Source organism: Alginatibacterium sediminis, assembly GCF_003610775.1.
GTDB classification, from domain to species: domain Bacteria; phylum Pseudomonadota; class Gammaproteobacteria; order Enterobacterales; family Celerinatantimonadaceae; genus Alginatibacterium; species Alginatibacterium sediminis.
On record NZ_RAQO01000004.1, the window covers coordinates 115,343 to 173,013 of the forward strand.

The window sequence follows — 57,671 nt, forward strand, 5'->3', positions numbered from 1 at the left end:
TTATGGGTGACTTCGGTGCATTCACTTTCGGTCGTCAAACATTGATTACTGATAGCATCGGTATTGGTCGTGATAAAGAGTTTGGTTACAAAGGCTTTATCGATAACCTAGACCTACGTGCTGACCAAGTAGTTAAGTATGAACTTGATACTGGTATGTTTTACGGCGGCATTTCACACATGCTTAATGCTGATGAGTCTGCCGAAGTAGAATACTATGACCCAGCTACGAGCACTTGGGTTGGCCTTGGAAACGCAGTTGATCCAAAAAACTCAGCTAGTCTAACAGATGGTCGTTTAGGCTTCCGTGCTGGTGGATTTGATGGACGTGTATATTATGCACAAGCTGAGACTTTAGCATCTGCTAAGTCAAATCTTTGGGCTATCGAAGCTGACTATTCGTTCAGTGATTTCACTATCAGCGCTTCAATTAACGAGTTTAAAGACAAAGATTCAGGTGATAAGAACAAACTATTCGCTTTAACAGGTGAATATGTTATGGATGCTTGGTCATTTGCTGCAGGTTGGGGTCAAGCTAAACAAGACATCGGTTACACAAGTACTAACAAAGTTAACGATTACTATGTCAATGCACAGTATGACTTCTCTTCAAACGTAAATGCGTTTGCTGAATTAGGTTTCTCTGATGCTGACAATACTCGTACTGGTTACGTAGTAGGTATGTCTGCTAGCTTCTAATCGTTTTTAAACGAATACGAAACTCTAAGCTGCCCTAGGGCAGCTTTTTTTTTAAATAATTACTTATAGGAAATAACCGTGATTAGGATCATAATGTTCTTATCCGTTTTCATTGCCAGTGGCGTTACTCATGCTGCAAAAATAGAAGCCGGTTTTGGTATCGAAATCATGGCTGTAAATGGGAAAAAAGTTAAGAAGTCTTATTTAGGAGATGAAAGTAACTTAGATTTTTCTATAGGAACACATCAAGTAGTTTTCCGCTATGGTGCCTTGTTGTTGGAATCAAATACCGACCGGGCATTTAAGTCAAAGCCCTATATAGTGGACTTAGATTTACAAGGCGATACAAAAATAGAATTGGAAAAACGTTTTCGGCGTGTTGCAGAAGCAGATGCTTATTTTAGCCGGACACCTACGTGGATAATAACCACTAACAATACTGAAAGAAAAGTAAATGACGCTATCTTACTTCCAGGAAATGATGGTTTTAACCCTTATTCTGATATCGAAGCCGCTATTGCCGGGTACAATTTGGAGAACGGAGTCGATATTTCTGACAGCGTTGCTAAATCTGAAGTGGCCAAAGCGCAGCAACTAGCCAGCGAATCAACCATTAAGACAGCTGCTGCAGTTGGCGCTGGAACAGCTGTAGCAGTAAGCGCAGCTGATGCTGGACAAAGTGTTGGTAACCTTGAGCAACTGATTAAAAGCTATAGCAGTGCCAATGCCGAAGAGCGTAAAGCATTTCGTCTATGGTTACTTGAGCAAGACTTAAACTAAACTCAATTTTTCTTAAAGCTTTCATAAAAAAGCAGCCTTTAGGCTGCTTTTTTGTCGTTTGGCTTGTGGTTCAAATTATTGCTTAGATTGCAGCTCTACGCGTTACTTTGATAAATGCCGAGCTTCTAAGCAAGCCACAACCTCTTGCAACGGCAGCGCTTCGTTCTCAAGTAGAGCCATTAAATGATAAAGTAAATCGGCACTTTCATTGGTCAGTTCTTCTCTATCTTTAGCCATAGCGGCTAAAGCAACTTCGACGCCTTCTTCGCCTACTTTTTGCGCCATGCGCTTGGTGCCGCGAGCAAACAAACTTGCAGTGTAGCTGCTTTCCGGGTCCGCGGATTTGCGGTCGCTTAATACAGTTTGTAGCTGGGCTATAAAGCTTAATTGCGGCTCTTGATAGTCGGCAAAGCATGAGGCAGTGCCAAGGTGACAGGTTGGGCCGACAGGTAATGCGCTAACCAGCAAAGTGTCTTGGTCGCAATCTAGGCTCATTTGAACTAAGTTAAGAACGTTGCCAGACTCTTCCCCCTTGGTCCAAAGACGATCTTTAGTACGGCTATAAAAGGTTACCTGTTGCTTTTCAAAGCTAGTTTTAATCGCCTGCGCATCCATGTAACCGAGCATGAGCACTTGGCCACTTTGATGATTTTGGATAATTGCGGGGATTAGTTTATCGACTTTTTGCCAATTGATAGCTTCGATTAAGGTTTGGGCTTGTTGACTCATAGTCGGATTGCAACCTCTTGTTGACGTAAAAATTGTTTGAGTTCTTGAATATCAATGATGCTTTTATGAAAAACACTGGCAGCTAAAGCGCCGTCGACATCACTAATTTTAAATGCGTCAGCAAAATGCTGCATGGTTCCTGCACCACCACTTGCAATCAGTGGCACATTTGCGGCGCTGCGCACCAAACTAAGCTGCTCAAGGTCGTAGCCTTGGCGAACACCATCTTGGTTCATAACGTTGAGTACAATCTCACCTGCACCGCGCTCTTGCACTTCTTTAACCCAATCGAGAGTTTGCCACTGAGTTGTAAGGGTACGCGCTTCATCCCCGGTGAATTGCTTCACATGGTATTGACCTGTTTTTACATCGAAGTAGCTGTCGATACCTACAACAATACATTGAACGCCGAATTTGTCGGCTAAACGGGTAACCAAGCTAGGGTCTGCAAGGGCAGGGCTGTTAATTGAAACTTTGTCAGCGCCATGTTGTAGGGTGCGATTGGCATCCTCTAAAGTTTTTATCCCGCCTGCGACGCAAAATGGAATATCAATCACCTCGGCGACGCGGCTAACCCAGCTTTTATCGACAACGCGCTGATCACTGCTGGCGGTAATATCGTAAAAAACCAGTTCGTCTGCACCTTCTTGTGCGTAGCGCTGCGCTAGAGGGACGATATCGCCCATAATTTCATGATTGCGAAATTGTACGCCTTTAACCACTTTGCCATCTTTAACGTCGAGGCAAGGAATTATCCGTTTTGCCAGCATGCTATTGCCTCCTCAACATTGAATTTTCCTTCGAGCAATGCCCGACCAACAATGACCCCAGCAACGCCGGTGTCGGTGAGTGCCTTAATATCGTCCAAATTTCCGATACCGCCAGAGCTCTGCCAAAGTATCTGTGGGTACTGTTGGCACAAGTCCTTGTACAAACTTACGTTTGAGCCGGTGAGGGTGCCATCTTTTGAAATATCAGTACACAAAACGTGCTTTAAACCCGCTGGAATATAAATGGCGAGTAGGTCTTCGATGCTAATGCCGCTATCTTCTTGCCAACCTGAAACTGCAACGTTCTTATTGCCATCAACATCAATATTGATATCTAGAGCCAATACAATGTGCTCACTGCCATAGCGATTAATCCAAGATGCAACTAATTCGGGCTGTTTTACGGCTGTTGAACCAATAACAACTCGCTGCGCACCGGCATCAAGTAAATCTTTTACATCTTGTTCGCTGCGAATGCCGCCACCAATTTGAATTTTGGCTGGGGTATTACTTAGCAAATGACGAATCACATCTAATTGTCGAAGGCTCGTGTCTTTGGCGCCGTCAAGGTCGACGAGGTGCAGGACATCAGCGCCTTGGCTATGATAGTTAGCAAACTGACGCAGTGGGTCATCGCCGTAAATGGTCTTTTGGGCGTAGTCCCCTTGGTAGAGGCGCACAATTTTACCGTCGATGAGATCAAGAGCAGGAATAATCATAACTACAGGTCCAAGAAGTTTTGAAGAAGTTTAGCTCCGGCTTGACCTGAGCGCTCTGGGTGAAATTGCACCCCATAAAAGTTTTTATAGTTTACCGCCGCACTGAAGTGTTGCCCGTAATCACATTCGGCAATGGTCGACTCACCCACAGCCAACGCATAACTGTGAACAAAATAGAAATAGTGTTGTTCTTCAATCCCCTTGAATAGCGGATTGCCAGCAGACGCTTTGACTTGATTCCATCCCATGTGTGGTAAACGTTGTGAGACTTGTGGTGTTAATGGAGCTACGGTTCCAGGTATAAGTCCTAAGCAAGGCACAGGCTTTTCCGCGACTTTAGCCCCGCCTTCTATGGAATATTCACAAAGCATTTGCATGCCGAGACAAATACCAAGTAAGGGGCTTTCAACCGCCTTAACCACCTCAATTAAACCACGTTGACGCAAGTTGTTCATCGCTTCGCTTGCGGTGCCAACGCCAGGTAAAAATACTTTGTCAGCACTTAGGATTTGTTGCTTGTCGGCGCTAACGATTACCTTGGCGCCTAAACGTTCAAGGGCGAACTTAACGGAGCTTAGATTTGCGCAGCCAGTATCGATAATTAAGTTCACTTATAGCACCCCTTTACTACTAGGCAAGGCATCGCCCTCTATTTTTATGGCTTGGCCAAGGGTTCTGCCAAAACACTTAAATAGCGCTTCTACAATGTGATGGGTGTTTTGTCCCTGTGCTTCCAAGTGCAGGGTACACGCGAGGCTATCACTTAAACTTTTGAAAAAGTGCGGTACCATTTCTGTTGCAAACTCGCCAATATGATCGCGAGGAAATTGAGCGTCAAACTTAAGATAGGCACGACCGCTTAAATCAAGCGCGCACTGAGCTTGGCATTCGTCCATTGGAAGGACAAAGCCAAACCGACCAATGCCACGTTTATTACCCAAGGCTTCACGTAAGGCTTGGCCTAAAGCTAAAGCGGTATCTTCGACACTGTGGTGATCATCGATATGTAAGTCGCCGCTAACTTTACATTGAAGTGAGAACTTACCGTGAGTAGCAATTTGGTCGAGCATATGGTCGAAAAATCCAATACCGGTTTCAATGGCGTTGTTCCCAGGATTATCTAGATCAACGCTCACCGCTATTTGAGTCTCATTAGTATCGCGTTGGACTGTTGCCTTACGGCCTTTACTTAGCAAAGCACGAGTTATCATAGGCCAGGACAAGCTTTCACGGCTGTATTGAAAACTCTGAAGGCCCATATTTTCAGCCAGTTGAACGTCGGTATGACGATCTCCAATGACATAGCTATTGGCAAAGTCAACTTTGCCGGCTTGTAGATAGTCTTTGACCAAACCAAGTCGTGGCTTGCGACAGCTACAATTTTGTTCTTCAAAGTGAGGGCAGATAAGCACATCGTCAAATCGGATGCCTTGGCTATTAAAAATAGCCATCATGTAATTCTGAGCTAGATCAAAATCTGGTGTTGGGAAGGAATTTGTACCCAACCCGTCTTGATTACTAACCATCACCAAACGAAATCCTGCTGCTTGCAGTTTAAGCAATTCTGGAATGACTAGAGGTTCCAATACGACCTTATCGATACGGTCAACTTGCTTATCGCTGATAGGCTCATCAATAAGTGTTCCATCGCGGTCGATAAAAAGAATAGCTTGTTGCATTTAAGACTCCTTGTCCAAGGCTAACAGTGCATCGAGTGTGCGTTGCATTTCGGCTTCGCTACCAATGGAGATTCGCACGCAGTTGGCTAGGCGCGCTTTACTGGCGAAATCACGAAGTACGATGCCTTGTTGGGATAGTTTTTGGAAAACATTTACTGAATCGACAAAACGCACCAGTAAATAATTGGCAGTGGCCGGAAAGATATAGTCGACCAGTCTCAAGGTGTTGATTGACTTAGCAAAATCATCTCGAATCTGATTTAACTTGGCCACACGTTGTTGCATAAGCTCAACACCTTCACAGCTTAAAGCTTGTGCGGCAATATCAGCTACGGGGCGAGCAATCGGATAAGGTGCTATAACCTTGGATAACATTTGAATTACAGCTGGGTGTGCAAGAGTGAAGCCGCAGCGCAGACCCGCTAATGCGAAGGCTTTAGATAGCGTGCGAGTAATGACCAAATTGGGATGGCTTTCCAACATACCAACAACACTTAACTGTGGACAAAATTCTATATAGGCTTCATCGACAACAACCAGGGCCTTACCTTGTTGTTTGACGAGTAAGTCAGCAAGTAAGGTATGATCAAGCATGGTTCCGGTTGGGTTGTTTGGCGCACAAAGAAATATCAATTTGGCTTGGCAATTATTTAGCGCTTCGTAGTTGGGCTGAAAATCATCATCTAAATCGATACTCACAAGGTTAACGCCCATCGTATCAGCGCTTACTTGGTACATGCCATAGGTAGGGCTAGTAATTACAATGGTGTCCTGATTGGGTTCGCAATAGCTGCGTATCAAAACTTCGATGGCTTCATCAGCTCCGCGCGAGGCAAGTAGTTGCTCACGCTTCACACCTGCATAGTTAGCATAGTTATCAATTAAGGCTTTAGGCTGAAATTCCGGGTAGCGATTTAGCTGCTCAGGATTATAACTAACTTTAGCCATTTCTGGGCTTTCGTTAGCGTTCAGCCATGTATCACCACTGCCACCTATGCGGCGCGCACTTTGGTAAGGCTTTAAAGCTTGAATTTGGACGCGAGCCAAACTATCTAGAGCTTGAACGATACTGTCGTCTAAGTTTGAAGAGGGATTCATTGTTCTTCTCCCAAACGGATGGTCAATGCGCGGCGATGTGCGTCCAAACCTTCGGCGTTAGCAATGTGTACCACCGCATCACGTAGTGACTTTAAACCAGGTTCACTTAACTCTTGCACGGTAAAGCGTTTCATAAAGTCGGCGGTACCTAAACTTGAGTAAGTACGAGTATAACCATAGGTAGGCAAGGTGTGGTTGGTTCCACTTGCGTAGTCGCCAACTGACTCTGGTGTCCATTCACCTAAAAAGACACTACCAGCATCGCGCACATGCTCAAGTAAGCTACGCGGTTCTTGGGTCTGGATGATTAAGTGTTCAGGTCCATATTGATTGCTTACCGCCATGGCTTGCTGCATATCCGCAACTTTAATTGCCATACTGTGTGAAATAGCTTGGCTTGCGATGCTACCGCGAGAAAGCTTTTGTAGTTGTTCACTTAAGCTTATACGGGTTTGCTCAATAAGTTGGTCGCTGTCGCTAACTAAAACGACTTGCGAGTCAGGGCCATGTTCAGCTTGAGACAATAAGTCGGCAGCCACAAAATGTGGATTAGCAAAGTGATCGGCTATCACTAACACTTCTGATGGTCCTGCTGGCATGTCGATGGCTGCACCACCATAGCGATTGCTTACTTGACGTTTAGCTTCAGTGACATATGCATTGCCCGGGCCGAAAATTTTATCAACCTTTTGTACACTTTGAGTGCCAAAAGCCATGGCAGCGATAGCCTGTGCTCCGCCGGCAGCATAGACTTGCTGAACACCACACAGGTTTGCCGTATACAGAATTTCTGCCGCAATTGGTGGAGGTGAACTCAACACGATCCGCTTGCAGCCGGCGATTAAAGCCGGAATTGCAAGCATAAGCACCGTAGAAGGCAAGGGGGCTGAGCCGCCAGGTACATACAAGCCAACAGACTCAATCGCTTGATGGCGTAGTTCACAGCGCACCCCTGGCATGGTTTCAATATCAACTGCTTGGGGTATTTGCGCGCGGTGAAACGCTTCAACATTAGCTTTGGCTGTTGCTACTGCCGCTTTGAAGTCGCTGCTCAGTTGACTTGCTGCTGCTTCGATTTGAGAATGCGGAACAAGTACTGATTCAATGTCAGTTTTATCAAACAGCTTCGCGTAATTCTTCAAAGCCAAATCGCCAGACTGACGAACTGTTTTGATAACATCTGCGACGACTGTTTCTATTTTGTCGCTGGCTGCGAGTGCGGGCCGAGCGAGCAAGTCTTGCTGAGCGTTGTAGTCGAGGTGTTCCCATTGTGCCACCTTTAACGAAACATCAGCGAAATTGAGTTCAGCCATCGTTTACCCCAGCATTTTCTCAATTGGCATGACCAGTATCGAGCTTGCTCCTAATGCGCTTAGCTCTTCCATCGTTTCCCAAAATAGATTTTCAGTACTCACCATATGAATTGCTACTTTGTCATCATCGCCAGCTAGTGACAAGATTGTTGGGCGCTCACTACCTGGTAGCAGAGCGACAACGGCTTCTAGTTTTGATTTAGGTGCATGCATCATGATGTATTTGCTTTCTTTAGCCTGCATCATGCCTTGCATGCGCATCAGTAACTTGTCTAGGAAAGCTTGATTTTCGCTATTTAACTTTTTGTCAGATTGAATGAGCACAGCCTGAGAGCGATAGATAACTTCAACTTCTTTGAGTCCATTAGCTTCTAGCGTGGCACCTGTCGAGACTAAGTCACAAATGGCATCGGCCAAGCCTGCACGCGGTGCAACTTCAACTGAGCCGTTTAGCATACAAGTTGAAAACTCTACTCCTTTTTCATCCAAGAAGCGTTTCAATATACCAGGATAACTGGTGGCAATACGCTTGTTGGCTAAGCTTTGAGGACCGGTGTACTCGTCCTCGTCTGCAACAGCCAAAGAGAAACGGCAGTGGCCAAAATCTAGACGCTTAAGCAATTTGAAATTGGTGTCTTGGTGTTGAGAAACACGTAACATGCATTCTTCTTCAAGTACGTTCTCACCAATAATCCCTAAATCAACAACGCCGTCCATAACCAGGCCAGGAATATCATCATCACGTACCCGCAATAAGTCGACTGGCATATTTTCAGAATGAACAATCAGTCGCTGTTCACGCAAGTTAATTTTCATACCACAGCTTTTTAGTAGTGCTTGCGATTCTTTACTCAATCTGCCGGACTTTTGGATTGCGATACGTAGGCGTTGATTCGGGTTGTTGTTTTGCATGTTGTTATTCCATTTTAAGTTAATTTTTTAGATGTCAGTTTATTATTGTTCATAAAGAAAACCCCCGGGAGGCATACCTTCCGGGGGTTTCTAATTTGTCTGACACCACCGGAAGCTAATTTGCTTCCAGGTGTACGCCTCCTGAAAGCCTACTCTGGATGATGATGGTGATGTAGATTCAAAAGGTTAAAAATCATTTCTAGTCCCTATTTTCAGCAGAGTTAAAGCCTAAGTGCCACACGCGCTGAATTGTATGGAATTAACTTACCAATCTTAGATTTTTTTGCAAGTATAAATTTGAAATTAGATCTAGATCAGATTTATTGATTGAAAATTAAAGTTGTTTACTTTTTAGCCGATATACTTAATTAGATAGATGTGTGCGTCGCTTTTGTTAGTTGTTGTCGCAAACGTGTTAACGAAGAAGCTTTTAAAAGTTGATGATAGGAGTCAGCTATGAGCCAAGACTTAATTTTCCCCATTATTAGCCGCTTAACCGGTCAAGTTATAAGCCCTAAAGAACGGCTTAGAGTTGAGCGATTGTCGAAAAAACAAAAAATTGACCCGCATGATCAAAACTCGATAGAAAGTGCCGAAGACAATGCTGCCGCTGCCCGTAACAAATCCCGCCATCAGCAACAGCAAGAACCAGATGACGACAGCCACATCGATACCTTCGCCTAAGCACTAATAATTATAGTTTTGCCGCTGTCGAAGTATGAGATACTAAAGCTAACTTTAGCCTTTAGGATTGATGCTTAGCATGCCCGTGAGTTCCACACCCAACTCCACTTCTTTTGAGTCAAGCCAACAAGAAAGTCAATCCAGCTTAAAAGCTAGCGCCGCTTATTTTGAAAGCAAGGGCACGCTTGCCCAGCGTATCGATGGTTTTGCCCCGCGTAGCCAACAACAAGATATGGCAAGTGCCGTAGAGCAATGTATTGAATCTCAAGCAACACTATTAGTTGAGGCTGGAACTGGTACCGGTAAAACCTTTGCCTATTTGTTGCCAGCACTCTTAAGTGGCAAAAAAGTTGTGATTAGCACCGGCTCTAAAGCGCTGCAAGATCAGCTATTTCAAAAAGACTTACCTACGGTGCAAGCGGCGATTGATTATGCAATGCCCGTCGCACTGTTAAAAGGGCGGTCAAATTACTTATGTATTGAGCGGGTGAATAGTTTTGCCCACCGCAGTGGTGGGCAGAGCCCTCAAGTGTTAGCCGAGCTGGTAAAAATTAAGGCTTGGTCAGCCGGTAATCGCAGTGGCGATATTTCAGAGCTTGGTCCAATCGCAGAACGGGCCGACATCTTTCCTTTGATCACTAGCACTAACGATAACTGTCTCGGTCGAGAATGCGCCAACTACGACGATTGTTACCTGGTTAAAGCCCGCTCAAGAGCTATGGAAGCGCAGCTAGTTGTTGTTAACCACCATTTATTTATGGCGGATATGGTGGTCAAAGAGAGTGGTTTCGGCGAATTAATTCCAGAAGCTGAGGTCTACCTGTTTGACGAAGCGCATCAGTTACCTGATATTGCTATTCAGTATTTTGGCCAAAGCTTAAGTAGCCGCCAGATATTAGATTTGTGCAATGATGTTGAGCTTGCTTATCGCACTGAGCTTTACGATATGGCGCAACTTGCAAAAGCAGCAAAAAAACTTAGTTTAAGTGTACGTGACTTTCGCGTAGCTTTTGAAGGTGAACGCGACAGAGGGGATTTACGACCTTTATTTAAGCGCCCCAAATTTGCACAGCAATTACCTTCAATTCGTGAAGACATGGGCTTTTTACAAAGTGTACTCAAACTAGCTTTGTCGCGCTGCGAGCTCGGTGATAGCTGTTACGAGCGCTTATGCAAGTTCATCAGTCTATTTGACAAAATTGTTCAAGTAAATGCCAGTGGTAATAGCTATTGGTATGAAACAACCCGCATACACTTTACCTTGCATTTAACTCCTTTAAACGTGTCTGAGCGTTTCGATCAAGAGCTGGAACAACGCAAAGCTGCTTGGATTTTTACCTCTGCAACTTTAGCGGTTAACGGTGGTTTTGAGCACTTTCAAAATCAATTGGGCTTGGCTTCTGCTACCACCTTGCTGCTTGATAGCCCTTTTGATTACGCACAGCAGTCAATGTTTTGTGTGCCGCGCTATCTTCCCCAGTTGCGGGATCCAAAAATAGATCAAAAATTGGCGGATATGTTGCTTCCTGTGATTGAAGCCAATCAAGGCCGCTGCTTTTTTCTATGTACCAGTCATTCGATGACACAAAAAATGGCAGCGGTGCTAAGAGAGAAAAGCAATTTTACAATTTTGGTTCAGGGCGAAGCTGCAAAAGGTGAACTTCTCGAAAGCTTTATTGAAGATGGGAACGCGATCTTAGTGGCTACCAGTAGTTTTTGGGAAGGCGTTGATGTTCGAGGTCAGGCCCTGTCATGTGTCATCATTGACAAGCTTCCATTTAGTGCGCCCGATGATCCGATGTTAGTTGCTAAAAGCGAAGATTGTAAAATGCGCGGTGGTGATCCCTTTGCGCAAGTTTATCTTCCAGAAGCTGCGATTGCCTTAAAACAAGGGGTAGGTCGTTTGATTCGGGATCACACTGACCGTGGAGTTGTGATAGTCTGCGACCCTAGAATGGTACATCGTGATTATGGCGAGTTATTCGTAGCTAGTTTACCGCCAATGAAACGTACTCGAGATTTACAACAATTGATTAAGTTTATCCATGAATCCGACTAATAATCCAAGCTTACTGGTTATCGATACCGCCACTGAATACTGCAGTGCTGCCTTGTTACACGATGGAGCCACAAGCTCTCGGGAGCAACTTGCACCGCGCGACCATACCAAGCTAATTTTGCCTTTTGTTCATGCCTTACTGCAAGAACGTAGCTTGAAGTTACAAGATCTTGATGCGATCGTATTTGGTCAAGGCCCTGGAAGCTTTACCGGTGTGCGGATTTCGATTGCGGCTGCCCAAGGTCTAGCCTTTGGAGCAAACTTGCCATTAATTGGGGTCTCCAATTTACAAGCAATGGCACAACAAGCATACAACGAACATGCATGTGACCGATGTTTGGTGGCGATAGATGCACGTATGGGGGAAGTATACTGGGGTGAGTACTTGTCCAGTGATGGTCTTATGCAAAACCTTGGTGAAGAAAAAGTCATTGCGCCGGCGTTAATTGTTGGGGACGCATCACCGGGTCATTATGCAGGTACCGGTTGGCAAAGTTATACTGCAGTTTTAGGTGAGCGCTATACTCAAGCTTTAGATAGCCAAGTGCTATATCCAAAGGCGGAATCGATGATCAGCGCAGCCAAAGCAAAATGGGCTAAACAAGATTTACTTGACCCATCAACGGCTGAACCTGTTTATTTACGTAATACGGTGACTTGGAAAAAACTGCCAGGACGTGCCTAATTGAATATAACGCAAAAGCCTATCGGAACTAAATGTAAACGCGCGACAAAACAAGGAGACCAGGGTGCTTGATGAATTGAAGGGAATAAGCCTTGCACCAGATTCTTTACGTTGTTTGTTAGGAGCAAAATCCTTTCAGGCGGAATTGTTTAAAGCGCTTAGCCATGCCCAAACTAGTGTACTTATTTGCGCGCTTTATCTTGAAGATGATGAAGCGGGAAGAGCTCTAATAGATGCACTCATTGCTCGAAAAACAATTGTGCCAAATCTACGCATAGACATCGTAGTGGACGACCATCGAGCACGGCGAGGCTTGATAGGGCAAAAAGATAGCGCGGGTAATATAGCAATGTACCAAAGCCGTATCCCGAAACAAATGGGCGACTTTCGCGTACACGGTGTTTCAGTTAAAACCCGAGAACTGCTTGGCGTGTTGCACCTAAAAGGCTTTGTGATTGATAACGAGGTGCTTTACAGCGGCGCGAGTATAAATAATATTTACTTACACCAACACGAACGCTATCGTTTTGATCGCTACCACCTGATCAATAGTCCAGCTTTAGCGCAAAGTATGCGAGAGCTGCTGTATGACAACATACTGGCCGATGATTCGGTACGTATTTTAAGTCCGTTAACGGATCAGTCTCGGGCGAGTCGACAACAGGTAGCTCGCTTTAAGTCTCAATTAACACGAATGAGATATCAATTTGATGGAGTTAAGTCAGGCCTTAGAGTCACCCCTATTATAGGTTTTGGCCGTACACGTAACCCCTTAAACAAGTGCATACTGGATCTTATTAAGCAGTCGCATTCGAGTTTGAGAATTTGTACCCCATACTTTAATTTACCCAATGCGATATCTAGAGCGCTTAGCCGACACTTGCGCTTAGGAAAAAGCATACAAATTATCGTAGGTGACAAAACAGCTAGTGATTTCTATATTCCAGAAGAAGAACGGTTTTCAACGATTGGTGCCTTGCCTTATCTTTACGAACAATCACTTAGAAAATTTGCAAAACGGAAGCAAGCTTATATAGACTCTGGTCAATTAAAGATAGAACTATGGAGTGATGCTGGCAATAGTTTTCATCTTAAAGGGATATCTTCGGATCATAATCGTCACTTGTTAACCGGCAACAATCTCAATCCAAGAGCATGGGCGCTGGATTTAGAAAATGGTTTATTAATTCAAGACCCCAACTCAGAATTCAAAGCGATGTTTGATGCTGAGTATCAGCATATATTGCAACATACACAAACACTGAGCCATTATAGTCAAATTCAAACTATCTCGACGTACCCAAAACCGGTGAGCAAAATCTTAAAACGGATCTCTCGCTTAAATGCTAACTTGTTACTTAAACGGATTTTGTAACGCTAGAATTTGCAGATACTTTGCAAGGTTTTGCTGTGGCAAAGGTAATTTTTGTAACATGAAAAGTGTGATCTAGCTCAAGAAAGTTCTGCAGACTAAGCTGAAACTTTTGTTAAAACATTGTTATTTTATGTGACGCATGAAACAATCGTTTGAAACATTAGTATTAAAACTCTAGAACTAGTGTTTTAAACTACAATAAGAGTGAAACCGTAAATGGATTACGGCTAAACCGGTTTGCAAGGAGATGGGTGTGGAAAAGATTTGGTTGGATAGCTATCCGGAAGATGTACCCCATGATATAGATCTTCGCCGTTACGAATCCTTACTTGAAGTATTCGAAGAAAATGTGGCGAAGCATGCAGACTCAGTGGCTTATATCAATATGGGACAGGTATTAACCTACCGCAGCCTTGAGCAGCAAAGCCGAGCATTTGCAGCCTATCTGCAAAACGAATTAAAGCTGGTCAAAGGCGATCGCGTAGCCTTAATGATGCCGAATTTACTGCAATATCCAATCTGTCTATTTGGTGTTTTGCGAGCGGGCATGGTGGTTGTAAACGTTAACCCCTTATACACACCTCGTGAATTAAAACATCAGCTCAGTGATTCAGGCGCTAAAGCAATTGTAATTGTATCGAACTTCGCCCATACCTTAGAAGAAATCGTCGACGACACCCCTTTAGAGCATGTTATTTTGACTCGTCTTGGAGATCAGTTGTCGGCAACCAAACGAACGTTGGTGAACTTTGTAGTGAAATATGTGAAGAAAATGGTGCCTAAATACCATTTGCCGCATGCTCAGACGCTACGCTATGTTCTGGCTAAAGGTCAGCATCAGCAATATGTTCGTCCGCAAGTTCAAGCAGAAGATCTCGCCTTCTTACAATACACTGGCGGCACAACTGGCGTTGCTAAAGGCGCCATGTTGAGCCACAAAAATATGGTTGCTAATTTACTACAAGCCTTAGCCATTGTTGGCCCTTGTCTGCGAGAGCGCCAAGAAGTGGTCGTTACAGCCTTACCGCTATACCATATCTTCGCATTAACCGCGAACTGCTTTGTGTTTTTCGCACTCGGCTGTCAAAATTTACTAATTACTAATCCTCGGGATATCCCAGGTTTTATTAAAGAGTTAAGTAAAACACCTTTTACGGCAATTACTGCGGTTAACACTTTATTTAATGCACTACTCAATCATGAAGACTTTGCCAAACTCGACTTTTCGAAACTAAACTTGTCCCTTGGTGGGGGAATGGCTGTTCAACAGGCCGTTGCTGAGCGTTGGCAAGATGTTACTGGCCATCGCCTAATTGAAGGCTACGGTTTAACTGAATGCGCGCCTCTCGTTACTGTTTGCCCGTATAACTTGGCAGCCTATAATGGAAGCATTGGTCTACCTGCTCCCTCAACTGACGTTAAGATGGTCGATGACGAAGGTAATGAAGTTGCTTTAGGCGAAGCTGGAGAGCTACTAGTTAAAGGGCCTCAAGTCATGCAAGGTTATTGGAATCGCCCAGAGGCAACAGCTGAGTCTATGCCAAATGGATGGTTTGCAACGGGCGATATTGCTACCGTTGATGAGCAAGGCTTTCTTCGCATTGTCGACCGCAAAAAAGATATGATTTTGGTGTCAGGCTTTAACGTGTTCCCAAATGAAATAGAAGACGTTGTTGCGATGAACGATAAAGTTCTTGAGGTGGCTGCTGTAGGGGTGCCAAGTGAAGTGAGTGGCGAAGCAGTTAAGATTTTTGTGGTTAAACGTGACCAAAGTTTGGGCGAACGGGAACTAATCGAGCATTGTCGTCATCATTTAACTGCCTATAAGGTACCAAAGTTAGTAGAATTCAAAGATGAGCTGCCAAAAACCAATGTTGGCAAAATCTTACGGCGAGAATTGAGGGATGCTTCTTAGTTCTTGCACTAAACAGTGTGGGCCCTATGAGTTATCGCTATATTGATACACCAGAGCAGTTATCTGCTCTGGTGTCGTTTTTAGACCAAGGCCAAGTTCAAACTTGGATGATTGATACCGAGTTTGTTCGCGTTCGAACCTACTACGCTAAGCTTGGTTTAATCCAAATGTATAACGGGGAACAAGGCTATTTAGTTGATCCTCTGGCGTTAGAAATGGACGGGTTTTGGCAAGCACTATCGAGACATGATTGGGTGTTACATGCATTTTCCGAAGACTTAGAAATCATCTTGCGTTGTGCTGGCATGTTAGGCCGTAGCGTTTACGACACTCAAGTTGGAGCTGCGTTCTTGGGAGAAGGCGCCAGCATGGGATTTCAACGCTTTGTTGCAGCCGAACTCGATATCGATATTGAAAAGGGCGAAGCAAGAACCAATTGGCTGGCGCGTCCACTAACTCAAGCCCAACTTCAGTATGCTTGGAATGATGTTGCCTATCTCTATCCTGCCTATCTCAAGCAAATTGAAAAACTAGAACAAAGCGGCTTCTTAAGCTTTGCTCAACAAGAATGCCAGCGCTTAGCCAAGGATAAAAGTCGCAAAGTGGTTCCAGATCTTGCCTACATTGATGTTAAAAACTCTTGGAAACTCAAACCGTCGGAATTGGCAATATTAAAAGAACTCGCTAGTTGGCGAGTTGTACAAGCCCAAGCCCGCGATCTAGCGCTCAATAATGTTGTTCACGCCGACAGCCTAATTGTTTTGGCTCAAGCAAAACCTCGTTCATGGTCTGCTTTGAACAATTTAAGGCTTCCAAAGCATGAGCTACGTATACACGGCCAGAGTTTGTTAAAGCTAGTGGAGCAGGGGATTGCAGTTGACCCTAAAGACCGGCCGCTTAAAATTGAGCGTATGGTTGATTTCCCAAGTTATAAAAAAGACTTAGCCCGATTGCGCGAAGTTGTAACTAAAGTCGCTGAAGAGACAGGATTGCCAGAAGATATCCTGGGTCAAAAGAAAATTCTAAATGGGTTCTTGTTATGGCATTGGCAAGGACGCGATCAAGAAAAATTACCTATCTTATTAAGTAGTTGGCGTGCTGCATTATTCGAAACGCATTTGTTAGATTTCTAGATTTAGTTGTAAAAAAAGGCTAGTGTTGAATTCAACACTAGCCTTTTAACATGCGCAACGAAATGCTTAATTTTTGTCAGGAAAGGTGATGTTAAGTTCTAAAATTGATAACTCTTCATCTTTATTGTCTAAGCTGACATTTACTTGGTCAGAATCTATTTCAACGTACTTCTTAATGACATCAAGGATGTCTTGCTTCATCGCTGGCAAGTAATCTGGTCCACTACGTTGGTTGCGCTCATGGGCAACAATGATACGAAGACGCTCCTTTGCAGTTTGCGCAGAATTATCTTCCTTGGTCGAACGGAAATAATCGAAAAATGACACTCTTTATCCTCCAAATAGACGGCTAAATAGCCCTTTTTTCTCTTCTTCTAAGAAACGCAGCGGCATTTCTTCACCAATGAGTCGTGATACAGCGTCGGCATAAGCTTGTCCTGCATCGCTTTCACTATCATAAATGACCGGTTCACCAGAGTTTGAAGCTTTCAATACTGCTGGGCTCTCGGGAATAACACCAAGAATTGGAATCGCGAGTATATCTTGTACATCTTCAACGCTTAACATGTCACCACGTTTTACGCGCTCAGGATTATAACGGGTTAATAGCAAATGTTCCTTAACCGGCTCTAGGCCCTGCTCAGCTCGTTTAGACTTGCTAGCTAGCATTCCTAGTATACGGTCTGAATCACGTACTGACGACACTTCAGGATTAGTCGTTACAATTGCTTCGTCTGCAAAGTAAAGCGCCATAATAGCACCTGTTTCTATGCCCGCTGGGCTATCACAGATGATGAACTCGAAGCCTTCTTCAGCCAAGTCCTCAAGAACTTTAGCAACACCTTCTTTACTTAATGCATCTTTGTCACGAGTTTGAGAAGCGGGTAGTACAAACAAGGTGTCAACCCGTTTGTCTTTGATTAAAGATTGCTTAAGGTTGGACTCACCTTTTATCACGTTTACGAAGTCGTAAACCACGCGGCGCTCACATCCCATAATCAAATCTAGATTTCGTAATCCAATATCAAAATCTATAATGACAGTTTTATGACCACGCAGCGCAAGCCCAGTACCAATTGCCGCGCTGGAGGTCGTTTTACCAACGCCACCTTTACCTGACGTGACAACAATTACTTTTGCCATGCTTTTTCCTTATATGTTGACGTTAAAGCGTAATCGTTAACGCTTTGAATTGCAGTTGATCTTGTTCCAAACTAATTGACTGTGAGCCGGTTGCCATGCTTTTTAACTGGTCATCGACCATATAGTTACCAGCGATGGACACCAACTCAGCCTGTAATTGCTGGCAATAGATTTTTGAATTTGCTTCGCCTTGCGCGCCGGCAATGGCGCGTCCGCGTAGGGTTCCATAAATATGAATGTCACCGTCAGCGATTACTTCTGCGCCGTTACTGACTGAACCAATGACCACCAAGTCAGTGTCTTTTGCGTATACCTGTTGCCCAGAGCGCACTTGCCCATGAACTACTTTAGTAGCTAAACGTTTGGGGCTAACGAGTTTGGTTTCTTCAATGCGGGTTTCAGCCTTAGGAGCCTTCACTTGGGGCTCAATGGCTCGCTTACTATCCGCTCCACTAGTCATAACGGCAATGCCAGCAGCACGGGCTGAAATCTTTTGAGCTTTATCTCGACAACCGGTAACACCGACCATCACAAAGTCTTGGTCTTCAATGATTTGTTTTAATTTGTCAAAGTCGAGTTCAGTTTCAATTTTGGAGATGTTCACTACCATCGGTGCGCAATTGAAAAAGCTAGGCGCAGCGGCGACTTTTTCCATTAACTTTTCGTTCAACGCGTCTAGATCGTTGTTTTGAAGATGGATTACCGAAAGGGTAAAATTTGTTCCTTTAAATTCTATCGCCGGTTGAGACATTTATGTTTTGTTCCTGTACATACTTTAGCGTCATAGCGCAGTGAAGCGCTTTCGATATAATCCAGACCTGTTATACTCGGCTACCTTTCAAACCCTAGCTCGGCTATAGGGCACAAGACTAACAACTCATCTCAGGATATTACCATAGCTATGATCTGTGCTGTCTACAAAAGCATGAAAAAACAAGAAACTTATCTGTATATTTGCAATAAGGATGATTTTTCTAGCGTACCTCAAGATTTAATCGAGCTAATGGGCCAGATGCAACTGGTTACGCTACTTAATCTAAAGAACAAGTCAAAGTTGGCTCGTATTAATATCGATACGCTTCGAGATGCTCTAAGAAGCCCTGGATATTTTCTTCAGCTACCACCCCCACCTGTTGACTACCTTAAGCAACATAAGGCTGCACAAGAACAACTTAAAGGTTTAAATGATGAAGACTAAGCCTTTAAGCCCAGAGTTTTGGAAAACTAAGACCTTGGCAAAAATGAGTGATGATGAATGGGAAGCGCTTTGTGATGGTTGCGGTAAGTGTTGTTTATCTAAGTTAATCGATGAAGACACCGAAGAGCTCTATTTTACTAACATTGCTTGTCGTTTACTTAATCAACGTAGCTGTCAATGCGGTGACTATCCGAATCGTTTCAAAAAAGTGGATGATTGCATAAAAATTAGTATTGATGATATTGAAGCTTTTCATTGGTTGCCCAATAGTTGTGCTTATCGTCGTTTGGCAGAAGGTAAGGATTTGCCGGTCTGGCATCCCTTATTACATCAAGGTAAAAAAGCAGCGATGCACGCCGCGGGGGTATCTATTCGAGGTAAAGTCATATCTGAAGATGAACTGCAAGGACCATCGCAAGATTACATTGTCACTTGGCCCTTGGAGAGTGGAAACTAAAGCGCGTTATTTTTGCTTCGTTTTAGCCTCTTGTTTGGCATTAAAAAGGGCCATTTGCTCCTCAGTGGCTGGTAACTGGTGTTCACTTTTCCATTGCGCATACGGCATACCATAGACAAATTCTTGGGCGTGCGAATATTCAACATTCAAGCCTTGAACTTGAGCTTCAGCAAGTGTCCATTTGGCTAAACAGTTTCGGCAAAAGTCAGCCAAATTCATTAAATCAATATTTTGGACTTCTTTGTGCTCATCTAAATGAGTCAGCAAGCGGCGCAACACTGCCGCTTGGATTGCATCGTTATTCTCTAACATATCTATCCTTTGGTTAATAAATCGGTCAAGGTGATGATGCCTGCGTTCGCTCGCGACATATAGTTAGCCATCACTAGCGAATGGTTTGCCACCAAGCCAAATCCTGAACCATTTAAAATTAGCGGACTCCAAACTGTATCTTGAGTTGCTTCGAGTTCTCGAACGATTTGAGCAACACTCGCACTGGCATTTTTCTTTTCAAGCACCTGTTCAAAATCAATTTGGATGGCGCGCATAAAGTGCAGCAATGCCCACGCTTCACCGCGTGACTCATAAAAAATGTCATCAATTTTCCACCAAGACGTTTTAATCTGGTAGTCAGTAGTCGTCTGGGTGCTTTGTTGAGCGGCGGAGTCTCCTGCCAAGTCTGTATTTTGCATTTCTTTACCGACGCTAGCGCTTAAGCGTTGCGAAAGACTTCCTAAGCGGCTTTGAACTTCGGCAAGGTAACTAACTAAGTTATCAGCTCGGGCATAAAACTGTGCATCCCCTTGGTTTTCATTAGCCAAGGCACTGCGATAACGGATGAGTGCATCAATGCCTTCTTGGTACTGACTTTCGGCACTAGGAAACAACCACGCTTTGTTGTCGATATTAAATTTGGGTTGTGCAATTTTGAGTTCAGGATGTTCTTGCGACTGACTTTGCGAGCGACTGAAATCTTTGCGCATGATTAACGATAAGTCACGAACTTGATTTAGCACGCCGAGCTCCCATGCTGGCATGTTATCCATAATGACACTTGGCGGCATTTTATCATTACTTAAATAGCCGCCACTTTTGTTTAGAAGCGTTTGAGCAACTTCAATCAATGCGGTTGTCGTTGCGTACCCAACGACAGGGCTTAATTGTTCAGCCTCGGCTGCTTGTTCAGCAGCAAGTTTTACATCGAAAGGTTCGGGTTCGCTACTCCACCATACGGCAACTGCATAATTTAAAACAATAAACGCGCCAATACCCCAACGAAGTGATTTTGCGAGTGATGATGATGCCATAGTTATAGTCCTTTTAGGCTTTAATGCTGTTAACGCAGAGCGACTAACAAGCTGTTATTGGTCGGCTAGGCTGAGGCCGTAAGGCCCATTTGACTACTAGCATAGCGGAGTTTTTTTAATCCTAACAGCGATTTAGATTAAACATTTTTAATGAAAAAATTCTAGCGGCAGAGGATGAAAGCCGGTTGAATATAGTTTGACACAAGTCAGTATCAATCAACAAAAGGACACAAATTGTTGTTAGCTAGTGATTGCCAGTCGTTAAGTCTTAAAAGCTAATTGAATCCTTGGGCGGCGTTTCTGCTTAAGTTTGAACGAAGACAGCTTTTTACTGAAATGCGCTCGCTCAAGGATTCATTTAAAAGATTTGGCTAGTGATCAACGAATGACTTGAATCAAGCTATGGCTCGTTCCCGGCTTTATTACAAAATCGATGCTACTTTGGGCGCTTTCAACACATAGGTATTGCTGTTCAGCGTTCTCATGTACGTCGGCCATGCCTGAGGCTAAATCATGCCCAGGATTCCATACGACAACAGAGTCATTGCCTATATTTTCAATGCTAACCTGGTGATGTTGGTCGCGAAGGCTTATGACTTTGTCATTACTCGGATAGATGCGATCGGTTTGTGGTGATAAAGAAAATATTTGTTGTTGCTTACTTTTTTTATCTACAGAGTCTAGATAATGATTGGCTAAATTATCGACTCGAAGGCTAGTAATATCGGCATTAAAATAGCTATGCAAAGCCCCGCCAATCACAATGTTGTCCTGACTAAGATTGCGCGTTGTCAGTTCAAGTTTAAGCTGTTTCCCTACACTCACTTTATACTCGACTTCAAATTCGAAGCCTAAAATCTGTTGCAGCTCTGCATTCGGTAAACGCCACAACATTACAAATTCGTCATCTAAAGACTCAAAGTTTGAAAGCTCCCAAGTTTGGGTTCTCGCAAAACCGTGGTTGGGCGCTGTTTCCAATCCCGTAATCTGACCTTTATAGGGGCCAAAGAAGGGCCAGCAGATTGGTACGCCTCCACGAATAGCCTTATTTGGTGTAAATGCACTCGTGTCGCTCAACCATAATAATTCAGCTTGGTCTTTGGGTTTATAACTAAGTACATGGGCGCCATGGCTAGCAATGTATAATTCTGCAAAAGGGGTTTCAACAAAGAAATAGCATTGTTGGTCCGCGTCTTGATACTCTGATAGGAACAAATGATGTTTTTTGATCAAATTTAGAGAGGCTATATTGGGGTGGTTAAAACTCATGATTTTCTCCAAAAAAAAAGACGACCCTAAGGTCGTCTTATCGTAGACTTTGCTAGTTTAACTAGCAATTTAATGCTCTTATTTAGAGATATGAGCAACTAAGTCTAGAACTTTGTTTGAGTAACCGATTTCGTTGTCGTACCAAGATACAACTTTAACGAACTTGTCAGTTAGCGCAACACCAGCTTTAGCATCGAATACTGAAGTTTGAACTTCACCGATGAAATCTTGTGATACAACAGCGTCTTCAGTATAACCAAGTACACCCGCTAGAGCGCCTTGTGAAGCTGCTTTCATTTCAGCACAAATTTCTTCGTAGCTTGCTGGGTTCTTAAGGTTAACTGTTAGGTCAACTACAGAAACGTTAGCAGTAGGTACGCGGAACGCCATACCAGTCAACTTGCCGTTTAGTTCAGGTAGAACTACGCCAACAGCTTTTGCTGCACCAGTTGAAGATGGGATGATGTTTTGAGAAGCACCACGACCACCGCGCCAGTCTTTAGCAGAAGGACCGTCAACAGTTTTTTGAGTCGCTGTAGTTGCGTGAACTGTAGTCATAAGACCTGATTCAATGCCCCACTTGTCGTTAAGTACTTTAGCGATAGGTGCCAAGCAGTTAGTCGTACAAGAAGCGTTAGAAACGATATCTTGACCAGCATAAGAATCTTGGTTAACGCCCATAACAATCATAGGAGTAGCGTCTTTCGAAGGACCAGTTAGAACTACTTTCTTCGCGCCAGCTGTGATGTGCTTACGTGCAGTAGTGTCGTCTAGGAAAAGGCCTGTTGCTTCAGCAACAACATCAACACCAATTGCATCCCACTTAAGATCTTCAGGGTTACGCTCAGCAGTAACACGAACCGTGTTGCCGTTTACTACAAGGTTACCGTCTTTAACTTCAACAGTGCCATTGAAGCGACCGTGAGTTGAGTCATATTTCAACATGTATGCCATGTATTCAACATCGATAAGGTCGTTAATACCTACAACTTCAATATCAGAACGTTCTACTGATGCACGAAATACGAAACGACCGATGCGGCCAAAACCGTTAATACCAACTTTAATAGTCATAATAGCTTCCAGTTTTTTTCTTTAAGAGATCAAAATAGTAAAATCTGTGCGTAAACTTACAACATTTCAGTGATGGGTCAAGGGATTTAGTCAAATAATTTGCGCAAAATCAAACAATGGCCTGAAATAAAGTTACAACATCTGGAAGTATTTACCGCTATAAGCAAAACTTCAAATCTAATTACGAAGAAAGATTGAAAAGATCATTGAAATTTGGCCTAGATCGATGAAAGCTAGACACGAATTGGTAGAATGTGCGCGATTTTTGGGTTTGGTCAACACTCAACAGTTCAACAACTATAATAATGATTACGGGAATAAACATGTCAGAACAAGTTATCGATCAGCTGGTAAAGCTTCGAGGAATCGAAACCAGCTTTATTGATGCATGGGGGAATCCAGCATCAGTCGTACCACAAAGCAAAGCCACCTTATTAGCAGCTCTAGGTTATCCAGTTGATGACGAAGAAGCCTTGCTTGAAGCTTATGAGAATGATGTAGAAGCCTATTGGAATCAAATAACTCCAGTGGTTAAAGTCGTTCGAGTTGGCCAATCTAGTCCTCTTGAAATACGCTGTCCTATTTATAATGCCAGTCAAGAATACATTTGGTCCATGGTCACTGAATCTGGTGATAAGCACCAGGGGACAGTTAAAGCGGTTGATGGTGAGCTGGTTGCTGTTCATACCATTGACGAGCAAGAATATCATGCCTATGACATTGAATTAGGTCTCGAGCTTGAGCCTGGTTATCACCAACTTGAACTTAGTATTGCTGGTGAAAAATCTCCTTTAGTGAGCGTTCGTTATATTGTTGCCCAACAAGAGGCATTCAAACAACCAGCAATAAGCCAGGGGAAAAAGATTTGGGGACCTAGCGTTCAGCTCTATTGTTTACGTAGTGAGCGGAACTGGGGCGTTGGAGATTTTACCGATCTTAAAGACTTAATTACTGGTATAGGCGCTTCAGGTGGTGATTTTGTAGGTTTAAACCCTATACATTCGTTATATCCATCAAATCCAGATAGCTGCAGTCCTTATAGTCCTTCTTCTCGACGTTGGTTGAACGTTATTTATATTGATGTGGAAGCCATTGAAGACTATGCCAATAGTGCCGCTAAAGCGTTAGTCGAAAGCCCCGAGTTTAAAGCTCGTCTGGAGCAATTACGTAGCACCGAACATGTAGACTATAAAGGTGTTACCGAAGCAAAAATTGAAGCCTTAAAACTCGTTTTTGAAACGTTCCAAGTAAACAATAACGGTCGTACAAAGCGTGGTAAAGCATTTAAAGCCTTTATGATTGAGGGCGGCGAAAGCTTATTGCAACAAGCTAGCTACGATGCAATACAAGAACAGTTTTACGCAGAATTTGGTAATGCTTGGGGCTGGCCAGTATGGCCGGACGAATTTAAGAAATTCCAAAACCCAGCAGTTGCGAAATGGATTAAAGACAATAAGTCTAAAGTGGATTTCTACGCTTGGCTGCAATGGATGGCTGATGAACAGATGGCGATTGCGGACCAACAAGCGAAGGACAGCGGCATGGAGATGGGTATTTACCGTGACCTAGCTGTCGGTGTAAGCGAAGGGTCTTGCGAAATTTGGGGGCAGGGTGACCTGTATTGCCAAGGGGCTACTGTTGGCGCACCGCCTGATATTCTTGGACCTTTAGGTCAAAACTGGGGTTTGCCTCCAATGGACCCAGAGAAGCTTATTGAGCAGCAATACCAGCCTATGGTTGACCTATTCCGTTCTAATATGCGTAGCTGCGGTGCCTTGCGAATAGACCATGCGATGGCTTTACTCCGTTTATGGTGGGTACCTAAAGGTGAGTCGGCTGATAAAGGTGCGTATATGTATTACGCACTTGAAGACTTACTCGGAATATTGATTCTTGAAAGTCACCGTAACCAGTGTTTAATTATTGGTGAAGACTTAGGTACGGTACCGGACGGTATTTTTGAGACCTTCCAAGAAAATGGTATTCACTCTTACCGTATATTTTTGTTTGAACAAGCTGAAGACGGCGGATATACCGCTCCATCTCATTATCCTGTTCAGGCGATGGCAGCAATAACAACTCATGATATGCCAACTCTACGCGGTTTTTGGCATTGCGATGATTTAGCACTGGGGCGCGAATTAGGGCTTTATCCGGATGAAGAAGTATTGCAAAGCTTGTATTCGGATCGTCATAAAAGTAAGCAAAAAATACTAAACAGCCTACATGGCTTGGGTTCGATTCCAGAACATATTAGCAACGATGTAAATTGGGTTGGTATGGATCAAGAACTCAATTATGGGATGCAGACTCATATGGCAGCGGGTAGTTGCGCCTTATTGTCTTTGCAGCTTGAAGATTGGTTGCAAATGGATAAACCAGTGAATATTCCTGGCACCTTTGAGGAATACCCAAATTGGCGTCGTAAACTCAGTCATAATTTAAGCGACATTTTTAATGACTCGCAAATAACGGATCTACTAGCTAAAATTAGCCTAGCTCGTAAAAACGCAAGTTAAGTCGGGCATTGCGTTGACAATATAAAGCCCACTTTTAGTGGGCTCTTTTTTGACCTACGGTTGAGGAATTACGGGTTTAGCGCTTATCAGCATTCTTGAATCCAAGTCTATCGCTATATTTTAAAGTAAGACTGAATTTCAACTAAGCTGAGAGAATCAGTAACATATGGAGATGCTAATTTCAGCTTCAATCTCCCTGTAAATCAAGAATTCAGTATCGACATTTTATCGCGTTGTAATATCAAAAATTTGTCTGTTTTAGCTGTGTTTTTAATCCAACACTAGATATGAAAATGGTTTCAGTCTCACTTTGGACTAATAAGATGTGATTTAACCTTGCAAACACTACGCATATAGGCTGGTTTCCGTTAACCTGTATGGCTATCACTGCGAATTTTAGTGCTCGCATCACCATTTCCCCAATTGTTTACTATTTGAAATAGGGTAGTTCCATGAAAAAAGAGATTACAAGCGCATCCAGTCAACTTGCTGAGCAATTGGCTTCGGTGAGAGTGTCTCAGCCATTTTCTGTTTTAGGGTGCCATAGTCGTGATAAAGGTGCTCAAATCACCGCGTGGCGGCCCGATGCAATCTCTATTCAAGTTGAAGATTTGCACGGTAACAAACTTGGACAGATGTTGAAGTTGGATCAACAAGGTCTGTTTGAATTGGAGTTAGAGAGTATACCAACAGCTTACCAGTTAGCGATTCAATATTCGGACTCTCAAGTCGTTGATATCGACCCTTACCAATTTAACGAACTTGCCTTTGAAGGTCTTGCTCAACTTCACGAAGCACCGCAAAATTTATACAAAACCTTAGGTGCGCAAATTAAGTCGGTTGAACTTGAAGGAAACACAATCAGTGGTGTTAAGTTTGCGGTATACGCACCAAGCGCAGCCGCGGTTAGTTTGATCGGCGACTTTAACCTTTGGGATGGACGAAAACACCCCATGGAGCGCAGTATAGACGGTCACTGGGTGTTATTCGTACCAGGTCTTGAAGCTGGCTGTAAATATAAATTTGAAGTCAAAGACCCTCACGGCAATCAATTGCCGCATAAAACTGACCCTGTAGGATTTTACTCAGAGCAATACCCATCCTTTACATCTATTGTCTGGGATCACAGTCAGTATCAATGGAATGATGAGCATTGGATAGCATCGCAACATACCGACAAACGAAAAGAAGCCATGAGTATCTACGAGGTGCATCTTGGCTCATGGAAACGAAAGCAAGAACAAGAAGGCAAAGGTTACCTTAGCTATCGTGAACTGGCAGACGAACTGGTCAATTATGTAAAAGATATGGGTTACACCCATATAGAAGTGTTACCCGTATCTGAATTCCCGTTTGATGGCTCGTGGGGCTATCAACCTATCGGCATGTTTGCGCCAACATCACGCTTTGGTACGCCCGATGACTTTAAGTATTTTGTCGACCAATGCCACCAAAACAACATCTCGGTCATCATTGACTGGGTGCCGGCTCACTTTCCTAGTGATGCCCATGGTTTAGCTCGATTTGATGGCACCTCATTATACGAGTACGAGGACCCACGCCGCGGCTGGCATAAGGATTGGAATAGCTATATTTATGACTTTGGTCGTGACAATGTAAGACAGTTCTTAGTCGCAAGTGCCTTAATATGGATGGACGAATACCATATTGACGGGCTTAGGGTCGATGCAGTAGCGTCCATGTTGTATTGGGATTATTCGCGTGACGAAGGTGAATGGGTACCCAACGTTGACGGCGGTAACCACAACTATGAAGCGATTAGCTTGCTTAAGTGGTTTAACGAAGAAGTGTATAAACAATATCCGCACGCGATGACCATCGCCGAAGAATCAACGGCGTTTGCAGGTGTGTCTCGACCAACCTTTGATGGCGGGCTTGGGTTTGGTTTTAAGTGGAATATGGGCTGGATGCATGACAGTTTAGATTTCATGCAAAAAGACCCTGCGTTTAGAAAGTATCATCACAACGAAATCACCTTTGCAATGGTGTACAACTATGATGAAAACTTTGTCTTACCGTTGTCTCATGATGAAGTTGTTCATGGCAAAGGCTCCTTGCTTGGGAAAATGCCAGGTGATGAATGGCAACAGGCTGCTAACCTACGTGCTTATACAGCCTTCATGTGGGCTCACCCGGGTAAGAAACTGAATTTCATGGGCAATGAAATAGCGCAAGCATCCGAGTGGAACCATGATACTTCCTTGGATTGGCATGTTTTAGAGTATCCCAAACATGCTGGGCAACAGGCCTTAGTCAAGCAACTGAACGCGACCTATAAGTCGAGTCCAGCTTTGTATCAAGGAGACTACGATACTCGGGGCTTTGAGTGGATTGACCACAACGATTGGGAACGCAGCATTGTTAGTTTCCAGCGTAATGGTATTGAAGATCAACAAACAATCATTGTAGTTTCGAACTTTACGCCACTCGTGCGCGAGTCCTATCGAATTGGTGTTAACCATGCGGGTCGTTACCGCGTAATACTAAATACTGATTCAGAACACTATTGGGGATCTAATGCAGATTGTGGTATTGAGTTCGAAGCCGAGCAGATTGGATGGAATGAACGCGCGTATTCAATTGCGGTGAATTTGCCACCCTTAGCGACTTTGTATATCGAAAAAGTAGTGTAAGTAAAGCCAGCATTGTTTAGTTAAACCAGCCTAAGGGCTGGTTTTTTCGTTTTTAATATTCAAACAAGCACGGTTAATCAGTTAATATGGCAACGGAATGTTAATCAAATTGAGTATTTATGTCTGCCGCCGATAAACCTGATCCTAAAAATAATGCCCAGTGGCTTGAGCAACTGGATGGTGCAAGTTATCAAGTGACCCGACTAGGCGCGACCGAAAGACCGTTTAGTGGGGAACTGTTGTACGAAGTTCGTGCTGGCATATATCGTTGTATCTGTTGTCAAAGCGAATTGTTTGATGCAAACGCAAAGTTTGACGCGGGATGCGGTTGGCCAAGTTTCGATAAATCTATAGATCTTGGAAGCATTCGGTATTTACGCGACTCAAGTCTCTTGATGGAGCGCGTAGAAGTGAGGTGTAGCAACTGTGACGCGCATTTAGGACACGTTTTCGACGATGGGCCCAGTGAAAGCAAACAACGTTACTGTATCAATTCTGTGGCGCTTACATTTGAAGCTTTAGATAAGTCAGCGGAGTCCTGAGTGTATAAAATAGGACTAATTATAAATCCGATTGCCGGCATCGGAGGTAGTGTTGCCTTAAAAGGAAGCGATGATGTTGCCATACTCGCACAGCAGCTTGGCGGAGTATCTGCCGCGAAACAACGCAGTAGATTGTGTTTTGAGGTGCTGCTTGAACAAGGATTAAGTGTTGAAATTATTACTGCCTCAGGGGACATGGGGGGCGATTTATGTACAGAACTTGGTTGGGAACATCAAGTTGTCTACGACGCTCACGATCCCAGTAGTTTTTTAGACACTCAGGCTGCACTTAAAAAAATTCAAGCGCAGCAAGTTGACATTGTGGTGTTTGCCGGTGGTGACGGGACGGCTCGCGATATTAGTGCTGTTCTGAACGAAGGACAAGCCTGTTTAGGTATCCCTGCTGGTTGTAAAATTCACTCGGCTGTTTACGGGGTTAGCCCTAGAGCCGCAGGGCATGTACTGGCCAAGTTAGTTCGCGGTGAAATGCTGAGTATTGCTGAGGCTCAAGTGATGGATATTGATGAGACTGCATTTCGCCAAGGAGTCGTTAAGGCGAAAAGGTTTGGCGAAATGTGGGTTCCGCAAGATCTAAGATATGTTCAATCAGTAAAAATGGGCGGTGTTGAACACGAAGCTCTTGTTATTGAAGATTTAGCCGCGCACATTCAGGAATTACTTGAGCCGGGAGTAAGTTATATAATTGGTTCTGGAAGTACGATTGACGGAATTATGCAGCACTTAAATCTAGAAAATACGCTACTTGGAGTGGATTTACTCAAAGATGGGCAAATTGTTGGGAAAGATTTGACAGCGCAACAACTACTCGACAAAATATCGCTCGAAAATACCCACTTGCTGGTAACGCCGATTGGCGGTCAGGGACACCTATTTGGTCGCGGTAATCAACAATTAAGCGCAACACTATTGCGAAAACTAAGCCGTGAACAGATTTGGATTGTAGCAAGTAAACAGAAAATGAAAGCCCTGCAGGGACGCTGGCTCGTATGCGACACAGGCGATCCCGATTTAGATCTTCAACTTAGTGGCAGCTGGAATATTATCACCGGTTACCATGATCAAATCCGATATCGTGTGTCTAATCCTGAATTTGAGGTGTCCGATGCTCGTAAGTTATTATCAGAAAGTCCAAGCAACATTAGCGCAAGTCCAAATCAGCCAAACAGCTAAACAACAACTGCTTAGCCATGCCCATCTCGCTTATCATACAACGCAAGTCAGCGAACGACCTATGGTGCATACCTTTAAACACCAGATGCTTGAGTTTTTACTACAATCGAGCGATGCGCGCGAGTACAACGATTCTTTACAAACAGAGATGGAACGCGCTTGGCTAGATATTGTTGCGACTCTTGCTACCCCAACCAAGCCGCAGGTTATAGCTTACTCGCGTTTTGAAGATAGCCTTGAGCCACACGCATTGATCTGTAAAGCGCCTGAGCAAATGAGCTCGTTAATGGCTGGTTAAGCTTGCTGTGCTTCTAAAATTTGTTGTCTATAAGCAACTGTGTCTGTGACATCGTAAACAATTAAGCTTACGTGTGTCACTTGCCCTGTTAGCGAGGTCAAGGGAATGATCGTCACGTTTTGGTACATATGTTCCATTATTCCGGTGATAGGCCGATAATTATTAAAAGGGAACACAAAGGGGCGTTGCTCCCAGGTTACAAAGGCTCGGTTGTTTAAGGTAAACACGGTATCGATTTTTCCTGTAAGCCAGTTTTTATCTATATTTGGAAACAGGTCGAACACATTCTTGCCTTGAACCTGGTCTGGGCGCATGGAACTGTGAGCTTCCATAAAGGTATTCCAGCTTTTAATGTTGTATTCTTTATCTAGTACCACCAAACCAACATCAATGGTCTGAATCATTTCAGCCATCCAGTGAAACTCGTTTATATCGTCGCTCATCTTAAGCCTCTTCGTCGAACAAATAGCCGACTTTATTATTCAGGGTTGTTAAGGAGTCTTCGGTGATTAAAATTAGTAAATCGCACTTGATATCAAAGCTTTCTATTTGGTAGTTAATTTCAATAGCTAGGGTTCGCTGCCAGCGACTAGTATTACGGGTAATGAGCTCAGAAATACTCAAGTGTTGCCCCAACACTACCGGCTGACCTTGTGCCAGATTCATGTCTAACTGTTCAGAAATAGCTTTGAGGTAAGCGCCAATCAAAATATTGGCAACATCCATCAGTACTTCAAGTTGACCATGGTCATCAAGCTCACCTTTGAAGCCCATCAATTGCGCCATGTTGGTAAACGCAGAATCACGAAACAACAGAAGGGCCTCACCAGAAACACCCGCACCAATAAACCCTTGGCAAACAGCCGACATTGACTCGTTATCTTCGATTGAACTTAGTGCCATATGCAGTTCGCTGGTTTCCAACATATTAACGTTTGGAATGGGCAGGTGAATAAAGGTGCCGATCATACGCGCTAAAAGATTAGCAGCTCTGCCCATCGCGACATTGGCTACTTCTTGATAGGAGTCCCGATAGGGCGTGATATCAACATTATTACTGTCGTCTACGGTGCTTTTAAGTGTCGCTAGTTCATCATTACCAATGTATTGCGCAGGGGGATTTTTTATAGCTGCAAGTTGTTCTGGGTTTACAATTCCATATTTATGTAAAATATCTGTGATTTTTTCTTTGCTAGTGGGTTTGTTGATAAAATCCAATGCCCCTAGTTGTTTAACCCGTTCATATGCTTGCGGTTGTATATCTCCCGATACAACTATCACTAATGCGGGTAAATCTTGTTTCTGAATGGCTTCGAGTACTTCGTAGCCATCCATGACCGGCATGTTAAGATCTAAAAAAACGATGTCGCCTTTACCAGCTTTGATAGCGTCTAGGCCCTCTTGGCCATTTGTCGCAAGCGTAATTTCAACATCCCAACCCAGTGGTAAGCTGCGAGCCATTTGCTTGCGCGCCATATTGGAATCGTCACAAATTAATATAGGTAAGCGCATTGTTCCTCGACAATTCAGTTGAATATTTACTTATTATCGCCTAATTGGCTAACCGTGGTACACAAAATTTAGAATTGACTTAATTATGTAAATTTTAGTCTATTTTTCGGGACTTAGCCTATATTTGCTGTCTGACCAGTGGGAGAACCAGATTGTTTCATGTTAATCTATGTACTGCTCTAAATCGTACACGGTAGTATTTAATTGAACTCTCGAATCCTAGCTCTACTTGTAAGTAGTTTCTTAATCTTTAGCAGCAACGCGAATGCAGCTCTGATTAATAACAATATCCAGTATTACGAAGTCGAAGCTGAGGACCTCAGGGGCCTACGTCAGCAAATTCAATCTAAAGGGCCTTTAGTTGCTGGGAATAGATATCCAATCCACGGGGAATATCACTTCAAGTGGAAGCCAAAAACCCGCGAAGTTAACCAACAATGCCAGGCTCTAGCACCAGAATTACAGTTACAAGCCCGTCTTAAAATGCCGCGCTGGATTAGCCAAAGCCAAGCTGATTTTGGCAGCCAACAACAATGGCTAAACTTTATTGGAGCAGCACAGCAGTACCATCAGCAGATCAGTAACATTGTTGAGAACAATGCTCAGCGTTTTTCTGACCAAGCAAAAAGCTTAAATGCCGATAACTGTGAACAATTAGCGGCACTTATCGATGCAAAAGGTAGGGCAGCTTTAGCGTCTGCTAATCAACAAGTACGAAATTACCAGCGTAAAACTCAAAGTGGTCGTAGTTTAGGGCTCAGTCTTTCGACGCTTTATAACCAATAGTGTGATAAGCGCTAGTCCATTTACCGAAATGTTGAATCTGCCAATAATGGTCGGTTTTTTCTCAAACGCCGCAGTAACATCCGACCAGGGGCCATGGCGTGAAAAGTTTGAGTATGCAGTGGTATCGCCTCAGCTGCTAATTCACTTGCTAATACTTCTGCGCCAAGAGCTGCCGTGCTCAAGCCTCTAGCACCTAGACCTGCAAAACAATAACAATGGGGATGCTGAGCAAGTAATTGCTGCTGCCAGTGATCACGATAGCTAGGCTCAAGGATTTGCGAATAATCAGGCATCGGCCCTACCATAGGACAGTGATCGCGAAGCATGCCGCGCACTGAGACTCGCGAACGGAAGTGTTGATGCTCTCCAGTTAAAATTTTACCTAAATTTGCTACATTCTGTTGTCGTTCAACGTCGCTAGGCTCGCGGGATTCTTGCTCAAAACGATGACTTGCCCCTAAACAATGAAGATTTTGGTTAGCAGGGGTTAAGTAGCCTTTATAACAAATGACACTATTGAGCTTTTGAAGTTGCTCGTTGGTATGGATCTGTTCAATTTGGCCACCTACGACTTGAATTGGGTAATCTTTGGCTTGGCTAAACTCTTTAATTTGATGACCATTACACACAACCATTGCGGAGAAACTGCGTTCTTGCGTCGAGTGTTGCTTATCGCGTGCATGGTAGCTTAGGCTGACAGAATCGTTTGTGGTTCGAAAGCTTTCAATTTTGCAGTTATATATTTGTTCCAGGTTGCCGCTAGCGTGTGATTGATTGAGTAAGGCTTGACACAAATGGGCTGGACTTAGCCAGCCCGCATTGGGGTGCCACAATCCTGGTAAGCCTAAGCTTAATCCGTGGCGCGCGTCAGCGGTTTGAGCATCGAGGTACTCAAGGGCTTCAAAATCCTGATAGAGTTGTGCCAATTTGATATGTTTGGTCTCAGATTTCAGATCATAATCAGACTCAAATACGCCACAAAATTGATGTGGAATGTCTTCCCCTAGCAAACTTAACTTTTCTACCAATCGTCTTTGGTAGGCGCATGCTTGCCAATAAAACTGGTTTAAATGGGGCTCGGCATTGAGCAATAGCGGGTAAATTGCGCCTTGTGGGTTTCCTGAAGCGCTTTGCGCAGCTGTTGCTTCTTGCTCGAGTAAGCAAACCTTAAAGCCCCGGCGCGTTAAAGCGTAAGCCATGTTACAACCCGCAATTCCAGCGCCAATGACGGCAATTGTTTGTTGTTCCGGTTTAGTATAGTTGCTTATAAAACGTGCGTCGGCAGCCGTATTCTTAAGCTGTGTTTCTGGGCGAAGGTAGTGGCCGCGTAGCATATGTCGTTTAACTGCAAAACCTTTGGTCTTTTCGCAAGTAAAGCCAGCTTGCTGTAGTCCTCGTCGAACAAAGCCGGCAGCAGTAAATGTTGCGAAGCTAGCCTTATTTTTGCTGTGGAAAGCCATGGCATCAAAGAGAGGTTGATTCCACATCTCAGGGTTTTTTGTGGGCGAAAATCCATCCAGAAACCAGCAATCAATTAGCCCCTCTGGATGGGGCACTAATTTTGACAAACTATCCTGAATATCACCTATCCAAAGGTCGAGAGTGATTTGTTGTTGATGAAAGTGCAATCGGTTACAACCGGGAAGAAGTTGCTCTGGGTAAACAGAAATTAATTCGTCTGCGTATTCCTTTAGGCTCGGCCAAGACTGCAGCGCGCGCTTTAAATCAGAGCGTCGCAGTGGATACTTTTCAAAGCTTATAAAATGGATCGCTTTTTTGCTGGCCAGACTTGCTAGTAACTCGCAGCAAGCAAGTAAGTTAAGGCCTGTACCAAAACCAGATTCAGCAATGGTAATTCGATCGTTTGATTCGTGTAGTAGTTTTTCTGATAATCTATTTTGAGCGAGGAACACATATCGACTTTCCTCTAATCCATCATGTTTGGAAAAGTAGACATCTTCAAAATCTGTCGCCACCGGCATTTGCTCGTCATTCCAATCGAGCTTAGCGTATTGAACTGAGCTTTGGTATACGGTGTTGGTGGATGCATTGGGCTGCATTAATACCTCAAAAAGTGCTTTAAGCTGTATTGCTAGTAATTTTATGGCTAAGATAGCGGCATAGTAAAGTGAGTAGATTACGCTATTTGAGTTGCAATGATCTATTTATCATGAGTTTAAATGCCCATATTAAGACGACGAGTTTATCGGGCAAACTGTTGGTAATTTTCAGCGTACACGTGTACTCTCTTCCGACCAGTTGCTAAAAGTTTGTTTGCTAAACTAAGCCCGAATATAAAACAAAGAGAAATTGTCATGAAAAGAGCTGTGATTACCGGTTTGGGGATCGTATCAAGTATCGGTAACAATAAACAAGAGGTGCTTGCGTCACTTAAAGCCGGTCGCAGTGGTATTAGCCACTCCGCAGAATTTGAAGAGTTTGGTTTACGCAGTCAAGTTTGGGGTGATTTGAAAATTAACCCAGCTGAGCACATCGATCGCAAAAAAATGCGTTTTATGGGTGATGCTGCAGCTTTTTCTTATTTGTCAATGGAACAGGCAATTGCCGACGCTAAGCTTGAGCAAAGTGATGTGTCAAATGAGCGTACTGGTTTGGTCGCAGGTTCTGGTGGCGCTAGCTCTAAGAACCAAGTTGAAGCAGCGGATATTCTCCGTGAGAAAGGTGTACGCCGCGTAGGCCCTTATATGGTTCCACGTACAATGGCCAGTACGACTTCAGCGTGTTTAGCGACGCCATTTCAAATCAAAGGTGTTAATTACTCTATGAGTAGTGCATGTGCAACCAGCGCACACTGTATAGGCCATGCTTTAGAGCTTATTCAGCTTGGCAAGCAAGATATTGTTTTTGCAGGTGGTGGTGAGGAATTGCATTGGACATTGGCCATGGAATTTGACGCGATGGGTGCCTTGTCTACGAAGTATAATGAAGCGCCAGAAACAGCTTCACGAACATATGATGATCAACGTGATGGTTTTGTCATCTCAGGCGGCGGCGGTATGGTTGTCGTTGAAGAGCTAGAGCATGCTTTGGCGCGTGGTGCGCATATTTACGCTGAAATCGTAGGTTATGGCGCAACTTCTGATGGTTATGACATGGTGGCTCCGTCTGGTGAAGGTGCCGTGCGTTGTATGAAACAAGCCTTAGCTGGTAACGAACAACCCTTGGACTATATCAATACCCATGGGACATCAACGCCAGTTGGTGATGTCAAAGAACTAGGCGCCATTAACGAATTGTTCTCTGAAAACTGCCCGGCTATTTCGGCAACCAAGTCTATGACTGGCCACGCCCTCGGTGCTGCGGGTGTGCACGAGGCTATCTATAGCATCTTGATGATGGAGAACGATTTTGTAGCTCCAAGCATTAATGTTGATAATTTAGATGAACAAGCTCAAGGATTAAACATCATCACTAATCAAGCCAAATCGATGAAAATTGACCAAGCGATGTCAAATAGCTTTGGTTTTGGTGGGACAAATGCAAGTTTAGTTTTCCGCAGCTATAAATAGTCATTACTACTTTAAAAAAACCACGCCATTGTGCGTGGTTTTTTTATGCGCAGCCTGTCGAGATATCGTTAGTGCTATAGGCGTCACTAGCTGCGAGTTGTATTTATTACCGCGTAAGGTTTTACATCGTAAAGTTCATGTTCGAATCAAAATTCGTCAGATTTTTGTTCAAATTAACGCGTATACAATAGGTCTAATATTTTCCTCTTGGTAATGCATCACCTTTGGCGCTAGTTTGCTATACTCCCGTCCCAAATATCAGCTGCTGATGAAATCAAATGAAAATTATTGCTGACGAGAACATGCCTGCTTTAGACGCATGCTTTTCAAGTTTTGGCTCGATTGAGCGTGTTGCTGGTCGAACTCTCAGTCCTGAACAACTCGTTGATGCTGACGTGTTACTGGTTCGCTCTATTACTCAGGTAAATCAGGCGTTATTGTCAAAAGCCAATACACTGAAATTTGTGGGTACAGCGACGATTGGTACTGAACACATTGATCAGAATTATCTTGCGAGCAAGGATATCCATTTTCATAGTGCCCCTGGCTGCAATGCTATTGCTGTGGGTGAGTATGTGGTGACGGCGCTACTGGCTTTGGCTACTGAACAACGCCGACTACTTAGTCAAATGAGTATTGCTATCGTTGGCGGTGGCAATACCGGTATGCAAGCTGCTCGGTGTTGCAGCGCCTTAGGCATGCAAGTGGTGGTATTTGATCCCCCAAAACACAATGCTGGCTTTGATAGCGCGCCATACCCAAGCGCGGATTTCAACCAAGTGCTTGCGTGCGATGTGATCAGTTTGCACGTACCTTTGACGCGCAGTGGCGATGATCCGACGTATCATTTGTTTGACAAAATGGCTCTGCAACAGCTTAGGTCAGAGCAAATATTGATCAACGCGTGTCGCGGCGAAGTGATAGATAACTATGCTTTGCTTGAGCTTGCCCAACAATCCTTACACCCCAATTTAATTTTGGACGTATGGGAAGGCGAGCCTGAAGTATTATGGCCATTAGTTGAATACGCTCAAATCGCATCCCCTCATATCGCAGGCTATAGTTTTGAGGGCAAACTGCGCGGCTCGTTAATGCTTGCCGAACAACTGTGCAAATCTTTGAGTTTAGAAGCCAATGCATTACCAGATATTGCACAGCTAGCTGGTCCAGCATCAATCTCTAAGATCTGTTTAAACTTAGACGCACAAGATGAACTGAGCGCTCAAGACACACTTGCGCGCAGTTGCCAAAGTATTTATGACATCTATTTAGATGACCGTTATTTTCGAAAACAGGCCCAAACCGTTAGTGGTTTTGATTTGTTACGCAAACAGTATCGACAACGAAGAGAATTTAGCAGTTGTCGCATAGACCTTCCCCCTATAGCTGCGCAAGACCACAGTTTTGACCTTGCGCGTCTAGGATTTCAATTAGGAAATTAAAATGAGTCAATCGACGTCATTAGCTCTTTTTGGAGCTGACAGTACATTAAGCGAGCTAGTGTTAGGCAAAATGGCAACACTTGGGCTCTCTTTTGTAGAAATCTATGCTTTGGTTAAAGATCTCCCCGATATGAGCGTTCTCGAAAGTGGTGATTTGGACGATGAAGAAGAAGCTGAGTTCTTAGATAGTTTAAAAACCGGGTTACGCTATGAAGGGCGTCAATTTCCATTTCAAAGCAGTACTAATTTTGATTGGACCGATGTGCAGTTTGTTTTGATCTGTGATACGGATCCTTATTGGTTGGAAGCCGCCCAAGATGCCGCTGCCTTGGGTGTCATTGTCATTGATTTATGCCAAGTGTTAAACGATCAGCAAGGTGTTAGTCACTTGCCTCTATCGGCTCAAGTTGATGAGCAGTTCTGGTCCGGTCAAAAATTGTTTAAGTTGCCAAGTCCGCAATTAATCCAGTTGTTGAGTATTGCAGAGCCTCTACATCAAGAGTTTTCGCTCGTTAGCATACATAGTGACTGCTTATTGTCGGCTTCAGCATTGGGTAAAAGCGGTGTTGATGAGCTCGCAAGGCAAGCGGCACGTTTACTTAATGGTCTACCCGTTGAAAATTCACTGTTTAATCAACAGTTGGCGTTTAACTTGCTTGATGAAACTAATATTGAGCAAGAACAGTTAGAACAGAGTCGGAATTTTGTCGCTGAGTTAGAATCGGCCCCGATGTTGTTGGGTGATGAAAGCGTCAAAGTTAGTGCTAGTGTGAGCTTTTTACCGGTTTTTTATGGTGATACTCAAAATATTGTTATGGAAACAGCATATCCAGTCGATATAGAAGAAATTGAGCAATGTTTGGCACGCAACGAACAGCGTCTGCGTTTATTTGCTGACAAAACACCCAATGCGATTGTTGATGCGGTCGATTGCGAACAAGTCTTGGTCAGTGGGATTCGTCAGATTTCAGGTAATCGATTTATGTTGCGCGGTTTGAGCGATAATTATAAACACGGCTTACCGGATATAGCAGCCCTCGTGATTCAGAGGTTTACACAGTTATATTAGGCTGTTGTCAATTTGGTGTGCAATAAAGTTGACACATATGCAGCTTTCGGGGCGATAAAGTAGATCGCCTCGACAATGATGGTTATAGTAATCAAATAAACCAAAGTTTGCTTTGATGTACAAAGGCTTAGACAAGGAATGAGAATGGGGCAGAGTAAAACCGTAGCTACGGCAATTGTTGCATGGGCGCTGCTGAACGCGCCAGCGGTTATGGCTGAAAATGATGGCGCTTTTTATGTCGAGCTAGTAGGGCCGGATGAAGTCGTCGACACTCGCAAGCCTCGCGGACAGCAAATTACCTCGTCTTCGAAAACCTATGGACCAACTCGTTCCAGCGATACATTGTGGGCCATTGCAAGTTTGAATCGCCCGAGCCAATCGGTCTCGGTCTATCAAATGATGTACTCATTGCTTCAAAAAAACCCTAATGCTTTCCGTAATCGCAACATCAACCACTTACTTAATGGTCAAATACTGCAGCTGCCTAGCTTAGACGAAGCGTCTGAATTAAGTCACCGCCAATCAGTTGCAGCACTTCAAGCCGATGGTCAAATCCCCGGGGGTAAAAAGAAACCAGCTAAAGTAGCCCCTAAACCTGCAGCTCCAGTTGTTGACAAAGCAGAGCCTGTTGTAGCTGTAACGCCAAGCAAAACTTCAGTTACTAAGGTCGATGAAGTAGCCAAGGTCGAGATGAAAGTTGAAGCCGAAGCTGAAGTTGCAAAACCTGTTGAGCCGCTTCCAAGCCAGTTACCGGAACAATCAGGCATTAGTCAGAAGAATCTAGATGAGCTGCGCGAGAAACTAGAAGATCGAATTGACGAATTAGAAAAACTACGTCGCCAGGAATTCGATGTACTAAAACAGCAAATGGATGAGTCGAGTCAACAATTGATCGGCATTGCTGAAGTCAATCATCGTATGAAGATCCGTGTACAGGAACTTAGTGATGAACTTGCTTCAATGCGCGACGCATTAGGTGAGACGCAGCAGCAACAAGACATAATTATCAACCGTCTTGATCAAGGCGCTCCAATTCCCCAAACTAATCAATCAAGTACTATGGGGACTGGATTCTTCGATTCGATAGCTAATATTGCCCTAGTAATCGCCTTACCGCTGTTGCTGTTAGTACTCTTGGCACTTTGGTTCATTCGTCGTCGTAAAAATACCGATGAAGACGATGAAGCCGATTTAGAAGAAAACATGAGTCTTGAGGACGAAACCGACGAGTATTCGCGTTTATTTACAGAAGACCTTGAACCAGAAGACGATGTCGAGGATATCAACGCAGCATTCCAAACTGATGTCGACGAGATTGTCGAGGAAGACAACGGGCTTGACTCGACAATGTTTGAAGAGGATGAAGATTTAGATTCTCTAGAGCCTGAAGACGAGTCTAGTTTTGATGATTTGGAACTGGGTGAAAGTGATGAACTTGGCGATGCGGAGTCGGGTTTCGATCTTGAAATAGATGATTCTGAGCTCGAAGCGTTAAGTGGAATCGATGCCTTTGACAGTGAAGACTTGGTACCCGGTGATATTGAGGCGGTAGAACCTGAATCTTTAGGTAATGCCGAACTCAATGACTTCGGTTTGGATGTGGATAAAACAGCCGGCGATATAGAACCTTTAGAACAAGTTGATGAGGAACTTAGTTTTGAAGCAGCCGTAGAACAACAAAAAGAAATGGAAGCCGAAATGGCATCGGTTTCTCAAGATGACATCAACGATTTACTCGCTGATATTGATTTAGATAGCGATGTATCGCTAACAGATGGTGATGCTGGGCTAGAAGACCCTAGTTCCGGGTTTGACGATCTTGAAGATCTAATTGGAGAAACACCGGCAGTCGAAACACTAAGCCCGGTAGAAACACCTGACACAGATATTGCTGGTGATAGCGATGACGACTTCTCTATCGACTTTGAATCAGCATTAGATGAAACATTAGGTAACGATGATCCAGCAATTGACGCGGAACTAGAAGAAAGTATTGTCGATCTAGCAGCTGATCAAGATGGAGATTTAAGCTCCTTAGATGATTTATTTGATAGCGGTGACGACGCTGAGACGAATGCTATTGATGGCGATACAAGCATCGACTTCGCCACCGAACAAGATAGTGATTTAAGCTCATTAGAAAGTATGTTCGAAAGCGATGGCGACATAGCGGATAGTGACGACGCTAGCACAGAAGAACCTCAAAGTATGGACAGCATTTTGGAAGAAATGCAAGGCGATACTGAGGACGATTCAGTTGCTGCTGACGATATTGAAGCGATGTTTGACAGCCTTGGGGAAAATATATTTGAAGAACCAAGCGCAAGCGCAGAAGAGTTACCTAGTCGAGAAGAACTTAGCGATCGCGAATTTGTCGACATAGACACCTTACTAAATGATGCTGAACAAGCGAGCGAAGTTGAAGACCCAGAGTTTAGCGAGCAGGGTTTAGATCTGGATATGGATGAATTCCCTGATATCTTAGCTGATGAGTCTGGCTTGGCCTTTTCGGACGCTGATGCAGAACTAAGCTCTAAGCTAGATTTAGCGCGGGCCTACCTTGAGATTGATGATAAAGAAGGGGCGCGCAAGATCATTGAAGAAGTCTTGGCATCTGGTAATACTGAACTTGCAGAAGAAGCGAATACACTACTGCAACGACTAGCCTAGAAACTTAGCTTAGATTGGGTATACTGCTCGACGTTTGAATCTTTTAGTGAGTAGTAACTATGCGTATCGCCTTAGCCGTCGAGTATGACGGCTCTGCTTATCATGGCTGGCAACGCCAAATTGAAGTGGACTCTGTACAACAACAGCTGGAAAAATCTTTATCCATCGTTGCCAATCATCCAATTGAAGTGCAATGCGCAGGTCGTACCGATACCGGTGTTCATGGCACTGGACAGATTGTTCACTTTGACACTGACGCGAAACGAGCACCACAAGCTTGGACATTAGGGGTTAACTCGAATTTACCTTTAGATATCGCCGTTCACTGGGCTAAACCGGTCTCTAGCGATTTTCACGCGCGCTTTAGTGCAATTGCGCGCCGCTATCGCTATATCATTCACAATGGTCGCTATCGACCCGCTATTCTTGCCAAAGGATTAAGTCACTATCACAAACCACTTGATGCACAACGAATGCATGAGGCAGGAGCACGTTTGATTGGTGAACACGACTTTACTTCTTTCAGGGCCTTACATTGCCAAAGTAAAACTCCTCGACGAACGATCCATCATTTAATCGTGACACGAATCGGCGACTATATAGTCGTGGATATTAAGGCCAATGCCTTTTTACACCATATGGTACGAAATATTGTTGGAAATCTGATAAAAATTGGATTGGGTGAAAAAGAAGCGGCATGGTTGGATGAGCTCATTGCAATTAGAGATAGAGCACAAGCAGCGGCGACAGCAAAGGCAGGAGGCTTATACCTAGTTGATGTCGATTATCCAAAAGAATTTGAGCTCCCCAAATTAGAGTTGGGGCCTTTGTTTGTCGGATTGCCTTGATACCTAGAGTTACTATTACAGCCTTAAGTCGCACTCACAAATTGGATTTAAGTTGACTATAGTCTGGTATGAGCAGTTGTGACTAATAATCGAAGTGGAAATGTGGTTTAATTGCGTCAATTTTACGACAATTCAATTAACTTAAGTTCAAAGCTCAATGCTTTGAACTAGCGAGTAAAAGAAGGATTACAATGAGTTGGTTAGAAAAAATACTCACCAAAAACAAGAGTTCTAGCAGTCGTCGTCGCAACATTCCTGAAGGCGTGTGGATGAAATGTGCTTCGTGCGAGCAAACCTTGTATCGAACGGAAGTTGAACGCAATTTATCGGTTTGCCCTAAATGCGATCATCATATGCGGATCGGAGCGCGAGAACGCCTTGAGACCTTTCTAGACCCTGGCGATCAAGTTGAGTTGGGCGCTGAATTTCTTCCGAAGGATCAACTCAAATTTCGTGACAGTAAAAAATACAAAGACCGCTTGAGTGCGGCGCAAAAAGCAACCGGTGAAACTGATGCCTTAATCGTACTTGAAGGTAGTTTGTTGAATGTGCCGATCGTTGCTTGTGCGTTTGAGTTTAGCTTTATGGGGGGCTCCATGGGATCGGTGGTCGGCGCTCGATTTGTCGCAGCGGTTAATCGTTGTTTAGAGCTCGATTGCGCTTTAGTGTGTTTTTCTGCAAGTGGTGGTGCCCGCATGCAAGAAGCGCTTTTTTCATTAATGCAAATGGCAAAAACCAGTGCGGCTTTAGCGAAAATGCGCGAACGCGGATTGCCATATTTTTCAGTATTAACTGATCCAACAATGGGCGGCGTTTCGGCTAGTTTCGCAATGCTTGGTGATATTAATATTGCTGAACCAAAAGCCTTAATAGGATTTGCCGGCCCTCGTGTGATTGAGCAAACGGTGCGAGAAAAGCTACCTGAAGGCTTTCAACGCAGTGAATTTTTGTTGGAAAAAGGTGCGATTGACATGATCGTTGATCGCCGAGAAATGCGCAGTAAAATTGGTGGTCTAATTAGCAAAATGAGCGGACAAGTTGTCGAAGTTCCTGACGCAGAGGCTGAAGTCGTCTTGGACGAGTTGGTGAGCTTAGATGATGACAGCAACCTTGAGTCAGATGGCAACCAAGCTCCGAGTGAAGACAAGGCCTAAATGAATCAAGAGTTGAATTCTACAGGTCCACAAAACCTGCAACAATGGCTCGATTATCTATTGTTGCAGCACCCAGTTGAGATTGACCTAGGTTTAGATCGCCTGAACCTAGTGGCATTGCCGTCTAAACTTCACCAACTCAATTCAAAAGTAATTACGGTTGCTGGAACTAATGGTAAAGGCTCTAGCTGTGCGCTGCTTGAGCAAATACTAATAGCTGCCGGTTATCGAGTTGGCGTGTATAGTTCCCCGCATTTAATTGACTACCGAGAACGCGTTCGCGTCGATGGCGAAATGCTTTCAGAATCACAACACTGTCAGGCTTTCGAATATATTGAGTCGGTTCGTAAGGATGTATCCCTCACCTATTTTGAGATGGGGACTTTGGCCGCTTTCCATCTATTTAAACAACAAACTTTAGACTTCGTCATTCTCGAAGTAGGCCTTGGCGGTCGATTCGATGCTACCAATATCGTTGATAGCGACATTGCACTTGTGACGACGATTGCCCATGATCACGAAGCATGGCTTGGTAAAGATCTGATGCTTGTCGGTTTAGAAAAGGCTGGTATTTTCCGAGCAGGTAAACCTGCGGTGATAGGTGATCCTAATATTGTTTCGAGTGTCACAGCACATGCGACGGAACTTGGGTGTCAATTGCGTCATGCGGGCAAGAACTTTGAACAAACTATAGATGCCGATAGTTGGCACTATAAAGGTCCTGGTTTGCAGATTGATAATCTACCGATAGGGATGTTGCCACTGCAAAATGCAGCCGCTGTTTTAGCGGTTGTTGAACTACTAGAATTAGATTTGGCGCCGCAACTGATACGGGATTGTGTGAAAAATTGGCGGGTCAGTGGGCGTCTTCAGGTCGTTGCTCATAAACCTATGGTCATTGTGGATGTGGCGCATAATGTACAATCTGCCGCCTATTTGGCTGGGCAATTAAGGCAACTACAACACACTCACCCACAGGCTAATATTCTGGCAGTGTGTGCCATGTTAAATGATAAAGATCATGCGCAAAGTATCATGGAACTCGATAGTGTTATTTCTAGTTGGTTTATAGCTGGCATTGATGCGCCTCGTGGTGACGATGGCAGTAAGCTGTATTCTCAATTAGAGGCTTTAAGTATTCCGATTGAGAATCGCTCTAGGCATGTAAGTATAATGGCGGCTTACGATAGGGCCATAGGTGTATCTAATGCAAGCGATATAGTGGTGGTCTTTGGTAGCTTTTATACGGTGGCTGCTGTTTTAGAACATATTTAGGTCAGATGAGTTCAATACGCAAACTATTGTGCATATTGACATATTGAAATTAGCATTGGTAGCAACAGTCATCTTGGATTAGAAGCCTGTCAATCCTCGTTATAAAAACATTTATAATGTCGTCCGATGGCAATTCATGGTGTGGTTTTTGCCAAGGAACATAAAAGTGAGAGTATGGCAAATCAACTACAAAACCGACTAATTGGCACCATCGTGTTAGTTGCCTTAGTCGTGATTTTTATCCCTGATTTATTGGATGGCCAAAAGGAGAGGGTAGCGGAGAGCTTTAATAGCATTCCGTTTGCGCCTGAGCGACGTGAACTTGCCCCATTGGTTATAGAATTAGACCCTCAATCGGGTAATGAATTGCCGTCTTCTGAGCTTGTTAGTGTCGATGTTTCTAACTCGCCGGATAGTAAGCAAGTATCTAAAACAGCTCCAAGCGAAAGCAATAGTACTGTTCAACAAGTCGAAAAACCAGCCAAACCGCTTGTTGTAAAAACAGCGCCTGAGTCGCCATCTATACCGGTGTCTACAAAGGTTCAAGCTCCAATTGCATTAGATAAACCCGCTTATATTATTCAGCTCGGTGCCTTCAAAAATGCAGAAAATGTTGTCCGCTTAGTGAGCCAGCTCCGAGCCGCAGGCTACCAAGCCCACAGTATGCCGCCCAAACCAATCGATGGCGAAGTCAATCGTGTTTTTGTTGGACCTGATATCGATTCCAAAAAACTTAACGATAAACTTGAAGATCTGAAGCAACTGACCAAGTTGAATGGCAAAGTTGTCCGCTTTGATCCTCTTGAACAATAATTCTAATCACGCTTTAGATGGTAATCACCTGAATTATTTTGCTAGAATGCGCCTCAAAATAATCTCGGGAACAAGTTGATGGTCTGGTTTGACTATGCAATCTTAGCCGTTATTGGGCTTTCAGCTGTTATAAGCTTAGTTCGTGGTTTTGTGAAAGAAGCACTTTCATTAGTCACGTGGGTTGCTGCATTTTTTGTTGCTAAACAATTTCATACTGATTTAGCCGTATTTTTTACTGCCATTGATAATCCCTATTACCGAGAAGGCATAGCCGTTGTTTGCTTGTTTTTGGTAACAATTATATTAGGTTCTTTAGTTAACTACCTTATTTCTCAATTGGTAGATTCTACGGGGCTAAGCGGTACAGACCGTTTATTAGGTGTTGTATTTGGCGCCATACGCGGTGTTCTCGTGGTTAGCGCTCTTTTGTTCGTACTTTCTTTTACAGGGTTTACCGATAGCGACTGGTGGATTAATTCGCGTCTGGTACCAGAATTTAACGTAGTGGTGCAGTGGTTTTTTGAATTTCTGCAAGACTCATCTAGTTTTCTAAAAGACTACCAATCATAGCGAGGAAAAGACTACATGTGCGGCATTGTAGGCATAGTGGGATCTCAAGCGGTAAATCAATCAATTTATGATGCATTAACGGTACTGCAGCATCGTGGTCAAGATGCTGCAGGGATAGTTACCATTACGAAAGGCATGTTTAAACAACGCAAAGCCAATGGATTGGTTAAAGATGTGTTCGAAGCGCGGCATATGCAGCGATTGCAGGGCAACGTAGGGATTGGGCATGTACGATACCCGACAGCGGGTAGCTCTAGTGCGGCAGAAGCCCAGCCTTTTTATGTTAACTCACCGTTTGGATTAACACTTGCGCATAATGGTAACTTAACCAATGCGCAAGAGTTGCGAGAGTTTGTTGCAAAAACTGCGCGTCGACATATCAACACTACCTCTGACTCTGAAGTCTTATTAAATCTTCTTGCTCACGAACTCGATAAATTAGTACTTGAGCAATGCACAGAAAAGCAAATATTTGCAGCGGTAAAAGCTGTAAATAGTAAAGCGCGCGGTGCCTATGCTGTCGTTGCATTGGTCATTGGACAGGGCATGCTGGCATTTAGAGACGCAAATGGTATTAGACCTTTAGTTTTAGGTCAGCGGGACTGTGAGGCAGTGCCTGGGCGCAAGGAGTATATGGTTGCTTCTGAGTCAGTTGCACTTGATGCCGTAGGCTTTAAGTTTGTACGCGATGTCGCACCTGGTGAAGCTGTCTTTATAAGCCTTGATGGTCAATTGTTCACCGAACAATGTTCAGAAAAACCTCGCTACAATCCCTGTATTTTCGAATATGTGTATTTTGCACGCCCTGATAGTGTCATTGATAAGGTTTCTGTCTATGGTGCTCGGGTTAACATGGGGACTCGCTTGGGTGAAAAAATTCAGCGCGAATGGAGCGACTTAGAAATTGATGTTGTGATCCCAATTCCGGAAACATCTTGTGACATTGCACTACAAATTGCACTGCAGTTGGAGTTACCGTACCGGCAGGGTTTCGTAAAAAACCGCTACATCGGACGCACCTTTATCATGCCGGGCCAAAGCCAACGACGAAAATCGGTTCGTCGCAAACTCAACGCGATTGATGTTGAATTTAAAGGTAAAAACGTGCTTTTAGTCGATGACTCTATAGTCCGTGGAACTACGTCAGAGCAAATTATTGAAATGGCGCGCGAAGCTGGAGCCAAAAAAGTGTATTTTGCCTCAGCTTCACCAGAGATTCGTTTCCCGAACGTCTACGGAATTGATATGCCAAGTGCCAATGAACTGATTGCTCATGGGCGCGATGTAGAAGAAATCGGTACCTTGATTGGTGCTGATGGTCTGATTTACCAAGATTTAGAAGACTTGATAGAAGCCTGCCGGGCGAGTAATCCAGATATCCAAGACTTCGAAACTTCGGTTTTTAATGGTAAATACGTGACCCAAGATATTGATCAAAGTTACTTAGATTATTTAGAAAGCCTACGAAATAACGATGCCCAAGAGATTTCAGGGCAAGAAGAAGTGACAAATCTGGAAATACATAACGAGGGCTAAGCTTGCATGTGAAGCGATTCCTCAATAAAAAAGCCACCGTAAGGTGGCTTTTTTTATCAACGATTGCAGATAAATTTAGTTATTTGTTTCTATTCGACCAAATTCTTTCTTACAAAACTCAACTCGCTCAAGAGGAGTCATTTGAACCCCATCTTTAACCATTTGCTCGATAAGTCTGAGTCTAGGTAATATGCCATCGCCATTGGCTATTTGTATTGCCAGTCCTGGTCGGGCATTAAGCTCAAGCAACATTGGACCCTCGTCTCTATCGAGCACCATATCGGTGCCAAGATAGCCCAGTCCAGACATCTCGAAGCAACTTGAAGCAAGTTCCATTAAACGCTGCCAGTGCGGTACGACGAGCTCTTGTAAGTCGCGGTCAGTGTCGGGGTGCTTTTGAATTGGCATATCAAACTGGACAGCATGTAGTGCTTTCCCTGTTCCAATATCAATACCAACGCCAACAGCACCTTGGTGTAGATTGGCTTTTCCATCTGATGCTGCTGTAGATAAACGCATCATTGCCATGACCGGGTAGCCTTGAAACACGATAACCCGAACATCTGGTACGCCTTCAAAGCTAAAACCTTCAAAGCATGAATCAAATTTGATTAAGGCTTCAATAACCGCAACGTCTGCACTTCCACCGAGAGAGAAGAGTCCGGCTAAAATATTAGACATATGCCGTTGAATATCTTCGACACTTGCTTCAGCACCATTGGGCTTATAGTAGCGGCCGCCTTCTTGTTTGGTTATGACCAAGATGCCTTTACCACCAGAGCCTTTCGCTGGTTTAATCACAAAACCCTGCTGGCGCTCTAACATTGGCATTGCTTTCTTTATATCAAACTGGGCTCTAACTACACCAATTAGACTAGGGATGGTGACTCCGTCACGCTGCGCAATAATCTTGGTCTTTAACTTGTTATCCACCAAAGGGAACAGTCGGCGCGGGTTATAACGACTGATGTAGCCGATATTGCGCTGGTTCATTCCCATGATGCCCTTGCGGGAAAGCTTCGTTGGGCTTGTAAACATTAGTCCTCCTGGCTTGCAAGTGGTTTGAAACGACGCAGCTCGAGTAAACGATAGCCGGTGTAGTTACCAAGTATTAATATGACAGCTAAAACAATAAGCTGCAGACCAATGAAGTTGAAGGTCAAATGTCGAACTAGTTCGTTGTTCATTGCCGCAAAAGCCAGAACCGCGACGAATAAACTACCCCCACCTTGTTGTAACACTTCTTTAGGGCCTTCTTCTTCCCAAAGTACTGACATTCGCTCGATAGTCCACGATAAAATAATCATCGGGAAGAAGGTGATTTTAAGTCCTTCAGTCAGCCCAATTTTAAAGCTTATGACCGAGAAAATAGTGATAATAGCAATCACCGAGATAATAACCGCGGATATTCGTGAAACCAGCAATAAATTGAGATGGGATAAGTAGCTTCTAATAATTAACCCAACACCTACGACAAGTACAAAACCAATCAAGCCTGTTATTAAAGACGTTTGTACGAATGCCATAGCAATTAACACTGGCATGAAGGTCCCTGAAGTTTTCAGGCCGACTAATACTCGCAACATAACGACAATCAAAACGCCAATAGGTATGAGCAAAATTGTTTTAAATAAGGCTTGTTCTTCAAGCGGCAAGCTATCAATAGAGAAGTTTAATAGATCTTGGGTGCTCTTTTTCGACGCGATTGCTGCTCTAGCACTTTGCTCTTCGAGAATCATTGCAAAGGTGACGCGCGAATTCACCGCACCATCAACATCAAGCATGCTTTCGCCGTTATACTCCCACAATAATACGTTTTCTGGCTTACCTTGAGAGCCGTCTTCTAGATTGAAGAGCTGCCAATTGTTTTCATCCTTAAACACCTGCACAAAATCAACGGTACTTTGACGGCGTCGACCATCTTCAAGGTACAAACCTCGGACCAAACGAGCTGGTACTTCCGCATTTTTGAGTAATGCTTCAATCAACTGGTTTTTTGATTTAACACTATTTAAAAGTCCAATGTTTTGAGCATTGTCATTTGAATTTAGTTGTTTAATCAACTCTCGGGTGTAGCTATAGGCGTCAGCGCTTAGTTCATGCGCTTGTTTTACCAGTTGAGAAGCAGCGGTATTGTAGGGTTCAGGGAAAGATGTAAAGTTGGTATTTGGTAACTTTGGAATGATTGAATAATCGGCTTTAGGATCGACTAAAAAACGGGCTTTATAGTAGAGCTCTTGTGATCCTTGGGCTTTACGCTTGGTCCAAATTGCCCGGCTAGCGTGGTCGTTTTCAACATAAGACAAACCATAATCTAAGGAAGCCGTACTCTCTTCGATGAGTGTAAACCCAGCTTGAGATCCCGGTGCTGCAAAAGATATCGTGACTGGTTCTCCGCTAGCTTCAAACTCTACTTTCGCCTCAACAGACCATATTTGACGTGTTTCACCAGGGTAAAATGGCACTTCGTCTGTGGTGTGACGGTTCACTATCATCAGTGTGCCTAATATCAGGCATAACGCGACAATGGAGTAAAAAATTTTCTTTGAATTCATGTAAGCATCCTTCTTTACGCGTTCAATGATTAAGGTTTGGCAATTGTTTTATTTAGCGCCACATCGACTAAAGCGATGTCACGCAGGAAATTACGTCCGATCAAAATTGGAAAGTTTAAGTGACTGCGATCGGCTAAAGTAAACTCTGTTAATTCATTCGCTGATCCTAGCGTTATCATTAGTTCAACTACGGGTCTGCGTTCTCCGTCATCATTACTTGACTGAACAATACTAACATTACGCTTAACCGGTAGTTCAAATTGTGCCTGTGTTTCGCTCTCTACATGGCTTAAGCTAAAACGTACCCATTCTTTTCCCTCGCGCTCAAATCGGTCGATATTTGTGGCGTTGAGTGACGATGTTGTTGCGCCAGTATCGATGCGGGCCAAAAAGGTTTCATTTATACCGGGTAGGAAAACCCATTCGGTTTCGCCGATGATCATTTTGTGACTGGCAATCGATTGTTCGGGGCAACTAACGGGTAGTGGTAACACAATCTCTTTTTGCGCAGCACTTAAGGTGCGTTGATTGACAACCTTCATTTCATCAAGCTGTTGTTGGATACTTTTAAGTTCAGCAATGCTTTGTTGATTATGTTGACTGCACTGCGCTAGATTCTGGGATTGTTGATCCTGTAATTGAGTGAGCTGCTGGGTACTTTGTTGATTATGCGCCTCTTGTTTTTGATAATAGTCTTGGCTGGCGCAGGCACTTAGTAGGCTAACTAACGAAATGGCCACAAATGCTTTTTTCATTTATAAATCCTTAATTCACTCATATATTTAATCGGGGTTTTTAGCGACAATTATAGTTCTTAATGGAGCAGGGTGACCCTCAATAGTTTTCGAAGGGTCTAATGGGTCTAGAAAGTCTGGCAATGATTCGAAATTCATCCAATCTGTTGCTCGTTGTTCATCTATGCTGGTTTGGTCCATGTCAACAATATGCACATCAATAAAACCAACTTTTAATAACCATGAAACGAGTGCCGGTGCGCTAGGAATAAACCAAACGTTTCTCATTTTCCCGTAACGATCTGGCGGTACAAGCACATCATTTACATCGCCGTCAACGACGAGAGTTTCAAGGATCAACTCTCCACCAGTGCGCAATTGAGCTTTTAATTGATAAAGATGATCGATTGGCGAGCGACGGTGATACAAAACGCCCATCGAAAATACCGTATCAAAAGCTCTTAGTTTAGGCAGTTGCTCAATGCCCAAAGGCAACAAGTGGACGCGTTGGTCATTGTTAGCAAACTTACGAACGGCTTCAAATTGAGCTAAAAACAAACTTGAAGGATCGATACCTACCACAAATTGCGCTTTTTCTCCGAGCATGCGCCACATATGGTAGCCACTACCGCAGCCAACATCTAATACAAAGCGATTCTCTAAAGAAGAAATGTGTGGCAGTAAACGTTGCCATTTCCAGTCACTACGCCATTCGGTATCAATATGAACGCCATGAATATCAAAGGGACCTTTACGCCAAGGCGATAATTGCTTCAAAAGGCTTTCGGTTTTGCGTATTTCAGATGGGTCTAGCTCACCAACTTTGCCGATGCTAACCGCATTTTTTAGTTCTACAAACTTAGAGTTAACACTAGGTAGTTTGTCTACTACGCGCTGCCAATGTGGAAAGTCGCCATGGGTGTTGTTGGCTTGCCATTGATGCAATTGTTCGGGTAAGCAACGTAACCAATGTTGCAAACGATTTTGCGCAATAAGTTGGTAAAAGTTAGAAAAATCAATCATGATATTTTTTGGGTTCGAGTTCTAATGACTATTGTAGCAGGATAAGCTTTACCGAAAAGGGATTCGCAAATATAAAACCAATTGCATCAGTCAGTTGCTGATAAATCAAACAAAAGAACGACAAAACCAGTCTTGAACAGAAGAATTACCTGTTTTGCTCAAGACCTATTACAAGTTAAGCTTAAAATTCGGAAAACTGTATGCTCGATAAACTATAGTTTTCTGTAACTAGGTCTTGATTCTTGCAAGCACGTAAGGTGTCGAGTAACCACCATTGGTGTCCCAAGGTTTTTGAACTACTGACTTTAAAGCTAGTTGCTTGGTCATTTCCAAAGATAAACAAATTAGGACGTTTGGTGCTCGCTAGAAACTTTTGCAATGTTGCGACTTCAGCTTGTTGCGGACCCTTTTCGTTTTTATTAGTGATAGTTGAACTAAGCACTAATCGCTTGTCAGCAAAATTAAAATTTAGCACCCAAGGTGGAATATCGAAACTCCCCAGTAGTGGTTGAGGGCGGTAGGCCTTGCCGGCGTTCATTTGTTGGCGAGTTAATATTTGTTGACCAAGAGATGCTTTTTGTCGTTTTTGTTTTCGTGTTAACGCAATGTCCTGGCTGTCATAGTTGTGTTTTAAGACCGAACTCAAATTTGCTCGTTTTTTTACGCTTTGCTCCAATACGATAATATGTGAATTGTTTAGCAATTGATTCACTTCGTCGGGTAGTGAAGTCAATGCAATATCACTAGTGGTTAATGACAAATATGAAATGCGTAAGGACTCGGCATGGCATTCATTGAACATTAATAAGCTGGGATCCAAAGCATTAACCTGAACTTTAGCCTCTACTGATAAACTTAAAATCAACATTGAGCAAATAAAATACAGTTTTTTCATCATTTCCTTAAGATCCGAGCAGTTCTTCCGATAACTTCCTATAGTATCTTATAAAAAACAAGTTTTGCTTAAGAGTTTGATGAGCGAATGCAGTTAAATCGTAAAGGAGCAATCAATGGGCAAACTTTCTTTAAAATACAAGGTTATTAGCTTTACCTTGGTGATGTTAATTCTGTTTTCCGGATTACAGACATGGATACAATCTAGCGCAGTTAAAAATCAAACCCTGCTCACTTTAGAGCAAAATTCCAGTAGTGCAGCTAAGTCCACCTCTAGCTTACTTGGGGCGTGGTTGGCCAACAAATTTGCTGGTGTAAAGGGACTGAGTGTTTTATCTGATGAGCCTGCAATGCGTGCAACATTGCAACAAACAGCAAAAACCAATGCCTTTGATTTAGTCTATTTTGGATCAGAACAAGGTAAAATGTTACTTAGTGATGCATCTATTGAATTACCCGGTGATTACGACCCTAGGGGGCGGCCCTGGTATACAGGGGCTATTGCTAATGGCCAGTATGTTTCTGACCCATACGAGGATGCCAGTTCAGGTGAACAAGTAATCAGTGTTGCTGCGAAAGTGAATGGAGGCGTTATTGGTGGCGACCTTTCTCTGAGTGATGTGATAGCGGCTATCGAAGATCTTTCCACAGAAAACTCATATGCCATGATCGTTGATTCCGATTTAAATGTTCTGGTTCACCCTGATCGTCAATATGTGCTTAAGATATTTAGTGAACTGGACCCTAGCGTTAAGAGCTTTAATCCAAGTGTTGACGGTAAAGAGCTATTTTCTGCAAAACTCGATGGAAAAGATGTTCTTTTAAAATCAAGTCAAATTGAGCTAACTGATTGGAGCTTAGTTCAAGTCTATGATGAAGACTTGGTGCTTAAGTCAGTGGATACTTTGGTTGTGCGTTCATTTATGTTGGCAATCGTGATGCTTGCAGTATTCGGCATATCCTTACTCATAGTCATAGGGGTATTGATTAAACCTCTTGAAGCATTGCACAGAGCGATGAAAGAGCTAAATAGCGGAACTGGTGATTTAACTGCTCGGGTTCCAATTGTGAGTAAAGATGAAATTGGTCAGCTAGCTGAAGAAATAAACTTGTTCTTTGGCAATATACACTCTCTGGTTTCTAATGTCGTTGAGGATTCAGTGCAAATATCGTCAGCAGCTACCGTTTCACGTGTCTCGAGTGAAGAAGCGCAATCACAGATCCGCCGCCAACAAGAGGAAGTCACCCAAGTTGCGGCAGCAATTAATGAAATGGGGGCCACTGCGGCTGAAGTAGCAAGTAACGCTGAATTAACCGCTAACTCAGCAAGAGAATCAACCGAATCTTGTGAAGCGGGTAAGCAAGTAATTTTGCGTAACCAACAGCAAATCGATAGCTTAGCTGGTCAGCTTGATTCTGCAGTGTCGACGGTCACTGAACTTGAACAAAACACCCAAGATATTAACGAAATTTTATCGACGATTCAGGGGATAGCAGAGCAAACTAATTTACTCGCTCTCAATGCAGCTATTGAAGCGGCACGAGCGGGGGATCAAGGTAGGGGGTTTGCTGTTGTTGCTGATGAAGTTCGCAATCTTTCTCAGCGGACTCATTCGTCAACTGAAGAAATCCGCAGTATGATTGAGCGTTTACAGTCCAATACCAAAATTACGGTCAAATCGATGGAAGACAGTCAGAAGCTAGCAAGTGAAAGTGTTGAAGAGGCAAATAGGGCAACACAGACACTTGAAGAAATTACTTCTTCAATCGCTCAAATTAGTGATATGGCTATTCAAATCTCTAGCGCAGCTGAAGAACAGCGAGCAGTAACAGAAGAGATAGGCCGTAATACGCAAGGAATTCAAGACGCAACCGATCATCTAACTGAGCAAAGTGAGTCTAATCTAGGTCAAGTGAAGCGTTTGGATGAAATATCGGAGCGGCTTAGCGAACAGGTTTCAAACTTTAAAATCTAGGGCCTGTTAGCGATCAAACAAAAACCGGCGCAAGCCGGTTTTTTTGTCGTTGTTCAAACAGAATTTTGACGATGAATAAATGGCGTCCCCTAGAGGATTCGAACCTCTGACCTGCCCCTTAGGAGGGGGCTGCTCTATCCAGCTGAGCCAAGGGGACACTCAATAGCTGCGGATTGTATCCTAAAATATACTGGCATTGCACTAGCGATTTAAACTTTGGCACTAATTTGTTCTATCGAAAAGAATCAAAAGCTTATGTACCAAACGCAGGCAGCTTATAGCATTGTTGTTATCGGCTAACAATATCGCCTAACTGGATACTATCCGCCATGCTTGGGTCGTTAGCTTTTACTACGGCACTCTTTTGAAATACTTGTTCAATTGTTACATCCGTACCAGCGTCAAAGCGCTGCTGACGCGGAATATCCCAATCACCCCATTGAAAACTTTGATGCTGAACTTTCATCTGTTGACCAACCTGTAAAGAGTTGGCACTTCCAATATTTATTTGCCAACGATTATCACCCAAATCAGTGACTATCTTCGCCTGTAGTTTTTGACAAGCTAACAAGCTATCAACTTCACCTAAGACTTGCTTTAGTGCGGCACTGACGGTTTGACCATAGCTTGATAACCAGAACTTGGACGAGTAGGGGTCTACTATCTCTTGTGATTTGAATTTCCATTGAGACTGTACTGATACACGCTTGTTATATACTTCTTCAAGGTCAGCTACGCTATACAAACGGGCGTTCATAACAAAATGTCTTTCCGGATAACTTATTTGAACAAATGTTGGTTTATAAGGGCCACTGAGCGATAGGTTTTCAATTTCTAAGGCTAATAGATATTGTGCGTCATATTTTTCGGCATAGTTTTTAATTGCAGCGAAAGTGTTTTTTCCAGATTGGTAGTGATTTATTGGAAGGTTCGAGGCTTGGATAGGCAGCATACTCGGGCTGTACTCTCGAGCCAAGTTGTAAGCGCGTAGACCGAGTGATTCAGGTAATTGGTATATTTGCCCAATTCTAGCTTGTTGTTGATCGCGTAGTTGAGGCGCCAAAATTAGTAAGCTATGCCTGGCACCAGCAGCAGAGCACTGGCTCGAACCGACAAAGACATCTGCTGCCAGACGTACGGTGTAAAAATCCAGACTTTGGCTTTCCTGCAAGATTTTAATGTTATGCAAAGTGCCTTTGGTAACAATCTCTAATTGGTCTAATGTAAGTAAACCTCCACTCATTTGTTGAATACTCGTGACAGAGGCCCCGCTATAAAGCAGTAGTTGTTGCATGGCCGCCTGAGTAGCTTTGGCTTTAGCTTGCGCAATATCGCCATTGCCAATCGCTGCTTGCCCTTGAGCTTCAAAATAAGCGGCTTGAGAGAACAAAGGCACGAGCAATACCAGCCACACTAAATGTAGTAATCGCTTTTGCATGCGCTTCCTTATAATGAATTCGTGTAATTGTCTAAGTCATGCAATTATTAATCCAAATTGATTATCATGGGATTAAAATTGTAGATCATGATGTTTATGGCGTAATTTTTGCATTTGATTCTCAGAGATTTTGGATAAAGGACACGTCAATGATAGGAACAACAATTAAACAATTAGCAGTAATCATGCTGTGCGTTACTGCGATGCTTGGTTGTAGCTCTACAGTTGTTCATCATGACCAATATGAGCCTGCAAAGCTTAGGCCACCGGTTGAGCCTAGTTACTACGGACAAGTAAATCGAATGGCCGCCGAAATTGTAGCCCGTGGCAGCATACGTAGTTCAGACCGCGTTGTCATCGCTAGTATCGTTGACCTTGATGCTTTAGATAACACCAGCGCATTTGGTCGACAACTTGCTGAATCATTGCATGCAGCATTAACTATGCAGCAAGTACAAGTGATTGAGCCACGCATAACTGGCAAATTGTTGACTGATGTTGGCGAAGGTGAGTTTGCAATGAGTCGCGATGCCGAAAAGTTGACACAACGCCATCAAATCACTCACATGTTGGTGGGCACTTATCAAGAAAGTAATGAAGGCAAACATGTAAACTTTCGGATAGTGAATACTAAAAGTAATAATGTAGATGGTGCCGCTTACGGGTTCTTTTTACATTCGAGTAGTAATGCCCCAATGGCTGTAAGTATTAATAATGGGATTTTGGAGCGAAACGATGTTAAAGCGATATAAGCTTAGCCTACGCAAACGCTATTTGATGATAGCTATTACAACTATACTCATCAGTGCCTGTAGTTTACCGACTGAACATAAAGTGTGGAAACATGAGTCCCCTGAGCAATTTGTAGTGCTAAGTGCGGTAGGTTACGCCCCCATTTCAGCGCAACAAGGTCAAAGCGATCAACACAAAACCTTACAAGCGATGCAAGCCTCAAAGTTGGACGCTTATCGTGAACTGTCAGAGCGAGTTTACGGTCAAGAGATTAGCGCCCAGAGTTCAGTTGCTGACATGGTGCTGGGGCAGACCCAACTGCAAAGCTCTGTTTCCGGAGTCATTCGCGGAGCACGGGTCAAACGCAGTTATGCCTTAGATGACACCTACATCACAGAGCTTGAATTAGACTTTGCTGAAATCTATCAGGTAATAGCTTCGCAAGTTACGCCCAGAACTGAGCAAATTGATAGTACGATTGCTTTCTAATGTAAGCGAAAGTCGTAAGCTTAGGGTAAAGTTTTTACGCTAGGGGCCGTTAACTAGTTTATATCCTAGTCATTGAGAACAATTATAATGAGCCCAAAGCTTGCGACAGTACTAGCCTGCCTCGTGTTAAGTGCATGTTCACAAACACCAGAAACTGTGAATTCGCCAATCACTACTAGCCATAGCTATCATTATACCTCTGACTTCAATGATGCTTATGGCAACTCTTATGTCTATGAAGACGGCTTTAGTCATACTCATAACAATCCAGCAATCGTTAATGGCTATCTTCAAGGTACACAGTCGGGCACGATTTACTCTAGACGTCAGCATCAAGCCGTTCAGACACAGGGAGAGTAATATGTCTGTATATTTTAAGCGCCAAGTGGGCTTGTCTGCAGCAATATTGTTGTTGTCAGCTTGC

At 43.6% G+C, this 57,671-nt stretch carries 54 protein-coding genes, 1 tRNA gene, 1 pseudogene and 1 other annotated feature (2 of these 57 running past the window's edge); of the genes and pseudogenes, 31 read left to right on the top strand and 25 right to left on the bottom strand.

Features of this window, described 5'->3' with window-relative positions:
* Both DBZ36_RS03610 and DBZ36_RS03615 read left to right on the top strand, forming a co-directional pair.
* On the top strand, positions 1-698 hold the 3' portion of the coding sequence (locus DBZ36_RS03610; RefSeq protein WP_120353568.1) for a porin. The gene continues 295 nt to the left of window position 1, outside the view; only the last 698 of its 993 coding nucleotides appear in the window; the start codon falls outside the window, past its left edge; it ends in the stop codon at positions 696-698.
* Between the two features lie 78 nt (positions 699-776).
* Complete coding sequence (locus DBZ36_RS03615; RefSeq protein ID WP_147394992.1) at positions 777-1,478, top strand: DUF2057 family protein; 702 nt, start codon at positions 777-779, stop codon at positions 1,476-1,478.
* Between the two features lie 102 nt (positions 1,479-1,580).
* Here the strand turns inward: DBZ36_RS03615 and hisIE are convergent, their stop codons facing one another.
* From hisIE to hisG, 8 genes are read right to left on the bottom strand one after another with little or no spacing between them, the layout of a single operon-like run.
* A complete protein-coding gene (gene hisIE / locus DBZ36_RS03620) occupies positions 1,581-2,207 on the bottom strand; it encodes a bifunctional phosphoribosyl-AMP cyclohydrolase/phosphoribosyl-ATP diphosphatase HisIE (RefSeq protein ID WP_120353570.1) in 627 nt (208 codons plus the stop codon).
* Positions 2,204-2,977: an imidazole glycerol phosphate synthase subunit HisF gene (gene hisF / locus DBZ36_RS03625; protein ID WP_120353571.1), complete on the bottom strand. Its 774-nt coding sequence runs from the start codon at positions 2,975-2,977 to the stop codon at positions 2,204-2,206. Before hisF ends, hisIE begins: the two co-directional genes overlap by 4 nt.
* The gene (gene hisA, locus DBZ36_RS03630) at positions 2,959-3,696 is read right to left on the bottom strand and encodes a 1-(5-phosphoribosyl)-5-[(5-phosphoribosylamino)methylideneamino]imidazole-4-carboxamide isomerase (RefSeq protein WP_120353572.1); all 738 of its coding nucleotides are present in this window, start codon (positions 3,694-3,696) and stop codon (positions 2,959-2,961) included. The genes hisF and hisA overlap by 19 nt, the downstream gene beginning before the upstream one ends.
* 2 nt (positions 3,697-3,698) lie before the next feature.
* Positions 3,699-4,307, bottom strand: a complete 609-nt coding sequence (gene hisH / locus DBZ36_RS03635; RefSeq protein WP_120353573.1) for an imidazole glycerol phosphate synthase subunit HisH — start codon at positions 4,305-4,307, stop codon at positions 3,699-3,701.
* Positions 4,308-5,375, bottom strand: coding sequence for a bifunctional histidinol-phosphatase/imidazoleglycerol-phosphate dehydratase HisB (gene hisB / locus DBZ36_RS03640; protein ID WP_120353574.1), 1,068 nt, complete (start codon positions 5,373-5,375; stop codon positions 4,308-4,310).
* Positions 5,376-6,473, bottom strand: coding sequence for a histidinol-phosphate transaminase (gene hisC, locus DBZ36_RS03645; RefSeq protein WP_199711765.1), 1,098 nt, complete (start codon positions 6,471-6,473; stop codon positions 5,376-5,378).
* Positions 6,470-7,786 carry a histidinol dehydrogenase gene (gene hisD / locus DBZ36_RS03650; protein WP_120353575.1) on the bottom strand — a complete coding sequence of 439 codons (1,317 nt, stop codon included), beginning with the start codon at positions 7,784-7,786 and terminating at the stop codon, positions 6,470-6,472. The genes hisC and hisD overlap by 4 nt, the downstream gene beginning before the upstream one ends.
* Before the next feature lie 3 nt (positions 7,787-7,789).
* On the bottom strand, positions 7,790-8,698 hold the full coding sequence (gene hisG / locus DBZ36_RS03655; protein ID WP_120353576.1) for an ATP phosphoribosyltransferase: 909 nt from the start codon (positions 8,696-8,698) through the stop codon (positions 7,790-7,792).
* Between the two features lie 53 nt (positions 8,699-8,751).
* Positions 8,752-8,872: a sequence feature (His leader region), on the bottom strand.
* A gap of 282 nt (positions 8,873-9,154) precedes the next feature.
* Between hisG and DBZ36_RS03660 the strand changes: the two genes are divergently transcribed.
* The 6 genes and pseudogenes from DBZ36_RS03660 to rnd all read left to right on the top strand — a co-directional run bounded on the left by DBZ36_RS03660 (position 9,155) and on the right by rnd (position 16,549).
* A complete protein-coding gene (locus DBZ36_RS03660; protein ID WP_120353577.1) occupies positions 9,155-9,382 on the top strand; it encodes a hypothetical protein in 228 nt (75 codons plus the stop codon).
* 79 nt (positions 9,383-9,461) lie between these two features.
* Positions 9,462-11,441: an ATP-dependent DNA helicase gene (locus tag DBZ36_RS03665; protein WP_120353578.1), complete on the top strand. Its 1,980-nt coding sequence runs from the start codon at positions 9,462-9,464 to the stop codon at positions 11,439-11,441.
* Positions 11,428-12,126, top strand: a complete 699-nt coding sequence (gene tsaB / locus DBZ36_RS03670; protein WP_120353579.1) for a tRNA (adenosine(37)-N6)-threonylcarbamoyltransferase complex dimerization subunit type 1 TsaB — start codon at positions 11,428-11,430, stop codon at positions 12,124-12,126. Before DBZ36_RS03665 ends, tsaB begins: the two co-directional genes overlap by 14 nt.
* A 49-nt stretch (positions 12,127-12,175) precedes the next feature.
* Positions 12,176-13,501 (top strand): annotated as a pseudogene (gene pssA / locus DBZ36_RS03675) (CDP-diacylglycerol--serine O-phosphatidyltransferase); the annotation flags it as partial.
* Positions 13,502-13,754: 253 nt separating this feature from the next.
* The gene (fadD, locus tag DBZ36_RS03680) at positions 13,755-15,416 is read left to right on the top strand and encodes a long-chain-fatty-acid--CoA ligase FadD (RefSeq protein WP_120353581.1); all 1,662 of its coding nucleotides are present in this window, start codon (positions 13,755-13,757) and stop codon (positions 15,414-15,416) included.
* A 26-nt stretch (positions 15,417-15,442) separates the two neighbouring features.
* Positions 15,443-16,549: a ribonuclease D gene (rnd, locus tag DBZ36_RS03685; RefSeq protein ID WP_147394993.1), complete on the top strand. Its 1,107-nt coding sequence runs from the start codon at positions 15,443-15,445 to the stop codon at positions 16,547-16,549.
* A 66-nt stretch (positions 16,550-16,615) separates the two neighbouring features.
* On the opposite strand, the gene minE is transcribed toward rnd, so the two are convergent.
* Genes minE through minC form a run of 3 tightly spaced genes read right to left on the bottom strand, consistent with a single transcriptional unit; the run spans position 16,616 to position 18,443 of the window.
* Positions 16,616-16,876 carry a cell division topological specificity factor MinE gene (minE, locus tag DBZ36_RS03690; protein WP_120353583.1) on the bottom strand — a complete coding sequence of 87 codons (261 nt, stop codon included), beginning with the start codon at positions 16,874-16,876 and terminating at the stop codon, positions 16,616-16,618.
* A 3-nt stretch (positions 16,877-16,879) separates the two neighbouring features.
* On the bottom strand, positions 16,880-17,692 hold the full coding sequence (gene minD / locus DBZ36_RS03695; protein WP_120353584.1) for a septum site-determining protein MinD: 813 nt from the start codon (positions 17,690-17,692) through the stop codon (positions 16,880-16,882).
* A gap of 22 nt (positions 17,693-17,714) precedes the next feature.
* Positions 17,715-18,443: a septum site-determining protein MinC gene (gene minC, locus DBZ36_RS03700; RefSeq protein ID WP_120353585.1), complete on the bottom strand. Its 729-nt coding sequence runs from the start codon at positions 18,441-18,443 to the stop codon at positions 17,715-17,717.
* A 174-nt stretch (positions 18,444-18,617) separates the two neighbouring features.
* Here minC and DBZ36_RS03705 point away from each other — a divergent pair, with 174 nt between their 5' ends.
* Positions 18,618-18,890 carry a YcgL domain-containing protein gene (locus DBZ36_RS03705; RefSeq protein ID WP_233558088.1) on the top strand — a complete coding sequence of 91 codons (273 nt, stop codon included), beginning with the start codon at positions 18,618-18,620 and terminating at the stop codon, positions 18,888-18,890.
* Positions 18,880-19,347 carry a YcgN family cysteine cluster protein gene (locus DBZ36_RS03710; RefSeq protein WP_120353587.1) on the top strand — a complete coding sequence of 156 codons (468 nt, stop codon included), beginning with the start codon at positions 18,880-18,882 and terminating at the stop codon, positions 19,345-19,347. The genes DBZ36_RS03705 and DBZ36_RS03710 overlap by 11 nt, the downstream gene beginning before the upstream one ends.
* A 6-nt stretch (positions 19,348-19,353) precedes the next feature.
* Here DBZ36_RS03710 and DBZ36_RS03715 read toward each other — a convergent pair whose 3' ends face one another.
* The 4 genes from DBZ36_RS03715 to gap all read right to left on the bottom strand — a co-directional run bounded on the left by DBZ36_RS03715 (position 19,354) and on the right by gap (position 22,997).
* Positions 19,354-19,659, bottom strand: coding sequence for a DUF1244 domain-containing protein (locus DBZ36_RS03715; protein WP_120353588.1), 306 nt, complete (start codon positions 19,657-19,659; stop codon positions 19,354-19,356).
* A gap of 2 nt (positions 19,660-19,661) precedes the next feature.
* Complete coding sequence (locus DBZ36_RS03720) at positions 19,662-20,654, bottom strand: DUF2333 family protein (RefSeq protein ID WP_120353589.1); 993 nt, start codon at positions 20,652-20,654, stop codon at positions 19,662-19,664.
* A 378-nt stretch (positions 20,655-21,032) separates the two neighbouring features.
* Positions 21,033-21,923, bottom strand: a complete 891-nt coding sequence (locus DBZ36_RS03725; protein ID WP_120353590.1) for a D-hexose-6-phosphate mutarotase — start codon at positions 21,921-21,923, stop codon at positions 21,033-21,035.
* A gap of 78 nt (positions 21,924-22,001) precedes the next feature.
* Positions 22,002-22,997, bottom strand: a complete 996-nt coding sequence (gene gap / locus DBZ36_RS03730; protein WP_120353591.1) for a type I glyceraldehyde-3-phosphate dehydrogenase — start codon at positions 22,995-22,997, stop codon at positions 22,002-22,004.
* A 323-nt stretch (positions 22,998-23,320) separates the two neighbouring features.
* On the opposite strand from gap, the gene malQ reads away from it, so the two are divergent.
* The 5 genes from malQ (at position 23,321) to DBZ36_RS03755 (ending at position 30,201) form a co-directional block, all read left to right on the top strand.
* Entirely contained in the window at positions 23,321-25,516 is a 2,196-nt protein-coding gene (malQ, locus tag DBZ36_RS03735; RefSeq protein WP_120353592.1) for a 4-alpha-glucanotransferase, read from the top strand.
* Positions 25,517-25,968: 452 nt separating this feature from the next.
* Complete coding sequence (gene glgB / locus DBZ36_RS03740) at positions 25,969-28,170, top strand: 1,4-alpha-glucan branching protein GlgB (RefSeq protein ID WP_120353593.1); 2,202 nt, start codon at positions 25,969-25,971, stop codon at positions 28,168-28,170.
* 119 nt (positions 28,171-28,289) lie between these two features.
* Positions 28,290-28,712: a peptide-methionine (R)-S-oxide reductase MsrB gene (gene msrB / locus DBZ36_RS03745; protein ID WP_120353594.1), complete on the top strand. Its 423-nt coding sequence runs from the start codon at positions 28,290-28,292 to the stop codon at positions 28,710-28,712.
* Complete coding sequence (locus DBZ36_RS03750) at positions 28,713-29,903, top strand: ATP-NAD kinase family protein (protein WP_120353595.1); 1,191 nt, start codon at positions 28,713-28,715, stop codon at positions 29,901-29,903.
* On the top strand, positions 29,836-30,201 hold the full coding sequence (locus DBZ36_RS03755; RefSeq protein WP_120353596.1) for a hypothetical protein: 366 nt from the start codon (positions 29,836-29,838) through the stop codon (positions 30,199-30,201). The genes DBZ36_RS03750 and DBZ36_RS03755 overlap by 68 nt, the downstream gene beginning before the upstream one ends.
* On the opposite strand, the gene DBZ36_RS03760 is transcribed toward DBZ36_RS03755, so the two are convergent.
* On the bottom strand, positions 30,198-30,644 hold the full coding sequence (locus tag DBZ36_RS03760) for a PAS domain S-box protein (RefSeq protein ID WP_120353597.1): 447 nt from the start codon (positions 30,642-30,644) through the stop codon (positions 30,198-30,200). The two genes, DBZ36_RS03755 and DBZ36_RS03760, sit on opposite strands and share 4 nt — an antisense overlap.
* A 1-nt stretch (position 30,645) precedes the next feature.
* On the bottom strand, positions 30,646-31,713 hold the full coding sequence (locus tag DBZ36_RS03765; protein WP_120353598.1) for a response regulator: 1,068 nt from the start codon (positions 31,711-31,713) through the stop codon (positions 30,646-30,648).
* Between the two features lie 204 nt (positions 31,714-31,917).
* Between DBZ36_RS03765 and DBZ36_RS03770 the strand changes: the two genes are divergently transcribed.
* Complete coding sequence (locus tag DBZ36_RS03770; RefSeq protein ID WP_120353599.1) at positions 31,918-32,499, top strand: DUF922 domain-containing protein; 582 nt, start codon at positions 31,918-31,920, stop codon at positions 32,497-32,499.
* Positions 32,500-32,519: 20 nt separating this feature from the next.
* Here the strand turns inward: DBZ36_RS03770 and mnmC are convergent, their stop codons facing one another.
* On the bottom strand, positions 32,520-34,559 hold the full coding sequence (gene mnmC, locus DBZ36_RS03775; RefSeq protein WP_120353600.1) for a bifunctional tRNA (5-methylaminomethyl-2-thiouridine)(34)-methyltransferase MnmD/FAD-dependent 5-carboxymethylaminomethyl-2-thiouridine(34) oxidoreductase MnmC: 2,040 nt from the start codon (positions 34,557-34,559) through the stop codon (positions 32,520-32,522).
* A 255-nt stretch (positions 34,560-34,814) separates the two neighbouring features.
* Here mnmC and fabB point away from each other — a divergent pair, with 255 nt between their 5' ends.
* The 10 genes from fabB to purF all read left to right on the top strand — a co-directional run bounded on the left by fabB (position 34,815) and on the right by purF (position 47,406).
* Entirely contained in the window at positions 34,815-36,029 is a 1,215-nt protein-coding gene (fabB, locus tag DBZ36_RS03780) for a beta-ketoacyl-ACP synthase I (RefSeq protein ID WP_120353601.1), read from the top strand.
* 278 nt (positions 36,030-36,307) lie between these two features.
* Complete coding sequence (locus DBZ36_RS03785; RefSeq protein WP_120353602.1) at positions 36,308-37,471, top strand: 4-phosphoerythronate dehydrogenase; 1,164 nt, start codon at positions 36,308-36,310, stop codon at positions 37,469-37,471.
* 1 nt (position 37,472) lies between these two features.
* Positions 37,473-38,540 carry an Asd/ArgC dimerization domain-containing protein gene (locus tag DBZ36_RS03790; RefSeq protein ID WP_120353603.1) on the top strand — a complete coding sequence of 356 codons (1,068 nt, stop codon included), beginning with the start codon at positions 37,473-37,475 and terminating at the stop codon, positions 38,538-38,540.
* A gap of 144 nt (positions 38,541-38,684) precedes the next feature.
* Positions 38,685-41,210 (top strand): FimV/HubP family polar landmark protein, encoded by a 2,526-nt coding sequence (locus tag DBZ36_RS03795; protein WP_158589025.1) that lies wholly within the window; start codon positions 38,685-38,687, stop codon positions 41,208-41,210.
* Between the two features lie 59 nt (positions 41,211-41,269).
* Positions 41,270-42,058, top strand: a complete 789-nt coding sequence (gene truA / locus DBZ36_RS03800) for a tRNA pseudouridine(38-40) synthase TruA (RefSeq protein ID WP_120353605.1) — start codon at positions 41,270-41,272, stop codon at positions 42,056-42,058.
* A 191-nt stretch (positions 42,059-42,249) separates the two neighbouring features.
* Positions 42,250-43,212, top strand: coding sequence for an acetyl-CoA carboxylase, carboxyltransferase subunit beta (gene accD, locus DBZ36_RS03805; RefSeq protein ID WP_120353606.1), 963 nt, complete (start codon positions 42,250-42,252; stop codon positions 43,210-43,212).
* Positions 43,213-44,487 carry a bifunctional tetrahydrofolate synthase/dihydrofolate synthase gene (gene folC, locus DBZ36_RS03810; RefSeq protein WP_120353607.1) on the top strand — a complete coding sequence of 425 codons (1,275 nt, stop codon included), beginning with the start codon at positions 43,213-43,215 and terminating at the stop codon, positions 44,485-44,487.
* Positions 44,488-44,661: 174 nt separating this feature from the next.
* Positions 44,662-45,300, top strand: a complete 639-nt coding sequence (locus tag DBZ36_RS03815) for an SPOR domain-containing protein (RefSeq protein WP_158589026.1) — start codon at positions 44,662-44,664, stop codon at positions 45,298-45,300.
* Between the two features lie 78 nt (positions 45,301-45,378).
* The gene (locus DBZ36_RS03820) at positions 45,379-45,870 is read left to right on the top strand and encodes a CvpA family protein (RefSeq protein WP_120353609.1); all 492 of its coding nucleotides are present in this window, start codon (positions 45,379-45,381) and stop codon (positions 45,868-45,870) included.
* Positions 45,871-45,885: 15 nt separating this feature from the next.
* The gene (gene purF / locus DBZ36_RS03825) at positions 45,886-47,406 is read left to right on the top strand and encodes an amidophosphoribosyltransferase (RefSeq protein ID WP_120353610.1); all 1,521 of its coding nucleotides are present in this window, start codon (positions 45,886-45,888) and stop codon (positions 47,404-47,406) included.
* A 75-nt stretch (positions 47,407-47,481) separates the two neighbouring features.
* Here purF and DBZ36_RS03830 read toward each other — a convergent pair whose 3' ends face one another.
* The 5 genes from DBZ36_RS03830 to DBZ36_RS03850 all read right to left on the bottom strand — a co-directional run bounded on the left by DBZ36_RS03830 (position 47,482) and on the right by DBZ36_RS03850 (position 52,613).
* Entirely contained in the window at positions 47,482-48,444 is a 963-nt protein-coding gene (locus tag DBZ36_RS03830) for an alpha-L-glutamate ligase-like protein (RefSeq protein ID WP_120353611.1), read from the bottom strand.
* Positions 48,444-49,961, bottom strand: coding sequence for an inactive transglutaminase family protein (locus DBZ36_RS03835; protein WP_120353612.1), 1,518 nt, complete (start codon positions 49,959-49,961; stop codon positions 48,444-48,446). Before DBZ36_RS03835 ends, DBZ36_RS03830 begins: the two co-directional genes overlap by 1 nt.
* Positions 49,962-49,990: 29 nt before the next feature.
* A complete protein-coding gene (locus DBZ36_RS03840; protein WP_120353613.1) occupies positions 49,991-50,716 on the bottom strand; it encodes an ATP-dependent zinc protease family protein in 726 nt (241 codons plus the stop codon).
* A gap of 27 nt (positions 50,717-50,743) precedes the next feature.
* A complete protein-coding gene (gene cmoB, locus DBZ36_RS03845) occupies positions 50,744-51,718 on the bottom strand; it encodes a tRNA 5-methoxyuridine(34)/uridine 5-oxyacetic acid(34) synthase CmoB (RefSeq protein ID WP_120353614.1) in 975 nt (324 codons plus the stop codon).
* A 181-nt stretch (positions 51,719-51,899) separates the two neighbouring features.
* On the bottom strand, positions 51,900-52,613 hold the full coding sequence (locus DBZ36_RS03850) for a hypothetical protein (RefSeq protein WP_120353615.1): 714 nt from the start codon (positions 52,611-52,613) through the stop codon (positions 51,900-51,902).
* Between the two features lie 115 nt (positions 52,614-52,728).
* Here DBZ36_RS03850 and DBZ36_RS03855 point away from each other — a divergent pair, with 115 nt between their 5' ends.
* The gene (locus tag DBZ36_RS03855) at positions 52,729-54,588 is read left to right on the top strand and encodes a methyl-accepting chemotaxis protein (protein WP_120353616.1); all 1,860 of its coding nucleotides are present in this window, start codon (positions 52,729-52,731) and stop codon (positions 54,586-54,588) included.
* Positions 54,589-54,668: 80 nt separating this feature from the next.
* On the opposite strand, the gene DBZ36_RS03860 is transcribed toward DBZ36_RS03855, so the two are convergent.
* Together DBZ36_RS03860 and DBZ36_RS03865 are read right to left on the bottom strand one after the other, a co-directional pair.
* Positions 54,669-54,745: transfer RNA gene (locus DBZ36_RS03860), tRNA-Arg, on the bottom strand.
* Positions 54,746-54,877: 132 nt separating this feature from the next.
* On the bottom strand, positions 54,878-56,026 hold the full coding sequence (locus DBZ36_RS03865) for a flagellar assembly protein T N-terminal domain-containing protein (protein ID WP_120353617.1): 1,149 nt from the start codon (positions 56,024-56,026) through the stop codon (positions 54,878-54,880).
* A 149-nt stretch (positions 56,027-56,175) separates the two neighbouring features.
* On the opposite strand from DBZ36_RS03865, the gene DBZ36_RS03870 reads away from it, so the two are divergent.
* The 4 genes from DBZ36_RS03870 to DBZ36_RS03885 all read left to right on the top strand — a co-directional run.
* Entirely contained in the window at positions 56,176-56,778 is a 603-nt protein-coding gene (locus DBZ36_RS03870) for a FlgO family outer membrane protein (RefSeq protein WP_120353618.1), read from the top strand.
* On the top strand, positions 56,762-57,247 hold the full coding sequence (locus tag DBZ36_RS03875; RefSeq protein WP_233558089.1) for an LPP20 family lipoprotein: 486 nt from the start codon (positions 56,762-56,764) through the stop codon (positions 57,245-57,247). Before DBZ36_RS03870 ends, DBZ36_RS03875 begins: the two co-directional genes overlap by 17 nt.
* Before the next feature lie 87 nt (positions 57,248-57,334).
* Positions 57,335-57,607: a hypothetical protein gene (locus DBZ36_RS03880; RefSeq protein ID WP_120353619.1), complete on the top strand. Its 273-nt coding sequence runs from the start codon at positions 57,335-57,337 to the stop codon at positions 57,605-57,607.
* A gap of 1 nt (position 57,608) precedes the next feature.
* A protein-coding gene (locus DBZ36_RS03885) for a FlgO family outer membrane protein (protein ID WP_120353620.1) crosses the window boundary here: on the top strand, positions 57,609-57,671 show its beginning. The gene runs 588 nt beyond the window's last position; the window shows 63 of its 651 coding nt (coding positions 1-63); it begins with the start codon at positions 57,609-57,611; its stop codon lies off the right edge, out of view.

Excerpts from the sequence above, each read along its gene's own strand:
- glgB (WP_120353593.1), top strand. The coding sequence starts at position 25,969 with ATGAAAAAAGAGATTACAAGCGCATCCAGTCAACTTGCTGAGCAATTG.
- DBZ36_RS03725 (WP_120353590.1), bottom strand. The coding sequence starts at position 21,923 with ATGAGTTTTAACCACCCCAATATAGCCTCTCTAAATTTGATCAAAAAA.
- DBZ36_RS03715 (WP_120353588.1), bottom strand. The coding sequence starts at position 19,659 with ATGTTAGAGAATAACGATGCAATCCAAGCGGCAGTGTTGCGCCGCTTG.
- DBZ36_RS03835 (WP_120353612.1), bottom strand. The coding sequence starts at position 49,961 with ATGAATTCAAAGAAAATTTTTTACTCCATTGTCGCGTTATGCCTGATA.
- DBZ36_RS03755 (WP_120353596.1), top strand. The coding sequence starts at position 29,836 with ATGCTCGTAAGTTATTATCAGAAAGTCCAAGCAACATTAGCGCAAGTC.
- mnmC (WP_120353600.1), bottom strand. The coding sequence starts at position 34,559 with ATGCAGCCCAATGCATCCACCAACACCGTATACCAAAGCTCAGTTCAA.
- gap (WP_120353591.1), bottom strand. The coding sequence starts at position 22,997 with ATGACTATTAAAGTTGGTATTAACGGTTTTGGCCGCATCGGTCGTTTC.
- DBZ36_RS03660 (WP_120353577.1), top strand. The coding sequence starts at position 9,155 with ATGAGCCAAGACTTAATTTTCCCCATTATTAGCCGCTTAACCGGTCAA.
- accD (WP_120353606.1), top strand. The coding sequence starts at position 42,250 with ATGAGTTGGTTAGAAAAAATACTCACCAAAAACAAGAGTTCTAGCAGT.
- fabB (WP_120353601.1), top strand. The coding sequence starts at position 34,815 with ATGAAAAGAGCTGTGATTACCGGTTTGGGGATCGTATCAAGTATCGGT.
- DBZ36_RS03830 (WP_120353611.1), bottom strand. The coding sequence starts at position 48,444 with ATGTTTACAAGCCCAACGAAGCTTTCCCGCAAGGGCATCATGGGAATG.
- minC (WP_120353585.1), bottom strand. The coding sequence starts at position 18,443 with ATGTCTCAACCGGCGATAGAATTTAAAGGAACAAATTTTACCCTTTCG.
- DBZ36_RS03855 (WP_120353616.1), top strand. The coding sequence starts at position 52,729 with ATGGGCAAACTTTCTTTAAAATACAAGGTTATTAGCTTTACCTTGGTG.
- DBZ36_RS03705 (WP_233558088.1), top strand. The coding sequence starts at position 18,618 with ATGAAAAAACAAGAAACTTATCTGTATATTTGCAATAAGGATGATTTT.
- msrB (WP_120353594.1), top strand. The coding sequence starts at position 28,290 with ATGTCTGCCGCCGATAAACCTGATCCTAAAAATAATGCCCAGTGGCTT.
- hisIE (WP_120353570.1), bottom strand. The coding sequence starts at position 2,207 with ATGAGTCAACAAGCCCAAACCTTAATCGAAGCTATCAATTGGCAAAAA.
- DBZ36_RS03720 (WP_120353589.1), bottom strand. The coding sequence starts at position 20,654 with ATGGCATCATCATCACTCGCAAAATCACTTCGTTGGGGTATTGGCGCG.
- DBZ36_RS03760 (WP_120353597.1), bottom strand. The coding sequence starts at position 30,644 with ATGAGCGACGATATAAACGAGTTTCACTGGATGGCTGAAATGATTCAG.
- DBZ36_RS03870 (WP_120353618.1), top strand. The coding sequence starts at position 56,176 with ATGATAGGAACAACAATTAAACAATTAGCAGTAATCATGCTGTGCGTT.
- rnd (WP_147394993.1), top strand. The coding sequence starts at position 15,443 with ATGAGTTATCGCTATATTGATACACCAGAGCAGTTATCTGCTCTGGTG.
- malQ (WP_120353592.1), top strand. The coding sequence starts at position 23,321 with ATGTCAGAACAAGTTATCGATCAGCTGGTAAAGCTTCGAGGAATCGAA.
- DBZ36_RS03785 (WP_120353602.1), top strand. The coding sequence starts at position 36,308 with ATGAAAATTATTGCTGACGAGAACATGCCTGCTTTAGACGCATGCTTT.
- DBZ36_RS03850 (WP_120353615.1), bottom strand. The coding sequence starts at position 52,613 with ATGAAAAAACTGTATTTTATTTGCTCAATGTTGATTTTAAGTTTATCA.
- DBZ36_RS03865 (WP_120353617.1), bottom strand. The coding sequence starts at position 56,026 with ATGCAAAAGCGATTACTACATTTAGTGTGGCTGGTATTGCTCGTGCCT.
- tsaB (WP_120353579.1), top strand. The coding sequence starts at position 11,428 with ATGAATCCGACTAATAATCCAAGCTTACTGGTTATCGATACCGCCACT.
- DBZ36_RS03840 (WP_120353613.1), bottom strand. The coding sequence starts at position 50,716 with ATGAAAAAAGCATTTGTGGCCATTTCGTTAGTTAGCCTACTAAGTGCC.
- hisD (WP_120353575.1), bottom strand. The coding sequence starts at position 7,786 with ATGGCTGAACTCAATTTCGCTGATGTTTCGTTAAAGGTGGCACAATGG.
- hisG (WP_120353576.1), bottom strand. The coding sequence starts at position 8,698 with ATGCAAAACAACAACCCGAATCAACGCCTACGTATCGCAATCCAAAAG.
- hisF (WP_120353571.1), bottom strand. The coding sequence starts at position 2,977 with ATGCTGGCAAAACGGATAATTCCTTGCCTCGACGTTAAAGATGGCAAA.
- DBZ36_RS03815 (WP_158589026.1), top strand. The coding sequence starts at position 44,662 with ATGGCAAATCAACTACAAAACCGACTAATTGGCACCATCGTGTTAGTT.
- DBZ36_RS03710 (WP_120353587.1), top strand. The coding sequence starts at position 18,880 with ATGAAGACTAAGCCTTTAAGCCCAGAGTTTTGGAAAACTAAGACCTTG.
- DBZ36_RS03880 (WP_120353619.1), top strand. The coding sequence starts at position 57,335 with ATGAGCCCAAAGCTTGCGACAGTACTAGCCTGCCTCGTGTTAAGTGCA.
- cmoB (WP_120353614.1), bottom strand. The coding sequence starts at position 51,718 with ATGATTGATTTTTCTAACTTTTACCAACTTATTGCGCAAAATCGTTTG.
- DBZ36_RS03875 (WP_233558089.1), top strand. The coding sequence starts at position 56,762 with ATGTTAAAGCGATATAAGCTTAGCCTACGCAAACGCTATTTGATGATA.
- hisB (WP_120353574.1), bottom strand. The coding sequence starts at position 5,375 with ATGCAACAAGCTATTCTTTTTATCGACCGCGATGGAACACTTATTGAT.
- hisA (WP_120353572.1), bottom strand. The coding sequence starts at position 3,696 with ATGATTATTCCTGCTCTTGATCTCATCGACGGTAAAATTGTGCGCCTC.
- folC (WP_120353607.1), top strand. The coding sequence starts at position 43,213 with ATGAATCAAGAGTTGAATTCTACAGGTCCACAAAACCTGCAACAATGG.
- DBZ36_RS03765 (WP_120353598.1), bottom strand. The coding sequence starts at position 31,713 with ATGCGCTTACCTATATTAATTTGTGACGATTCCAATATGGCGCGCAAG.
- hisC (WP_199711765.1), bottom strand. The coding sequence starts at position 6,473 with ATGAATCCCTCTTCAAACTTAGACGACAGTATCGTTCAAGCTCTAGAT.
- DBZ36_RS03665 (WP_120353578.1), top strand. The coding sequence starts at position 9,462 with ATGCCCGTGAGTTCCACACCCAACTCCACTTCTTTTGAGTCAAGCCAA.
- DBZ36_RS03820 (WP_120353609.1), top strand. The coding sequence starts at position 45,379 with ATGGTCTGGTTTGACTATGCAATCTTAGCCGTTATTGGGCTTTCAGCT.
- purF (WP_120353610.1), top strand. The coding sequence starts at position 45,886 with ATGTGCGGCATTGTAGGCATAGTGGGATCTCAAGCGGTAAATCAATCA.
- DBZ36_RS03790 (WP_120353603.1), top strand. The coding sequence starts at position 37,473 with ATGAGTCAATCGACGTCATTAGCTCTTTTTGGAGCTGACAGTACATTA.
- DBZ36_RS03795 (WP_158589025.1), top strand. The coding sequence starts at position 38,685 with ATGGGGCAGAGTAAAACCGTAGCTACGGCAATTGTTGCATGGGCGCTG.
- minD (WP_120353584.1), bottom strand. The coding sequence starts at position 17,692 with ATGGCAAAAGTAATTGTTGTCACGTCAGGTAAAGGTGGCGTTGGTAAA.
- truA (WP_120353605.1), top strand. The coding sequence starts at position 41,270 with ATGCGTATCGCCTTAGCCGTCGAGTATGACGGCTCTGCTTATCATGGC.